Genomic DNA, 57,671 nt, shown 5'->3' with positions numbered 1-57,671 from the left:
AGAGCTAATGAAAAAAGGTTATCAAGAAATGGCTGAAATAAACTTAGAATATTCTAAATTAGGTTTTGAATATATGTTAGATGATGTTAATGAGTATGAGGCATGGATTTGCGGAGTGTGATTAATTAAAAATGGCAAACATTGTAGTAAAAAGAGGGGAAATTTTTTATGCGGATTTAAGTCCAGTTATAGGTTCGGAGCAAGGTGGCATAAGACCTGTTATTATAATACAAAATGATATTGGAAATAGATATAGTCCTACGGTTATTGTTGCCGCAATAACATCACAAATAAATAAAGCAAAACTTCCCATTCATGTTGAGATTTCATCAGAGGAATATGGATTAAATAGAGATTCTGTTGTCTTACTAGAACAAATAAGAACATTAGATAAGAGAAGATTAAAAGAAAAAATTGGACATATGACTGAAGCTGACATGAAGAAGGTTGATAAGGCATTAGCAGTAAGCTTAAACTTAAGTTAATATAAGAAATGAATAGAAAATTATTCAGAGATCAAAGTGAAGAGCTAATTCAATGACCAAAGTTGAATATATATTTAATTTTATTTAATAAGTGCCTAATTGGTGGTAGGATTAAATTTTGATTTTAATATTTATGGTGAAGAAGAAGAGTGGTATAAATGAAATTTATGCTACTCTTTTTATATAAACAGGTTGTATTATATAAAAAAGAAGCATAAAAAGTATATCACATATTTAAATAGAGTATACAAATGATAATTTCTGTGTTAGAATAATTATGTTAAAAAGGAAACATAATATTAAATGTTCAAATAGATTAATAACAGGGGGTTGTGTAATGAATAATGAATACAAACTTGAAGAAGTTTCAAAGCTAATGAGAAGAGATATAGTATCTATGCTCACAGAATCAGCATCAGGACATCCAGGAGGATCTTTATCAATAACTGATGTTATGGCAGTATTATTCTTCAAAGAGATGAATATAGATGTATCTAAGCAAAATGATCCTGATAGAGATAGATTTGTTTTATCAAAAGGACATGCAGCGCCAGCATTATATAGCGCTTTAGCTAGAAAAGGATATTTTGGAGTAGAGGAATTAAATACTCTAAGAAAAACTGGTTCAAGATTACAAGGACATCCTAATATGAATGATCTGCCAGGGATTGATATGTCTACAGGTTCTTTAGGGCAAGGTATCTCAGCAGCTGTAGGAATGGCATTAGCAGGAAAGCTTGATAAAAAAGACTATAGAGTATATGCAGTTTTAGGTGATGGAGAGCTTGAAGAAGGTCAGGTTTGGGAAGCATCAATGTCAGCAGCTCATTATAAATTAGACAACTTAACTGCATTTGTAGACAATAATGGATTACAAATAGATGGTAATATAGAAGATGTAATGAATCCAGGGCCAATAGATAAAAAATTTGAGGCCTTCGGTTGGAATGTATTAACTATAGATGGCCATAATTATGATGAAATCATAGATGCAATCGCAAAGGCTAGAGAATTTAAAGGAAAACCAACTGTTGTAATATGTAATACAATAAAAGGAAAAGGTGTTTCATTCATGGAAAATAATGCAGGATGGCATGGAGCAGCTCCTAGTAAAGAACAATGTGAGCAAGCATTAAAGGAAATTGGAGGAATAAACTAATGGGGAATAAAGTAGCAACTAGAGAAGCATATGGTAAAGCATTGGTGAAACTTTCAGATTTAAATAAAGATGTTGTAGTATTAGATGCTGATTTATCAAAATCTACTAAGACAGCAGAATTTAAAGCTGTTTCACCAGAAAGATTCATAAATATGGGAATAGCAGAAGCAAATATGATGGGAGTTGCAGCTGGTCTTTCAACTTGTGGAAAGATTCCATTTGCCAGCACCTTTGCAATGTTTGCAGCTGGAAGAGCTTTTGAACAAATTAGAAATTCTATATGTTACCCTAATTTAAATGTTAAAATCTGTGCAACTCATGCAGGATTAACAGTTGGAGAAGATGGAGCTACTCATCAATCAATTGAAGATATATCATTAATGAGAAGTATTCCTAATATGACAGTAATTAATCCAGCGGATGCAGTAGAGACAGAAGCAGCAATATTAGCTATAGCAGAATACAAAGGACCTTGCTATGTAAGATTAGGAAGATTAGCAGTAAGTACTATAAATGATGCAGAAAGTTATAAGTTTGAAATTGGCAAAGGTATAACTTTATCAGAAGGTAACGATGTTACTATAGTAGCAACAGGGATGATGGTTGAATTAGCTTTAGAAGCTAAAGAAGTCTTGTCAAAGGATGGAATTAATGCTAGAGTAATAAATATACATACTATAAAGCCAATTGATAAAGAACTATTAGTTAAAGCAGCTAAAGAAACTAAAGCAATAGTTACGGCTGAAGAACATAGTATAATAGGTGGCTTAGGTTCAGCAGTTGCTGAAGTAGTAGCAGAAGAATGCCCGGTTCCAGTTTTAAGGGTAGGAATAAAAGATACTTTTGGTGAAAGTGGAAAGCCAAACGAGCTTTTAAAAGCTTATGGTTTAACAGTAGAAGCCATAGTAGAGCATAGTAAAAAGGCTATTTCTTTGAAGAAGTAACACAATCTTGAGTTCTTACTCGTAAGAAGTCATTTAAGATTAAATGTAGAATTAATTAAATATTGAATAATAAAAGTGCAGGATTGTGGCTTTGCAGAATAGTTACATCCTGTACTTTTTTTATTTTTGAATAATGCAAAATAAACAAGGAAAACTAGGAAGGAAAATTTTAATATTAATAGAAATGTAAAGGGGAAGATAAAATGAAAACATCAAAACTTAAGGAGTATAGCATAATAACCTTTGGAATAATTCTAGTTGCATTTGCAATTGAATACTTCTATGCACCCAATAATATTGCTGCAGGAGGCGTTACAGGAATAGCAATAATTCTGAATGCAGTTATCCCAACCCTATCAATAGGTGTGATAAGCTTTGTTTTGAATGGATTATTATTTATAGTTGCAGTCATATTTATAGATGGTAAGTTTGGAGTAAAAACTATTTATGCAAGCTTAGGGTTATCTATAATGATATGGGCAATTGAAAGGTTCTTGAATCCAGTAGCTATAACACACGATTTGATGATAGCTACTATATTTGGAGCGCTAATTTCAGCTATTGGAATGGCTCTTGTATTTAATGAAAATGCATCAACTGGAGGAACAGATATATTAGCTAAAATGCTAAATATATTTTTTCATTTAGAAATAGGAAAATCTTTATTAGCGGTTGATTTTGTAATAACACTTGTAAGTGCACTTGTGTTTGGTGTAGATGTGGCATTGTATTCCATGTTAAGTATAATATTGCTTGGGGTACTAATTGATAGAGTTATAGAAGGATTTAATGCGTGTAAAAGTATATTTATTATCAGCAATAATAATTATGAGATAAGTAGATATATAATAGATACATTAGATAGAGGATGTACATTTTTAACTGGAGTAGGGGCATATACAGGAAAAGAGAATAATATTCTTTATGCAGTTCTAAGCAGAAATGAATTTATAAAATTAAAGAAGTTTATAAAAGAGATAGATCCTGAAGCTTTTATAACAGTAGGAGAAGTTCATGAAGTACTCGGGGAAGGATTTAATGATTTAAAGTAAAAATTATAGATATTTAACGTATAAACTAAATTGGTAACACTAAACTTCTGTCTTTGATAGTTATAACTGATAAGATATAAGCGACAAGTTAAGGATGAAGCTAAAAGAGAAAGTTCTGCTGAAAAAATACAAGATTCGGAGCATGACCTTTCCCCTTCAGGGATTTCTGAAATATATGTTTTTGAGGAGTCAGACGTTTTTTATTCTTAACTCTTAGCTCGTAACTGTAAACCATGAATTATAAACTATGGTAAGTTTTTTAATTATTACTATTTTGCTCATTGATTAAATCGAAGGTTCTATAAGGTACTTTCAACTAAAAAAGCTGGACTTGCCAATGGAATGGTATGTTATACACAAAACATAATAATTGTCAATAATGGATTAATATTTAATAAATTTGTACAACATTAGGAGGTATTATTATGTTATAATTGATTTTGTAGGTTTTATAATTAATTTGTGGGATATGCAATAAAGAAGGAGTGTTTAAATATGATCGAATTTAGAGGAATATCTAAAGTTTATGACAATAATGTAAAAGCTTTGTCGGATATTAATGTCGAGATAGAAGCAGGAGAATTTGTATTTTTGGTAGGACCAAGTGGATCGGGAAAATCTACTTTCATAAAAATGCTTCTAAAAGAAATTGAACCTACTAATGGGAAAGTTATAGTTGGAGACAAGGATCTATCAGCAATTACAAGAAAGCAAATACCTTATTATAGAAGAAAGATAGGAATGGTATATCAGGATTTTAGACTAATACCAAGTCTTAATGTATATGAGAATGTTGCGTTTGCAATGAGAGTTGTAGAAGCACCACCAAAAGATATAAGAAGAAGAGTTCCAATGGTACTGTCTTTAGTAGGATTATCTCACAAATATAAAATGTTCCCTAATGAGTTATCAGGAGGAGAACAACAAAGAGTTTCCTTAGCAAGGGCGTTAGTTAATAATCCATCTGTGCTAATAGCAGATGAGCCCACAGGTAATTTAGATCCAGATACCGCAAGAGAAATAATGTCATTACTTGAGGATATAAACAAGTCTGGAACTACTGTCTTAATGGCCACTCATGCTAAAGAAATTGTTGACTATATGAAAAAAAGAGTTATAGCTATTGAAAAAGGGGAAGTTGCTAGAGACGAGAAGAGAGGTAAGTACGAAGATGAAAATTAATACTATTATCCATTTTATTAAAGACGCGTTTAAAAGTTTAAAAAGAAATAAAACTATTAGTATTGCTTCAGTGGTTACTGTTCTTATAACCTTTTTTGTATTGGGAATATTTTTGTTAATGGCTAGCAATATAAATAAAGGAATTGATAATGTACAAAGTAAAGTAGAATTAAAGGTTTTTCTGAAAGATGATATAAAACTAATAGATCAAAGAGAGATTGAGATTAAGTTAAGAGAAATTGATGGTGTTAAAGATGTAGTATATCAGTCAAAGGAAGATGAATTCAATAATTTCCAAAATACGACAAACGACAATGATGGGTTATTAAAAGGATATACATTGCAGAACAATCCATTTAATGCATCATTTACAGTAAAACTAGAATCTCCAGAATATGCGTCAGCTGTAGCTGATGGAATAAAGGATCTTCAAGGAATTGAAAGCATAGGAGATCAACAAGAGCTTGTCAATAAGATTGTAGGAATAGTAAAAGGAATAAAGTTAGTTGGAGCTGTATTATTTGTAATATTAATAGGAGTTTCAGTTTTCTTAATAATGAATACAACTAAATTAACAGTATATTCAAGAAGAAGAGAAGTTGGAATTATGAAATTTGTAGGGGCTACTGACTGGTTTATTAGATGGCCGTTTGTTATTGAAGGTATGGTAATAGGTCTAATAGGAGCAATTTTGGCGTGTGGAGCGTTATTAGTTGCATATAATGCTTTGGTTGGATGGATATCTAAACAATTAGTGTTTATAAGTTTGGTACCAGTGACATATATTTTAACAATATTATCATGGCAATTTATGATTGGTGGAATTGTAATTGGTGGACTTGCTAGTATAATTGCATTAAGAAAGTTCTTGGTGGTATAATTTTTGCAAATAAGTATAATCATAGAATATAGGGAATAAAATCTAACACCATAAAATCTAAAACTTGCATGATAATCCAGTTTGTCTATAAAGATATCAAAGTGGGATTATGTTTATAATGCATATGAAAGGAAGTCTTTATAGGTGAAGGACTCAAGAAGATATATATTTGCAAATAGTAGAAAAAAGAGAAGTGGGATAATATCAATAATTTATTTTGTTGGTATTATCACTTTTATAGGAATCATTAGTTTTATCTCATTATATGCAGGAAACTACATGGCCACAAAGGGAATATTCTTGGTGAAGACTCCATCTTCGCAAGTTGAAAGTACTGCAGAACAGATTAATGATAAGAGTAAATATTCAGCACTTTTTACAGTTAGAGATAAACTGCTTGAAAAATATGATGGTGACATTGATGATAATGCTCTTTTAGAAGGTGCAATTAAAGGTATGACTAGTTCATTAGGAGATAAATATACAGTATTTATGAATGAAGAAGAGTATGAGGATTTCATGAAACAAAGCAATGGAAGTATTACTGGAATAGGTGTAACTGTAGCTTTGAAAGATGGAAAAGTCGTAATTCTAGAAGTAGTTAAGGGAGCGCCAGCTGATAAGGCAGGTTTGCAGGAAAATGATACAATAGAAAAAGTAAATGATGTAGACGTTTCGGGTGATGATTTAGATAAAACAACGTCTATGATTGCGCAAGCTAACGGTTCAGAGGTGAAATTAACTATTAAGAGGGCTGAACAAGAAGACTTTGATGTGAATATAGTTCCTGAAAAAGTAAAGATTGAATCAGTGGAAGGAAATATGCAGGATTCTTCAATAGGTTATATTCGTATAAAAACTTTTATGAATGAGAACACAGCAGAAGATTTTAAAAATACGGTTGATCAACTAAAAGGTCAAGGCATGAAAGGTATGATATTGGATTTGAGAGAAAATCCAGGAGGGCTGTTAAGTGAAGCTGTTGGAGTTGCATCTCAATTCATACCAAAAGGAAAGATAATAACTTATACTATTGATAAATATGACAATAGAAATGATTCATTATCAGTTGGTGGGGATGCCGAAGATATTCCATTAGTTCTTTTAGTTAATGAAAACAGTGCAAGTGCGTCAGAAGTCGTTACAGGTGCTTTAAGAGATTATGGAATTGCAACGATTGTGGGTAAAACAACCTTTGGAAAAGGAATAGTTCAACAATCATTTAAATTTGATAATGGAGTTGGCGGACTTAAAGTGACTACTTCTAAATACTATACACCAAACGGGGAGAATATTCATCAAAAAGGGATAGCACCTAACTTTGATGTAACCACACCAGTAGGCATAGATGAAAAAGGATATGATAAAAATGCAGATGAGCAATTAAAGACAGCAATCCAAAAAATAGAGGAAAAGATACAGTAGGGGGAAATAAAATGAGTCTATTTATATATACGCTAAGGAATGTGGCAGGAGCAATAGTAACGCCCCCATTAGCTTTTCTGCTAATAATCCTAATGGTAATTCTATATCTTAAAAATAAAAAAATAATAGCAATGCAAAAATTGATTTTGGGAGGTAGTGTAAATTCATCCGTTGAACTTACACTATCTCAACTTGTTTTTGGAATTTTAGGCGGAAGTATAGGAAGCTTGATTTTTTCAAGTTTAGGCATAGTTTTTACTGAAAATTCAGGGATAATGTTTCTGTTCTTTATATCGATATTATTAGCTTTTGCAAAACCAAGGCTAATATGCTTTTCATATTCTGCAGCTATTTTAGGAGCTATAAGTATTTTAATTAAATTAGTAAATGAATTTAGTTCGCAATATTTAGGCAACTTAATATTGGACATTGATATACTTGGTTTAATAACGTTTATAGGAATCTTTCATATTATTGAAGGCATACTAGTAATGCTAGATGGAGACAGAGGTGCGATTCCTGTATTCACCAATAAAGATGGGAAGATTCTAGGCGGATATGCACTAAAAAGATATTGGGTATTACCTGTAGCCATAATGATTGCAATTTCTATGAATAATTCTTCAATAGATTATTCTACAGAAATAATACAAAGTCCAAGTTGGTGGCCATTGCTGAGCACACCATCAAATTTGATTTTACTAGCCAGCAGTGTAATATCAATATTTCCTTTCTACACGATGCTTGGATATTCATCAGTTACATTTACGAGGAGTAAAAGAGGAAAAGCAATATCTTCGGGATTGTACATTTTAATTTATGGGGTAATATTAACTATTGTGGCTCAAGCTGCTAGATTTGGAATACTAGGCGAAATATTGGGTATAATTTTCATGCCTGCAGCTCATGAATTTATGTTAAGATATCAGGTGAGAAATGAGAATAAGAGAAGTCCAAAATTTGTGAGTGATGAAGAGGGACTGACGATTTTAGAAATTGCATCAGATTCTAAGATTAGAGAATTTGGAATTAGCATTGAAGATAAGCTTATATCAATTAATGGGACGAATATTAATTCAGAGTCAGATGTGTATTCGATTATAAAGAAAAACTTATATAATGCAAGTTTGAAAATAAAGGATTCTAATGGAATCATACGTGATATTGAATTTAGGCACGATAAGAAATCAAGACTTGGAATTTTATTAGTTCCTAGAAATATAAATAAGGAAGAGGTTGTCCCAGTTAATGAGAATAGCTTTAGTAGTGTTTTAAGTGATCTTAAAGATTCAAAAGATAAGATTAGTGATGATAAAAATGAAAATAAGAAATTATAATCAGAGAAGGTGGCATAGCCACTTTTTTCTTTAAGTAATTATAATATTTTAACTTTTAGATCATAATTAGAAGAAATAATTAATTAGAAAATTAACTGGATAATTTGTTGACTTAACATCTATTGAAAAGTAAAATATACATATGATGCGAATATCTGTTCGAGAAGGAGGCATAATCATGGGAGAATTTAAAATACATTCTAAATTTAAACCTACAGGAGATCAGCCACAAGCTATTGATAAGTTGGTTGATTCAATAAAACATAGTAACAGAGGGCAGACCTTGCTTGGGGTAACTGGTTCAGGAAAAACATTTACTATGGCGAATATTATTGAAAAACTTCAAAGGCCTACTTTGATTTTAGCCCATAACAAAACTTTAGCAGCACAGTTATGTTCGGAATTTAAAGAGTTTTTTCCAGATAATATAGTCGAATACTTTGTATCATATTATGACTATTATCAACCTGAAGCATATGTACCTCAAACGGATACATTTATAGAGAAGGATGCATCTATAAATGATGAAATAGATAAGTTAAGGCATTCAGCGACTTCTGCTCTTTTTGAAAGAAGAGATGTAATAATTGTTGCATCTGTTTCGTGTATATATGGTCTTGGTAATCCAGATGAATATAAAAAATTAACAATAAGTCTTAGGACTGGCATGCAGAGAGAAAGAGATGACATTATAAAGAAACTCATAGAAATTCAATATGAGAGAAATGATATAGATTTTTCTAGAGGTACTTTTAGAGTTAGGGGAGATTCCTTAGATATAATTCCAGCTTCATATTCTAATAAAGGAATTAGGATTGAATTTTTTGGAGACGAAATTGATAGAATAAGAGAATTTGATGTGTTAACGGGAAGTATCCTTGGAGAAAGAAATCATGTTGCAATAACTCCAGCATCCCACTTTGCAACTTCCAGGGAAACTATCGATAAGGCAATTGGAACAATTGAAGGGGAGTTAGAAGAAAGACTTAGGGAACTCAATGCTCAAGATAAGCTTTTGGAAGCACAGAGATTGAGACAGAGAACCAATTTTGATATTGAAATGATAAAGGAAATGGGTTATTGCAGCGGAATTGAGAATTACTCAAGAATATTAGATGGAAGAGGGCCTGGAACGCCTCCTAAAACTTTAATAGATTACTTCCCAGAAGACTTCTTGATGTTTATTGATGAGAGTCATGTAACGCTGCCACAAGTTAGAGCAATGTATGCAGGAGATAGATCAAGAAAAAATACTTTAGTTGATTATGGATTTAGGCTTCCGTGTGCATATGATAATAGGCCTTTAAAATTTGAAGAATTCGAAAAGAAAATTAACCAGATAGTTTTTGTAAGTGCAACACCAGCTGCGTATGAAATAGATAATTCAGAGGAAATTGCAGAACAAATAATAAGGCCTACAGGATTACTTGATCCAGAGATTGTTATAAGACCAATAAAGGGACAAATAGATGATTTGTATGGAGAGATTAAAACAACTACAGAACGTGGATTTAGGACATTAATAACAACCTTAACTAAGCGTATGGCTGAAGATTTGACTAAATATTTAACAGAGCTTGGAATTAAGGTGACTTACATGCATTCGGATATTGATACTATTGAAAGAATGAAAATTTTAAGGGATTTGAGACTTGGAGAATATGATGTATTAGTAGGAATAAACCTATTGAGAGAAGGTTTGGACATACCAGAAGTTGCACTTGTTGCAATTTTGGATGCTGATAAAGAAGGCTTTTTAAGGTCAGAAACCTCGTTAATCCAAACTATAGGAAGAGCAGCTAGAAATTCGGAAAGCAGAGTTATAATGTATGCTGACAATATAACAAAATCGATGGATAAAGCTATGAAGGAAACTGAAAGAAGAAGAGCTATACAAAAAGATTACAATGATAGAAATGGAATAATTCCAACAACAATAATAAAGGACGTAAGAGATGTAATAGAAGCGACGAAGGTAGCCGAAGAAATTGAAGAGTATAAAGCTGGGGATAAGAAGAAGCTTAATAAGAAGGAAAAAGATAAGCTAATTAAGGATCTTACAGAAGAAATGCTACTTGCAGCAAAGAATCTTCAATTTGAAAGAGCAGCAGAACTTAGAGATATTATAAATGAACTAAAAGGTGCTAGTAAGTAATATTTTAAATCAGAATATTGTATTAAATAAAAGTAAAGAATTAAGAATAAGAACTGTTAACTATTATTTGTTAATTGTTAACTGAATTTTCAGGGGGTTGTAATGAACGATAAAATAATAATTAAGGGTGCAAAAGTTAATAATTTAAAAAACGTAAGTTTAGAAATACCAAGAGATAAATTAGTTGTATTCACAGGTCTATCAGGTTCAGGTAAATCATCTTTGGCTTTTGATACATTATATGCAGAAGGTCAAAGAAGATATGTAGAGTCATTATCTTCTTATGCAAGACAGTTTTTAGGGCAGATGGATAAACCTAATGTAGAGTATATAGAAGGACTTTCACCAGCCATATCAATAGATCAAAAAACAACAAGTAAAAATCCAAGATCAACGGTTGGTACAATAACTGAAATATATGATTATTTAAGATTATTATATGCAAGAGTTGGTATACCTCATTGTCCTAAGTGCGGAAAAGAAATTACTAAACAATCTGTGGATCAAATTGTTGATAAAATTATGAGCTTTGGGGATAAAACTAAACTTCAAATTTTAGCTCCTATAATTAAAGGACGAAAGGGAACACATGAAAAAGTACTAGAAAATATAAAGAAAAATGGTTTTGTAAGAGCCAGAATAGATGGAGAAATATATGATTTAACTGAAGAAGAAGTTAAATTGGATAAGAATAAGAAGCACAATATTGAAGCAGTTATAGATAGAATTGTAATAAAAGAAGATATCGAAGGAAGGCTTACAGAGTCAATAGAAGCAGCCTTGAAAATGGCAGAAGGATTAGTGATTGCAAGTGTTATTGATGGTGAAGATACACTGTTTAGCGAAAATTTTGCTTGCCCAGATTGTGGAATAAGTATTCCTGAACTAGAACCTAGATTATTTTCATTTAATGCTCCATTTGGGAAGTGCGACCATTGTGATGGACTTGGAACTTTAATGGAGATTGATGAAAAATTAGTTATACCTAATAAGGAATTGAGTATTATGGAAGGTGCTGTAGCCAGCTGGGGAAGTGGAAGACTTAAGGATGATTCTTGGACATATGCAATACTTCAAGCACTATCAAAAGAATATGGATTAGATTTAAATAAGCCTATAAAGGATTTAGATAAACAGCATGTTGATTTACTATTGTATGGTACAGAAGGAAAGAGACTTGAGGTTAAATATATTAAAGATGGAGTTAAATCGACATATTATTATGCATTTGAAGGAGAAATTAATGCATTAAGCAGGAGATATAGAGAAAGTAACTCAGATCTTATAAAAGGTGATATAGAGCAGTATATGAGTAATGATTTCTGTCCTAAATGCAAAGGTGCTAGATTAAAAAAAGAAGTATTAGCGGTTACTGTTGGAGGAAAGAACATATATGAATTTACAAGTATGTCAATAAAAGATGAACTTAATTTCATAAATGGAATAGAATTCTCTGAAAAGAATAGAATTATTAGTGAGCAGATTGTAAAAGAAATTAAAAATAGATTACAGTTCTTATTAGATGTTGGTCTTGATTACTTAAATCTAGCAAGAAGTTCTGGAACTTTATCAGGTGGAGAATCACAAAGAATAAGGCTTGCAACTCAAATAGGATCAGCGCTTATGGGAGTTTTATATATTTTAGATGAGCCTAGTATTGGCTTGCATCAAAGAGATAATGACAGATTGATACATACTTTAAAGAACTTAAGAGATGTTGGAAATACAGTAATTGTTGTAGAACATGATGAAGATACTATGAAGGAAGCCGATTATATTGTTGATATTGGCCCTGGTGCAGGCGAACATGGAGGAAAAGTTGTTGCTGCTGGAACTTTGGAGGAAGTAAAGGCGTGCAAAGACTCAATAACGGGACAATATTTAACTGGAAGCAAATCAATTCCTACACCAAAAGTACGAAGAAAAGGAAATGGACAAAATATAAAAGTTATAGGTGCGAAAGAAAATAATTTGAAGAACGTAAATATATCAATACCTCTTGGGACTTTAACTATAGTTACAGGGGTTTCGGGTTCTGGAAAAAGTACTTTAGTAAATGAAATACTTTATAAGGGATTAAATAAATTGGTTAACAAAAGTAAAAATCCAGTTGGTAATCATAAAGAAATAACTGGATATGAAAATATAGATAAAATCATAGATATAAACCAAAGTCCCATAGGAAGAACTCCGCGTTCTAATCCAGCAACATATACAGGTACTTTTGATATAATAAGAGAATTATTTTCACAGACTACAGAAGCTAAAATGAGAGGATATAAGCAAGGAAGATTTAGCTTTAATGTTAAAGGTGGAAGATGCGAAGCTTGTTCCGGTGATGGAATAATTAAAATAGAAATGCAATTTTTATCAGATGTATATGTGCCATGTGAAGTTTGTAAAGGAAAAAGATATAATAGAGAAACTTTAGAGGTTAAGTATAAAGGCAAAAATATAGATGATGTGCTAAATATGACAGTTGAAGAAGCCTTGAAGTTCTTTGAGAATATACCTAGAATTGAAAATAAATTAAGAACATTAAATGATGTTGGACTTGGGTATATCAGATTAGGCCAGCCATCAACTCAACTATCAGGAGGAGAAGCTCAAAGAATAAAATTAGCATATGAATTGTCAAAGAGAAGTACAGGTAAGACATTATATATATTAGATGAACCAACAACAGGTTTGCATATAGATGATGTTAATAGATTAGTAGAAATACTTCAAAGGTTAGTAGAGGCGGGAAATACTGTAGTTGTAATCGAGCATAATTTAGACATGATAAAGTGTGCAGATTATCTTATTGATTTAGGTCCAGAAGGCGGAGATAAGGGAGGAACTATCATAAAAACAGGTACACCAGAAGAACTCTGTGAGGTTGAAGCATCATATACAGGAAAATATCTAAAGAAAATCCTTAATTAGTGAGCTAAGTATGAAAAAGTAATATACAAAGTGTAATTAGAAGACTAATGATTAATTATAAATAATTTAAAATTGACAATTGAAGCATTATGAAAGAAAATATGGTATGAACGTGTTTTACATAAATCATAATATAAAAAATAATTAAGAAGCTCAATTTTAAGAAGTATTTAATATACCATATTTACTTTTTTATTGTATAATCATTAGTAAGACAGTTATATGTAAAATTTAATAAGTATGCATTTAAGAATAATTATTTTTCATATGCTTGTTAAAAGATGGAAATAGATATATTGAGGTGGAAATATGAGTTTTTCAAAAATAATTGCTGGGATTTTTGGAGTAGTTTTTATTGTTATACTATATGTAATAATATATTATGCATTAAAGATAATGTATAGAGATGTTAAGAATGGTGGTAAAAAGAGAAGACCACCTATGGTAAAAGGAAATTATGGATTAGAAATCATAAGTTCTGGAGAAAGCAGGGATTTAAAAGAGGGAGCTATAATTCCAATAAGATCAGATTTGACAATAGGTAGAAAAGACAATAATTCAATTGTTTTAGGAGATCAGCATGTTTCGGGATGTCATGCAAAGATTATAGTGAGAAATGATACGTTATATTTAGAAGATTTGAATAGTACAAATGGTACTTATTTAAATGGTAATAAGCTAAATGGTAAAGCAAAATTAGCTAATAAAGATGAAATAAAGGTTGGAACAGCGGTTTTTAAAATTTTAAGATAAAAACACATAGATATCAAACATGAAAACAATAATTATAACTTATAATTATTGTTTTTGATGAGTTAAGGCAAGGTTTAGATGTCAAGGAAATAGACATAACGGGGTGATACGGATTGAAAATAAAAAGAGATGAAGTAAAGTTATTGGTTTTGACATATTTATTATGTATGGCGCTTTTCACTAATTTAGCAGTATTAAAAGATCAACTAGATAAAGGCGCTATATATATGGGAGTAATAGTATGTGTATTAATAACAGTTACTCAGATTGTAATACGAAAGTTTTATCCCCAGGGAGATAAATTTTTAATTACATTTGCATGTATATTGTCAGTTATAGGAATAGCTATATTATATAGGTTAGATACTAGCGTATCTATTAAACAATTGATTTTGTTTGCAGTAGGAGTTGTTATATTTATTGCTCTAGTAGTAGCGATCCCGGATATAAGGGAATTCGTTAAATATAAGAAGATATATATGATAGCAACTTTATTAATTATGCCTATAGCACTTTTAGCACATCAAGAAGTTTATGGTGCAACTAACTGGGTTACAATTGGTGGATTTAGTATTCAGCCATCGGAATTTGGTAAGATAACCTTTGTGATATATCTGGCTGCAGCTTTACATGATTATGAAGACAAAAATAACATTATAGAGGATTTTAAGCAGCTTTGGCAGCCGGCTTTAGTAGTTATGTATTCACTTGGATGTTTAGTTATTCAAAAGGACTTAGGATCAGCTTTAATATTCTTTGGTATTGCATTAACAATGCTCTATGTTGCTACTGGAAAGAAAAAGTATGTATTGATAACACTTGTACTATTCGTTCTAGGATCTATAATATCATATAAGTTATTTGCTCATGTAAGAGAGAGAGTAATAATATGGCAGAATCCTTGGAAGTATTATGACACAACGGGATATCAAATAGTTCAAGGATTATATTCAATTTCTTCAGGTGGAATGTTTGGAAGCGGACTTGGCCAAGGCTACCCAGGCTTTGTACCAGTAAATACTTCAGATTTAATTTTTGCAGTAATATGTGAAGAATTGGGAATGGTATTTGGTCTTGGAATTATGATAATATATTTCTTGTTTTTCTATAGAGGAATGAGAGCGGCATTTAGAGTTACAGATAGATTTTCTATGCTTAATACGGTAGGTTTTAGTGCTATGATAGCTTGTCAGGTTTTAGTTATAATTGGAGGAGTGTTTGCAGTTATACCATTAACAGGTATCACATTACCTCTTATTAGTGCCGGAGGTTCGTCAATAATAACTATGTTTTTTGCATTAGCAATACTACAAAAGATATCGGAGGAGGGCTAAAAATTGAAAAATGTTTCTAATAGTATAAAACAAGTAATGATAGTATTTTTATTCTGCTTTGTAGCTCTTATCTCATATATAGCATATTTTCAAGTTTTTTCAGCGCCTGCTATAGCAGAAGGAGCAGGAAATCAAAGGCTTTGGGCCAAGAGAAATGAAGTTTTAAGAGGAACTATATACGATAGAAATAAAAATCCGCTTACTCAAAGTGCACGTGTAGATGCTCTTACACAAAAGAGAACGTATGTTGGTGGAGACTTATATGTTCATGCTATAGGTTACGTTGACCCTAGATATGGTTTAACAGGCTTAGAAGAAAGTTATGATAGCGAATTAACAACTTATAGTAAACTCTCGAATAATCTTTTGAATCTTACGAAAGACTTTAGTATAGCTAAATTAAAAGATATGTTTGAAAATAGAAAAGAAGATGAGGATAAAATCGGTAATGGAATTATAACAACACTTGATCCAGCTCTTCAAAAAATAGCATATGATGCTCTTGGAAGTAATAAAGGAGCTGTGGTTGCTTTAAATCCTAAAACAGGAGAAGTACTAGCAATGGTTTCAAAACCAACATATAATCCAAATGATTTGGAAGCTTCAATGAAGGCTGCAAATGCAGGTATAGCTGATAATAGCCCTTTAATTAACAGGGCAACTTCTGGAAAGTATCCACCAGGATCAACTTTTAAGACAGTTACACTTAGCAGTGCTTTAGAAAATATACCAGGCATTACAAATAGAACTTTTAATGACACTGGTAAAATAGTATTTAATGATACACAGTCCCTAAGCAATGATAATGGAGAAGTAAATGGTGAGATAAATTTAAAGGATGCATATCGATTATCAAGTAACTTTGTATTTGGAACTTTAGCAATGGAGCTTGGAAATGATAAGCTAAAAGCTACGGCTGAAAAGTTTGGATTTAATAGTACTATTGATTCTGATGGATTTACTATTGCACAAAGTCAGTTCCCGAAACTCTCAAAGGCTGAAATTGGAAGCATAGCCCAATCAGGTATAGGACAAAGTAGTATTTTAGCAACTCCAATGCAAATGGCATTAGTTGCAAGTACAGTGGCTAATGATGGTAAGATGATGGAGCCAAGACTTGTGAATCAAGTAATAGATAAGGATGGAAATGTACTTAAAACAATGCAACCAAAATTAGATAAGCAGGTTATAAGTAGTGGAGATTCGGCTATCATAAAAGATTATATGAAGAATCTAGTTGATTCAAGAGTCGATTCTTCATGGGGATTCTTTAAAGGAACTAATGCAGCCGGAAAGACAGGTACAGCAGACTATAATCTTGCAAATGGTCAAAGTGCAAAACCTCATTCATGGTTTATTGGATTTGCACCGGCAGATAATCCAAAGATTGCAGTGGCAGTTATAGTGGAAAATGGAGGATATGGAGCAAGTGCAGCAGCGCCAATAGCGGGAGAGATGATGAGTGCAGCTGTAAATAATAAGTAATTTAATACAAAAAATACCCCAGGAGAGTTGCTTCTGGGGCATTTGTTACTATAGACTTTAACGTGGAGGTGAATATTATGTTTGATTTTAAAGCCCAGCTAAAAATTTTACCTGATAAACCAGGTGTCTATTTAATGAAAAATAGCCTTGGTGAAATCATTTATGTGGGTAAAGCAAAGGTGTTAAAAAATAGAGTAAGACAATACTTCCAAAATTCTAAGAATCATTCAGAAAAAGTAAAAGCAATGGTTAAAAATATTTCTGAATTTGAGTATATAGTCACCGATTCCGAAATGGAAGCATTAATTCTAGAATGTAATTTAATAAAAAAATATAGTCCTAAATATAATATATCCCTAAAAGATGATAAATTTTATCCTTTTATAAAAATAACGACTAATGAAGATTTCCCAAGAGTTTTCATAACCAGAAATTATGCAAAGGATGGAAATAAATACTTTGGACCATATCCTAATGCAGGGGCTGTTCATGAGACAATAAATATGATCAGAAAGATTTTTCCTTTGAGAACTTGTAAAAAGTTGATTATAGAAGGTGGAAAACACACAAGACCATGTCTAAATTATCACATAAAAAAGTGTAATGCACCATGTGAAGGTCATATTTCAAAAGATGAGTATAGACGTATGATAGATGAAATTATGGATGTATTGAGTGGAAGAGATAGAACTCTTATAAATAAATTAAAGGAAGATATGCAGGAAGCTTCATCATTATTAGAGTTTGAAAAAGCTGCATCTTTAAGAGATAAAATTTTAGCTATAGAGAGCATAGCAGAAAAGCAAAAGGTATTTAAATCTCAGGAAAATGATGAGGATTTCATAAATATATATAAAGATGAAAAGGACTGTTGTATTCAGGTATTTTTCTCGAGGGATGGAAAGGTTACTGGAAGAGAACATTTTGTTATTGAAAATAGTGCTCATGAAGATGATAAAACAGTTATTTCACAGTTTATTGTTTCTTTCTATGGTGGCACTCCAAAAGTTCCTAAGAATATTTATATACCAGAAAGTGATGAGATAGAAGCTTTAGAAGAATTCTTGAGCGTAAAGCGTGGCTCAAAGGTTTTTGTTAAAATTCCCATAAAAGGTGAAAAGAAGGATATGCTGGAACTAGTCAAAAACAATGCGAAAGTTACATTGGACCAGTTTAAAGACAAAATATTAATGGATAAGGAGATAAATATGGTAAGCTTAGAGCAAATACAAGATTTGCTTGAACTGGACAGTTTACCTTTAAGAATTGAAGCTTATGATATATCCAATATACAAGGTGTTGACTCTGTTGGATCAATGATTGTATTTGAAGATGGCAAAGCTAAAAATAGCGATTATAGAAGATTTCGTATAAAGACAGTAAAAAGTGCCAATGATTATGATAGTATGAGAGAAATATTAGAAAGAAGATTTTCTCATGGCTTAAAGGAAATACAAGAAATTCAAGAAAAGAAAATTAAATTTTCTAATGGGAAATTTTCTAATTTTCCGGATTTAATAATGATGGATGGTGGAAAAGGGCAGGTAAATGTAGCTCTTGAAGTTCTAGAAAAATTGGGAATAAATATACCAGTGTGTGGATTAGTTAAAGATGATTATCATGCAACACGAGGAATAATTTATAACAATAATGAATTGATAATAAATAGGAATTCGAACTTAATGCAATTGATACGAAGAATTCAGGATGAAGTTCATAGATTTGCTATCACATATCATAGAAGTTTAAGAGATAAGAGAACGCTACATTCAATATTAGATGATATACCTAATGTTGGGCAGAAGAGAAGGATGGCACTTCTTATGAAGTTCGGAAGTATTGACAATATAAAAAAGGCGACATTAGGTGAATTAATGGAAACAGAGTCAATTGATAGTAAGGCTGCAAATAGTATTTTGTCATATTTTAAAAAACATGAACAAAACAAATAAATTATGCTATAATAATACGGAATAAAAATTTACTTGATTAAACTAGTAGGAATGGAAGTTACTTTTAATTTTGTTCGAAGATTAGTTATTTTATATCGCGTAAATAAATGAGATTAATAGAAATATTTGAGGAGTTTTAACATGGATCATTACGGAGAACATAAGGATTTGTTTAGCAAGATATATGAGGAATCACAAATTCAGCTAGATGCAAAAATGAGCGAACATATTTACTTTAAAGTTGGAGGACCAGTTGATATACTTTTAACTCCAAATAATGTTCAGCAAGTAAAAGAAACTATCACTATTTGTAAAGAACATAAAATTCCATTTTATGTTATAGGAAATGGATCAAATCTTTTGGTAAAAGATGGCGGAATAAGAGGCGTTGTAATAAAACTATGTGATTTAAATAAAATAGAACGTATTGGAAACAAGATTACAGCAGAATGTGGAGCCTTGCTTAAAGACGTTTCAGCAGAAGCAGCCTTAGGAGCTTTAGCAGGATTTCAATTTGCATGTGGAATTCCAGGAAGCGTAGGTGGAGCTGTATTCATGAATGCAGGAGCTTATGATGGAGAAATATCATTCGTTATTGAAAGTGCAGAAGTACTAGATGATAAACAGGAAATAAGAACTATTTCAAAAGAAGAATTAAATTTAGGTTATAGACAGTCTGTAGTCATGCAAAAAGGATATGTGGTATTAAAAGCTACATTTGCTTTAGAATCTGGAGATAAAGAAAAGATTGAAGCGAGAATTAATGAATTAACGAGAAGAAGAGAAGAAAAGCAACCATTAGAATATCCATCAGCAGGAAGTACATTTAAGAGACCGGAAGGACATTTTGCAGGCAAATTAATTGAGGATGCAGGCTTAAAAGGATTTACAATAGGAGGAGCTTGTGTTTCAGAAAAGCATGCTGGTTTTGTTATCAATAAGGATAATGGTACAGCAAAGGATGTATTAGGTGTAATAAATCATGTTAAAGAAGAAGTAAAAAGACAATTTGGAGTTGATTTGTACCCAGAAGTTAGAATTTTAGGGGAAGATTAATAAAGCATATGAACTAGGTTTATAACTTATAATTGTGTGCAGCATAATCTAAAAAATTATAAGTAATAAATTAAGTTTCTGATTTGGTTATCTATAAGTTGTATGTATAAATAAAAAAATTTTCAGGTGGAGTTTTTTACTCCACCTGAATTTAGTTAAGTTAATGGGGTTAAAATATTTTATACTTAAATGAAATAGTATTAATAAAGACTTTTAGATGGAGTTTTAAATAGCATGTAGCACATGAAAATTAGGACTCAAGGAGTTTTGAGTTTTTGTGATTTAATTAAGATAGTATGATATAATTTTAATATTAAGATTCAGAGTATTAAGAGATAATGAGAACATGTATCTAAAAGTATCTTTGGCAAAAGGGAGTGTGTGAGATGAGATTTGTTATAGTTACAGGATTATCAGGAGCAGGAAAAACAGAAGCAACAAGGACTTTAGAAGATTTAGGATATTTTTGCGTAGATAACCTTCCACCAAAGTTAATCTCAAAGTTCGCAGAAGTATGTACGCAAAGTGGAGGAAGCATTGAAAAAGTAGCGTTAATTATAGATATTAGGGGCGGAGTTTTCTTTGATGATTTTTTTGAAGCTCTAAACTATTTAAAACAGAATGAATTTAAATATGAAATATTATTTTTAGAGGCAAGTGACGAAGTTCTCATAAAGAGATTTAAAGAGACAAGAAGAAGTCACCCGTTATCACCAGATGGAAGAGTGTTAACTGGTATTACACAAGAAAGAGAAAAACTAAGAGAAATCAAAAATGCTGCAGATATGATTATTGATACCTCTAAGTATGAAATTAGACATTTAAGAGAGAAGATAAATAAAACCTATGGAAATCATACGTATCCAGAAAAACAGCTATCAATTACAGTATTGAGTTTCGGTTTTAAATATGGAATACCTGTAGATTCAGACTTGGTTTTTGATGTTAGATTTATACCAAATCCTTTTTATATTCCTGAATTAAAGCAATATTCAGGAAATGATGAACCAGTTAAGGAGTATGTATTAAAGCAAACAGAAACAGTTAATTTCATAGAAAAATTAATTGATATGTTAAAGTATTTAATTCCTAACTATATTAAAGAAGGAAAGAGACAATTAATAATATCTATAGGATGCACAGGTGGAAGGCATAGATCTGTTGCAATTGCTAATGAGGTTTATGAGAGATTGAATAATGAAAGCTATAATTCTAAAATAGAACACAGGGATGTAGCTGAAGATCTTCATAAAGGAGAAAAGAAGCTATGAGGATACGTGATTGGCTTAAAGTAGGAATTAGAGTAAAAAGATGGCTGGCATTTGGAGTTTTTGGTATTTTGTTAATAGCATTTGGCTTTACTGAGCTTGTAAATCACAGAGTATATAATTGGTATTATTTAATCTTTTATATATCTTTAAATATTACAGGAGTTTTTGTTTTATATATTGCGGTTACAGAAACTATGAGGTCTATAATTGCATTGGTAAATAGAGGCTATTTAAAGGTATCTTTAGACAGTAGAAAAATTGAAAGTTTAATATATGAAAAAAGATTATTAGTAAAAGGGCCTAAAATAGTTGTAATTGGTGGAGGAACAGGTCTTTCAACAATGCTTAGAGGGCTTAAGTACTATACCTCTAATATTACAGCAATTGTAACTGTTGGAGATGATGGCGGCGGCTCTGGAGACTTAAGAGAAGATTTGGGCATGCTTCCACCAGGAGATATAAGAAACTGCATTTTGGCATTAGCTGATACAGAACCTATAATGGAAGACTTGCTTCAATATAGGTTTTCAGATGGAAGATTAAAAAATCAAAGCTTTGGGAATTTGTTTTTGGCAGCTATGGCAGGTATATCTGATAATTTTGAAGAAGCAGTCCAAAAAATGAGTTCAGTACTTGCAGTAACTGGGAAAGTTATACCAGTTACGCTAGATAATATGCAATTAGTTGCAAAACTTCAAAATGGCAAAATAGTACAAGGTGAATCTCAGATTCCAGAAGAGGCTATTGAGCAAAATTCCAGAATAGAAGAATTAAATATAGTTCCAGAAAACGCAAAGGCGCTTCCAGAAGCATTGCAAGCATTAAAGGAAGCTGATGCTATAGTTATGGGACCAGGAAGTTTATATACAAGTATAACATCTAATTTATTGGTTAAAGATATTGCAAAAGCAGTAAGAAAAAGTGATGCAGTTAAGATTTATATATCAAATATAATGACTCAGCCTGGAGAAACTACAGGATTTAAAGTATCTGATCACTTAAAAGTTCTATTAAAATATGGTGGAAAAGATATTGTAGATTATGTAATTGCTAATACTGGTGAAATTACTGATGAGTTAAAGGAAAAATACCAAAAAGATGGAGCTGAACTTGTTAAATTAGATAGAGAAGATATAATAAGCTTAGGAATAAAAATAGTTGGTGAGGATTTAGTAAAAATAAAAAATGGATTAGTAAAACACGATTCTGATAAATTAGCAGAAATATTAGCAGATACAATTATGGAAAAGAAACTTCTATATGATAAAAAGAAGATCATAGAATATATGTATTTATCACAGCGTATAAAAGAGAGAATAAGAGAGGAAAAAGGGCACGAAATAGACTAATAATTACCAATAAGCAATGAACAATTGATAATTACTAATGAAACTCTCATAGGAGTTTCATTGAAATATATTTATAAAATCTGCAAGGTTTTGTTTCTAAATTGATAATTGTCCATTGAAAATTGTTAATTGAATCATAATACTAAAGGTAAGGAAGGAAACGAAATGTCATTTTCATCTAAAGTTAAAGGAGAAGTATGTAGATATATAGATATTTCTAAGGAAGAAGCATTAGCAGAAATATCAGCTATAATGAAGGTTAGTGGCACATTAGCTTTTAGTGGAAGTGGACTAAGTTTTAAAATGACCACGGAAAATCCAGCTAGTGCTAGATTGATTTTTACACTTTTAAAAGAACATTTTGATATTCATTCAAAATTAATGGTTAAAAAAAGTAATTCATTAAAAAAGAATAATATTTATATGGTTGTGATTTCGGAAGAAATGGGTGTCAGAGGACTGTTAAGTGAAACTGGTATACTTAAAGAAATTGATGGAATAATGAGCTTGGATTATAGAATAGAAAAGCACATATTTAACGATGATGATATAAAAAAGGCATATATAAGAGGGGCATTTATAGGTGGAGGAAGTATAAGCAATCCTGAGAAAACTTATCACTTAGAATTTGTAACCCATAGTGAAGAATATGCTAGAGATTTATCAAATTTAGTTAATACGTTTAATTTAAATTCGAAAGTAATACAAAGAAAAAACAGTTTTATAGTATACATTAAAGAAGGCGAGCAAATTGTAGACTTACTTAATGTAATTGGAGCTCATTCTTCCCTATTAGAAATTGAAAATATAAGAATAATGAAAGAAATGAGAAATAATGTTAATAGGCTTGTTAACTGTGAAACTGCAAATCTTTCAAAAACAGTAAATGCAGCTGTAAGGCAGGTTGAAAGCATAAAATTAATACAGTCTCAAATAGGACTTCAAAGATTACCTGATAATTTAAGAGAAATTGCAGAATTAAGATTAAATTATCCAGATGAGTCATTAAAGGAATTAGGAGAAATGCTAGATCCACCAGTTGGAAAGTCAGGAATAAATCACAGATTAAGAAAAATAGAAAAAATAGCAGAAGAATTAAGACAAACAACTTAATGCAGTTTACAGTTGTAAGTTCACAGTTTAGAAACAAAAACTGTGAATTGTGCATTGTAAACTGTAAATTAAATAAATGGAGGTGTGTTATGTTTACACATATTGTACTTTTTAAATTAAAGGAACCAACAACAGAAAACTTAGAATTTGTGGCAAAAACCTTATCATCTATGGATGGGAAAATTGATGAATTAAAACATCTAGAAGTAGGTGTTGATGTAGTGAAAAGTGATAGAAGCTACCATGTAGGAATCATAACAAGATTTGATAACAAAGAAGATTATATGTCATATGATGTGAATGAATTTCATGTTGAAAAAGTAAAGAAAGTTATAGGACCATATTTAGAAGACAGTAAAACACTAGATTTTTAAATGATAAGTAAAAAGCGAAGTTTATATTTTTATAGCAAATTTAGTTAAATTATATATATGTAATTAATAAAAATCAGACTATAGGGTGGTAATTTAATGAAATTACTGTGTTGTAGTCTGATTTTATGTATCATTAGAGTAGTTAAATATGGATTTTACTTTTAATAGCCTATATAAAATATCTAAAAGTAATAAAATTAGGACATAATTTAGCTATGATTAGCTAATAAGGAGAGAAGTGGTATGTTAGCGGTAATTATAGTCTAAAACTGATTATTATTTTTTACTTAAAAAATATATAATTAAGGCACATGAAAATAAATAACAAGTCCAAAGTTGTATATGTATAAATGACAATTACAAGGTACATTGTTATAATTAATATGTAAATGAGTTGAATATTTTAAAATTATAAATAATCATGAAGAAAGGAGGAGCTTAATGGAAAAGGAATTTGTACATCTACATTTACATACAGAATATAGTTTGCTAGATGGCTCGGGAAAAATAGGCAATCTAATGAAAAGAGCAAAAGAACTTGGAATGAAGAGCATTGCCATAACTGACCATGGAGTTTTATATGGACTTGTAGATTTTTATAAAGCAGCAAAGGAAAATGATATAAAGCCTATTTTAGGATGTGAAGTATATGTAGTGCCTAAATCTAGGCATATAAAGCAGCCTGATAAGGAAAACTCTACTTATCATTTAGTTTTATTAGTTAAAAATCAAACTGGATATGAAAACTTAATGAAAATAGTGTCAACAGCATCAATAGAAGGGTTTTATTATAAGCCAAGAATTGATCATGAATACCTAAGAAATCATAGTGAAGGGTTAATAGCATTAAGTGCATGCCTAGGAGGGGAAGTACAATCATATCATCTTAAGGATAATTATGAAAAAGCTAAAGAGACAGCTTTAATATACAAAGAAATATTTAATGGAGATTTTTACATTGAATTGCAGAATCATGGTATGGAAGAGCAGCAAAAGGTGAATGAAGCGAATATTAAGTTAGCAGAAGAAACTGGCATACCGTTAGTAGCAACCAATGATGTTCATTACATAAAAAAAGAAGATTCTAAATCTCATGACATTTTAATGTGTATACAAACAGCTAAAACTATAGATGATCCTCATAGAAGAAGATATCCTTCAGATCAGTTTTATTTGAAATCAGCTGAAGAAATGTGGGATATGTTTTCGTATATACCGGAAGCATTAGAGAATACTGTTAAAATTTCAGAGGAATGCGAGTATGACTATAAATTCCATGAATCTAAGCTGCCTAAGTTCCCATTAGAAGAAGGGCAGGATCCTTATGAATATTTAAAGGATACTTGTTATAAGGGGTTAATAGAAAGATATGATGTATTTGAAGGCATAAGAAATCAAGACTTAAATTATAATGAAATTACTGAACTTACAGAAAAGTTTGAAGAAGCTAAGGAATACGTTGAAAGACTAGAGTATGAACTTGATGTAATCAAACAGATGGGATATGTTGATTACTTTTTAATTGTTTGGGATTTTATTAGATTCTCATATGAAAGTGGAATTCCAACAGGTCCTGGTAGGGGGTCGGCGGCAGGATCTATAGTAGCTTATACACTTGGAATTACTAAAATAGATCCAATTAAATATAGCTTGATCTTTGAGCGTTTCTTAAATCCAGAAAGAGTATCTATGCCTGATATCGATAGTGACTTCTGTTATGAAAGAAGAGAAGAAGTTATTGACTATGTTGTTAAAAAGTATGGAGTAAATAATGTTTCACAGATAATAACTTTTGGTACAATGGCAGCAAGGTTATGTATAAGAGACGTAGGAAGGGCTATGAATTATAGCTATGCTGAAGTTGATAGAATTGCTAAAATGATACCTACAATGCTTGGAATAACTATAGAAAAGGCTTTAGATCTAAATCCAGAACTAAAGTTAGCGTATGATACCGATGATAGAGTAAAGGCTTTAATAGATGTTTCAAAGGATTTAGAAGGTCTTCCAAGGCATTCTTCAACCCATGCAGCAGGAGTAGTAATTGCATCTAAACCATTAGTTGAGTATGTGCCATTGCAAAAGAACGATGAAATGATAGTAACCCAATTTGGCATGACAACTTTAGAAGAACTTGGATTACTTAAAATGGATTTCTTAGGACTTAGAACATTAACAGTTATGAATGATGCCGTTAAAATGATTAAGGAAAATAGAGGAATAGATGTAGATTTAGATAAGATAGATTTCGAAGATGAAGAAATTTATAAGATGATTGGAGAAGGTAATACAGCAGGTGTATTCCAATTAGAATCACCAGGAATGACTTCATTTATGAAAGAATTAAAGCCTGATTCCTTTGAGGATATAATTGCAGGAATCTCTTTATACAGACCAGGCCCAATGGCTGAAATACCAAGATATATAGAGGGAAAGAAAAATCCGGAAAAGGCTACTTACCTAACTAAAGAGTTAGAACCTATATTAAAGGTAACCTATGGATGTTTAGTATATCAAGAACAAGTAATGCAGGCAGTTAGAGATCTAGCTGGATATTCCATGGGACGAAGCGATATGGTTAGAAGAGCTATGTCAAAGAAAAAACATAAAGTCATGGAAGAGGAAAGAAAGAATTTCATTCATGGTATTGTTGAGAATGGTGAAGTGGTGGTACCAGGATGTATAAGAAATGGTATTTCTGAAGAAGCAGCAAATAAGATTTTTGACTCAATGATGGATTTTGCATCTTATGCATTCAATAAGTCTCATGCAGCAGCTTATGCAGTTGTAGGGTATCAGACAGCATATCTTATGAAGTATTATCCAGTAGAGATGATTGCGGCTACGCTGAATTCGATCATGGGAAGAGATGAAAAGGTAGCATATTACATTGGTATGGCGGAGAACTTAGGGATACAAGTATTACCTCCTAACATAAATGAAAGTTATTCAAGATTTACAGTTAAGGGAGATAAAATTAGGTTTGGTATGGCTGCTATAAAAAATGTTGGAGCTAATGTTGTAGACAGTATAGTAAGGGCAAGAGAGGAAAAGGGAAAATTTGAATCGCTTGTAGACTTTATAAATAAAATGGATACATCAGCAATAAATAAACGTGCAGTTGAATGTTTGATAAAAGCGGGAGCTTTAGATGATTTTAATGTTTTTAGATCAAAGATGCTGGCAGTTCATGAAAAATTGATTGACAATATATCAAGCGATAAGAAGAGAAATATTGATGGACAGATAAGTTTGTTTGCAAGCGAGGAATTAAAGAATCCAGAGGTTAATTATCCTAACATAAAAGAATTTGATAAAAGAAACCTATTAGCAATGGAGAAGGAAATGACTGGACTTTATATTACAGGACATCCTTTGGATGATTATGCACAAAGCTTAAAGATGCAGACTACAAATGAAATATCCAAGATATTCATAGGACAAGAAACCCTTGATGACACATTAGAAGCTGATATGCCAGAGGTTGCTATATTTAATAGAGAGGATACTCTGCAGGATAATGATAGGGTAATTCTTGGAGGAATTCTTGCAAGTGTTAATCAAAAAATAACTAGAAATAACTCAATAATGGCTTTTTTAACTCTTGAAGATTTAACAGGGACCATAGAAGTAATAGTTTTTCCTAAAACACTAGAAAAAGTTAAGGCTTTATGTGTGACTGATAGCTTAGTGATAATAAAAGGACGTTTAAGCTTAAAGGAAGATGAGCAGCCTAAGTTAATATGTGAAAACATAGAACCTTTAGAAAAGATAAATAGTTCGAAGATATATTTAAGGGTTGAGGACACAATAGCAGCTAAAGAATTAAATAAAAAGCTCAAAGAAATATTAGTTTCAGATTATTTGGGAGATACACCTATTTATATATTTGAGAATAAAGGAAAACAAAAGTTCAGGGTGCCAAGGGATCGATGGGTTTCATTAAATAGTGATGTTACAACATTGCTTAGAGGAACATTGGGAGAAGAGAATGTTAAAGTATTAGATTCATAAACAAGACGTAATCAAAAAATAACAAGTCCACCTAGTAGGATATTTTCAATAATGCTAGTTTTGGACTTGTTATTTTATTTCATTTCATGTGTCTAAATTATAAATTAATTGCAATTAAAGAGCTGGATTATATTAAATAGGCAAATGAAAAATATTACAAAAATTAAAGTGACAAAAATAATAATAATTTATATAAATTTATCGATTATTGGTTATAATATAAGGAGTGATTATATTCACATATAGTAATATTGTTATCTAAAAAGTAGTTAATATATTTAAAAATATTTGTATATAAATTTATGAAATAGTAAAAATTATGAATAATATGTATAAAAATAAATAAAAGAATTAATAGGTTATTCAAGATATAAGATTTTTCATAAAATTAAGACAATTATTTCAGAATTATATCAGAAGTTGCTTAAATATGATTGATAATTCGATCAATTTTATGTACAATTAATCTTGGTTAATGAAAAATGGTTAAATTATGTACATAAGGGTCTCCAAAGGTCCCTTAAAGGTATTTAAGGAGGAAATATATATTATGAAAAAGATAGCTGTGTTAACAAGTGGTGGAGATGCACCAGGAATGAATGCTGCAATTAGAGCAGTAGTAAGAACTGCACTTTATAATGGAATTGAAGTTATGGGCGTGCAAAGAGGATATAGTGGATTAATCAATGGAGAATTATTTAAAATGGATAGAAACTCTGTATCTGATATAATCCAAAGAGGTGGAACTATCTTAAGAACTGCTAGATGTCCTGAATTCAAGAACGAAGAAGTTAGAAAAAAAGCTGCTAAAATACTACAAGCTTATGGAATAGAAGCGTTAGTAGTTATAGGTGGAGATGGATCATTTACAGGAGCAAAATTATTATCAAAGCTTGGAATAAAGACAATAGGTCTTCCAGGAACTATAGACAATGATTTAGCTTATACAGATTTTACTTTAGGTTTTGATACAGCATTAAATACTGTAGTAGATGCCATAAATAAAATTAGAGATACTTCAACTTCACATGAAAGAGTTTCAATTGTAGAAGTTATGGGAAGAGATTGCGGAGACTTATCTTTATATGCAGGTATTTGCGGTGGAGCAGAAGCAATCATAATTCCAGAAATGGAATTTGACAGAGACGAACTTTGTAAAACTATTTTAGAAGGAAAAAATAAAGGAAAGATGCATAACTTAATAATTCTTGCAGAAGGAATTGGTGGAGCATTTGAACTTGCAAAGTATGTTGAAGAAATAACAGGAATTGAAACAAGAGCAACAATCTTAGGTCATATTCAAAGAGGTGGAAGTCCTTCAGCTACAGATAGGCTTTTAGCTTCAAGAATGGGAGCAAAAGCTATAGAAGTATTATTAGAAGGAAAAACTTCAAGAGTAATAGGAATTAGAAATAATCAAATAATTGACCAAGATATAGATGAAGCTCTAGACATGGAAAGTAAATTTGATAAAGAGTTATATGATGTGGCTCAAATATTATCATAATAGTTATTTAGCTTATAGTTTATTTATATAAATTCTATAAATTAATCCAAGAAAGAGGAGTGTTAGTTTAATGAGAAAAACTAAAATGATTTGTACTATTGGTCCAGCAAGTGAGGATATTGAAATATTAGAAAAAGTTGTGCTTGCAGGAATGAATGCCTCAAGACATAATTTTTCACATGGAGATCATGAAGAACACGGTGGAAGAATTGCAAAGGTTAAAGAATTATCAAAGAAATTAAATAGAGAAATTGCTATAATTCTTGATACTAAAGGACCAGAAATCAGAACAGGAGTATTTGAGCCAAAGAAAGTTGAATTAACTAAAGGCGCTGAATTCACAGTATATGCTGGAGATATGTCAGTAATTGGTGACACTACTAAATGTGCTGTTACTTATGAAGGTTTAGCAAATGACGTAAAACCAGGAAACACTATTTTAATAGATGATGGTTTAGTAGGATTAACTGTAAAATCAGTTGAAGGAAATGCTATAAAGTGTGAAGTTCAAAACACTGGATTTGTTGCAACTCATAAAGGAGTAAATGTACCTGGAGTTTCAATTAAATTACCAGCACTTACTGAAAAAGATAAAGAAGACTTAATCTTTGGATGTAAAGTTGGAGTTACTATGATTGCTGCTTCATTCATAAGAAAAGCAGAAGACGTTAAGACTATTAGAAAGATTCTTGATGAAAACGGCGGAGAAAGAATATTAATCTGTTCAAAGATCGAAAATCAAGAAGGTGTTGATAACGTAGATGAAATATTAGAAGTATCAGATCTTTTAATGGTTGCTAGAGGAGATATGGGAGTTGAAATTCCAATAGAACAAGTACCAGCAGTTCAAAAGATGATGATTAAGAAGTGTAATGAAGCTGGAAAACCAGTTATCACTGCAACTCAAATGTTAGATTCTATGATGAGAAACCCAAGACCAACAAGAGCAGAAGTTTCAGACGTTGCTAATGCTATTTTAGATGGTACTGATGGAATCATGTTATCAGGAGAAAGCGCTAATGGAGATTATCCAGTAGAAGCTGTAGCTACAATGGCTAAAATTGCTGAAGAAACTGAAAAATCTTTAAAATATAAAGTGGCAGTTTCTCAAGCTAAATCACACGTTCCAGCTATTGCAGGAGTTATTTCAAGAGCAGCTAGTAATGCAGCTAATGAATTAGAAGCAGCAGCTGTAATAACTTCAACTCAAACAGGAGCAACTGCAAAGAGAATTTCTCAATGTAGACCAGAATGTCCAATTATAGCTGTTACTCCAGATGAAGTAGTTGCTAGACAATTAGCATTCTCATGGGGTGTATATGCAATAGTTGCTGATAAGATGGTATCAACTGATGAATTATTAGAAAAATCAGTTGAAATAGCTAAAAACCACGAATTTGTTAAATCAGGAGATACTGTTGTAATAGCAGCAGGTGTACCTGTTGATCAAGTTGGAGCAACTAACTTATTAAAAGTTGATGTTGTTAAATAAGATTAAAATTTAACTTTTTGTACATAGAGAGACTTTAGTGATTTTCACTAGAGTCTCTTTTTATAAAAAATTAACAAAAAATTAACAATTATATATGACTGATTTAATATATAATGTATATTATTGCTTTTAAAAGGGAATAATATTTGAGTAATTATGGAATTAAATGGCAACTGATTCTGTATTAAGCACATGAAAAAATATCAAGTTAATAGATTGACTCAATGTTTTTTTAATGTGCATTAAGCACCGCAAGGTGCTCTTTTTTTATGTCATAACAAATTAAATATAGTTGATTGGCCTATTATAGATATTATAATTTCTATTTATATATGATAGAATGTAGAAAGGAATTTTAAGCAGTTATACCTAACAACGAAGGAAGTGTGTATGTGTTAGAAAAAAATAAGGAATATATAGTGAAAATTGATTCTTTGGGGTATGAAGGAGAAGGAGTAGCTAAAATAGATAGATATCCTGTATTTATACAGGGAGCATTAACGAATGAAACTGTTAAGATAAGGATTGTTAAAGTTAAGAAAAATTATGCTTACGGAAAGATTATAGAGATAGTAGAACGATCTGATGAAAGAGAAATACCAAAATGCAGTAATTACGAAATTTGTGGCGGTTGTGCATTAATGCATTCTACTTATAAAGGACAGCTAGATTTCAAATATAATAGGGTTAAAGAATGTATAGAAAGAATAGGCGGGCTAAAAAGCGATGTAGTTAAGTATCCTATAGGCATGGAAAATCCATATAGATATAGGAATAAAGGTATATTTTCTGTTGGATTAGTGAACAATGAACTTTCTATAGGTTTTTTCAGTGAAAAAACTCATGAGATAATTGATATGAATGCTTGTCTTCTTCAAGATAGGGAAAGCGACGAAATAATAAAGATAATACGAGAATGGATGAAAACTTATTCCATAACAGCGGCAAAAAAGGATGGAGTATTTTTTAAGCAAGGATTAGTCAGAAGTATAATGGTTAGAAAAGGATATAATACAAATGAAATAATGGTTGTATTGATTACTACTGATAAAGAAATCCCTCATAAAAAAGAACTAATTAATAAGTTGGAAACAGATGTAAAAAATGTAAAGAGCATAATTCAAAATGTAAATACTAAAAATACTGGCGTGGTTTTTGGTGACAAATGCGTTACGTTGTGGGGAGAAGATTCTATATCTGATTACATAGGCAAATATAAATTTAACATATCACCTTTATCGTTCTTTCAAGTAAATCCAGTGCAGACAGAAATTCTTTACAATAAGGCTTTGGAATATGCTAATTTAAGTGGAGATGAAGTTGTATTCGATGCTTATTGTGGAACAGGTACAATAACATTATTTTTAGCTGAAAAAGCTAAAAAAGTATATGGTGTTGAAATAGTAGAGCAAGCAATTGATAATGCTACAATTAATGCAAAAGTTAATGGAATAGATAATTCAGAATTTCTTGTTGGGAAATCTGAAGAGGTAATTCCAGAGCTTATAGACCAGGGAATTAGTCCAGATGTTATAGTTGTCGATCCTCCAAGAAAAGGGTGTGATACTAAACTATTAGAGGTCATTGGAAAGACAAAGGTAAAAAAAATAGTTTATGTATCCTGTGATCCAGGGACTTTAGCAAGAGATTTAAAGTATTTAGCAGATATGGGATACAAAGTACTAGAAGTGCAGCCGGTGGATATGTTTCCTCAAACTAAACATGTGGAGACTTGCGTGTTGCTACAACGAAAAACTATATAGAAATCCTTAATTTTAGGCACTTCTTCAACCATTTTGTTTTTACAAATGAGGGTGATAAAATCCGTAATAAACAGTTAAAAAAATATATTAATGTTTCTGTGGTTATTGATATGGAGTGTGGGGATACAATAAAATAGTTAGTGATTAAAAAGGTACTATTAAAAAAATAGTACCTTTTTTGCTGTTAAATATATTATCTGAAATTTAGATATATGTCTGTAATAGCTATTTTGTGTTGTGAAATATAGGAGATAGTTATACAATAAGGTAAACAATGTTGATTTATTGTATAACTATTCCATTTGAAGATAGTGAAAACTACTTTTCATTACTATATGTGCCGCAAGTAGTAGATGCGGAAAGGAGACCAAAATGAGTTTAAAAACAGAGATTGAAAAGATTTTTTTAGATAATACAAATTATGCAAACCCTAGTCAGGCAGTAAATCAAGCAAGTTCACTTAACGCATTATCAGGTGACTTATACACAGACTCAAAGCGATTTATTTATGAACTTTTACAAAATGCAGATGATTCTTCTCAAAATAGTGAAGCTGTTAAAGTATGGATAAAAATTTTCGGCGATAATTTAGTTGTTGCTCATTCAGGGAGACCGTTCACTACTCGTGATATTCAGGGAATTTGTAATGTAAATAATGGTACAAAAAAATCAGATTTGACGAAAACAGGGTATAAAGGAATTGGATTCAAATCGGTTTTTGGACAATCTGATAAAGTAACGATATTTACAAAAGATGAATATTTTAGATTTGATTCGTCCTATTCATTTGACTGGAAATGGGATGTGTCAAAGAAAATATGGGAGCAAAACAATGACAGAGAATTTCAATTTCCGTGGCAAATTATTCCTATATATACAGAAGTAAAAGATGTCTTTGAGCCAATAAATCAATTTCTTAAAGATATTGATGCAAGTGTCGCAACAATAATTCAAATGAAGAATGTGAACGAGACGAGCCAGGCGGCTCAGAGTCTATCTCAGAACTTAAACATGTTTTTGTTCCTTAAAAATATTAATGAGATTAATTTTGATATTACAGAATTAGTTTCTGTTGAAATCAAGCGAACAGAAAATGATAGAATCACCTTAAAGAGAGGTAATGGTTTAAAAGTTAACTGGTTGTTAAATACTATTAGACTAAAAGTTCCGAGCGAAGTTAAAACTGTCCTACAAGATGAACGAAATATTCCTGAGAAATTACTGAATGCTGATTCCATAGAGTTATCGTTAGCTGCCAAAGTGGAGAATGATGGTATTACTAAACTTTCTAAACAAGAAAAACTTCTATATTCATATTTACCGACTGGTGAAACAAAGTATTCTTTGCCAGTGCTTGTTAATACAAGCTTTCTAACCACCGCAAATAGAGAATCCCTTCATGCTGATTCAAAATGGAATCAATGGCTTTTTAAAACAATTGCTATTGAGATTTTTAAATGGATCTCAAGATTAGTAAATACAGAGCTTGATTTTCAAGCATATGAATTAATACCTAATGACATTTTTGCTGATGAGCTGGGTAAGAAATTTAATGAAGGAATTAAAGATGCTCTAAAAAATATTCCGTTTATTGTATCTAGAGAAGGAAAGTTAATTAAAATTGAAAACGCAATAGTTGATTTTACATATCTATCAAAGAAAAGATTTGTAGGCGAAGAATCTATTAGAAAATTTATTAATGGTAATGAAAAAAGGAGAATAGATTCTTCTAAACAATTTGTCAAAGATAATAGCTTTTTTTCTGATTTTAAAAGGCTTGGTTCTTCTTGCTTTGAATGGGTACACTTACAACGATTTCTCAGCTCAATATATTTTAAAGATGCACATACAATAGCTTATAATATGGAACTTATAAAATATTTTAAGAAACTTTGTGAATTGGATAAGGTTAAAGATATTTCAAAAGAAGTACTCATGAAACTTCCATTTATTTGGGATCATAAGAATAGTATCAGTTATCCATATGAAGTGTGCTTTCCTACAGCAGACGATCAGAACTGGAATAACCCTAATAGTGATTTATCTTTTCTACATCAAGAATTGCAGAGTTGGCTTCTTGAAGATTCAGAAAGTAGACATTGGTTAGAGAGCTTGGGAGTTAAAGAAAAAACAGACATTACTTATATAACTCAGACTATTATACCTAAAATTAATAGTTATATAACAAACCAGAATGCTATACAAACAATTCGAGATTTATTTAGTTTGTATAGAAAGGGAAATCTTAAAGAAGATTTGATAATACAACTATCGAAAATTAAACTTCTTACTCAAAAAGGCTCATTGTGTCCAGCAAAAGATTGTTTTCTTTCGGATTATTATAAACCAAGGTTAGAAATTGAAAAAATAATAGAGAAAGATATTTTTGTCAGTGAATTGTACTGTGTAAATGCCCTTGAAAAGGATGAATGGAAACGCTTTTTTAAATTACTTGGAGTTCAAGAAGGAATTTCAATACTATCGTACAAAGATAAACATTCTACATCCCAATTAATCGAGGATGGGTTTAAATGTGAATATTTTGAAACGGATAATAAAAAATTTACCCCTTTTTACACAACTTTTACAGCAGATTCTTACAGTGATATAATAACTCTGAATTATATTCAACTTACAGAAAATAGTCCTAAGTTTGCCTTCAAATTTTGGTCTGATTATATAGAAAACTATTTACCAAGTAGTATCAAAGCACCAGCAATCGCATATTGGGGTCACGAGAACAGACCTGGACGTACAAACGGTGATTCAGTTGAAAACTTTGTTCCATGGTTTGTTAAAAACATACAATGTATTCCTACTCTTTCGGAAAAATGTGAAACTTCATCTTTTGTACTTCTTAATACAGAAGAGATAAAAGCTGTGGCTGGAAAGTATTTGCCAGTATTTAATGGACCTGAATTACATCCAGATTGGAAAGCTTTCTTTAATTTTCGAACAAGCTTAGAATTGTCAGATTACTTAGAATTACTCAGTAAAATCTCATTAGATATCGATGACAAAGGAAGCATAAAGAATGATAATTACAAAAAAATTCAATCTATTTACTCTGTGTTATTGACTCAATGTGCTAATTGGAGTATTGATGAAATTTCAAAAGTTGAAGAATGGGCTGATACTGGACTTTTATTAAATACGAAAAATAAATTCACAGAATGCAATAATCTAAAATATTTCTTAGATGGTAACGAAGCTATTTTTCAAGATCAGTATTGTTTTATAATGCTTAGCGCTGAAAATAAAAAAAATCCAAACCTAGATAAATTCTTAAATCACTTTAAAGTAAAGTTATTGAGACAAAGTGAATTTGAACTAGTTCACACTCAAGAAGAAGTATGTACGAGTTTGAAAAATCAATTGAAGAATATTAATCCATATTTTAAAATATGGATTGAAAATGAAGATAGTGATGTTAATACAAGAGACAGCTTAGAAAAACTACAAGATAAAATTGAAATCTTAGAAATTTTTCAGGCTGAAAAGCTTGAAATTGCGTATAAGGGGATTGATTTTATTAAGAATGTGAATATTCATTTTAATGAAACCAGTCTTTATGTAACGAATCCTTGGAATGCTAATAGTGTATTATTAAAGCTATCTGAGGTTCTGTGTCGCTATTTTCAGCTAGTTGGATACGATAAGAAATTAGACTTTTTACTTAGATCTAATGATGATGAGATTCAAAAGTACTTTAGGCAGGAAGAACTCCACATACCAGAAGAAGTTTTGGAAATAACACGTGATTTTGAGTGTGAAACAAAGAATCATAAAATAAATTCTTTTGCTGATATTGAGACTGCAATCAATGAAAAAAAGATATCCCCTGAATTCTTTCATTTATCAACACCAGATTATGGTCGATTAAAGTATATACAACAACGTATTCCAAGAGCAGTAACTAATGTAATGGAACATCTCAAGAAATTACCAGAATACGATTGTTCACATTTTTATAAGATTGCAGATAGTATTATTGGGGGTGTAACAAAAAATGGAAATGAAATAACAGTAGTAGCCAGACCATCAGATAATGATGAAGTACTGATTTATTACACATCTGAATTTGATGTTCTTGAATATGTAGATGCTGAATTTTGGTGTGAAGATGGTATAAACATCCCAAAACAAATAACATTGGGGCAACTTCTGAAAAAAACTGGCATTAATAGAATTCCGATAAAAAATATTGATATTGAAGATTCTGAACTTGAAACATTGCTAAATGGTTCAAAATCTGAAGTATTAGAATTTAATGCTATACCATATGCTCCACAAAAAATAGCGAGAATTATTTCATCTTTTGCCAATACGGATGGAGGAACATTGATTTTCGGACTTAAAGAAACTTCACCTACTTCAAATGAGATTGTTGGATTAAGTGCTGATTTTCAGGTAGTTAAAATTATAAAGAAAGCAATTTCTCTACTTTCACCAATTCCAACAGTAACTTATGACTGGTTAAAAAGTGGAGAAAAATCTATTTTTGTGATCAAAACAGAAAAATCAGAAAATGAAATATTGCTAGAGAACCAAAAGTATATCAGAGAAAAATCTAATAGTCTCTTAGAGGAGAAGGCATCAGAGTGTAAAACTAAATTAAATATTTCTAGGATTAGAAAAACTATAGCGATTATTATTGCAATAGAAAATTATGCACCTAGACAAGAAAATCAAATAAAAGCTGTAAAGTACGCTATTAATGATGCAATGAAATTTAAAGAAATGCTGATTAATTCAATGAATGTAGATGAAAATGATATTTACATGATTATGAATGAAGAAGCATTGAAAAGTACTTTGGAGTATGAGTTTAGAAGTTTATTTTATTATTTAACAGAGGAAGATCGCTTAGTTTTTTATTATGTTGGACATGGTTTCCATAATGGTATCACTAATTATCTATCAACTTATGATATGCATCCATCTAATATATCAGAAACTGCGGTTTCATTACAAAAAATTCTACTTGATCCTTTACGAAAATCCAAATGTGAAAATGCGCTTATTTTTATAGATGCTTGTGCGCAAAGCTTCAAAGATGAAAATGAGAGAAGTCAAATTACTGATATTAATGATGAGGAACTAGAATTACTTACTAATGAATTTCCGTACTATGCAGTATTTCTTTCTTGCCAACCAGGACAAAGTTCGTATTCAAGTGATATCTTGAATAATGGAATATGGACTCATCATTTAGTAAAGGCAATAAGTGGGGATATATCAGAAGTTATACGTAGTAATAAATATATTACTGACAGATTATTGAATGATTATCTTTCTAGTAGTGTATCTATATATACAAAAGAAGAACTAGGATATAATCAAAACCCTAAAGCGATTCTAGATTCAAGTTATGAAAATGTCATTTTAGAAATAAAAAAAGAAAATGGATAGAAATTTTATTTATAGAAGACTTATAGAAGACTATGAATCATAATAGATTAATAAAATAGGTTACGTAATTAAAAGGAGACTGAAGCAATATGGTAAAAAGTCAGCAAGAAAATGTGATGAAAAAGGAAATTCCACATAAGAAAAAATTAGGTAAGAATACTTTGGCTAATAATTATATATCAAAACATTCAGCTATTGACTCTTTGGCAGGAACATTTTATCATCATACTTCACCTGAAGGACTGTTAGGAATTTTGAGGAATAGACAAATATTTTTTACAGATTGCCAATTTCTTAATGACTATAAAGAGAGAATGGGAATTAACAAAGAATTAGACTTATTTTGGAATAAAAATAAAGGAACTTATGAGCAAGATTTTTATAAATTGATGAGTAGCATAAGAATTAGTGAATATGAAGATTTATATTACGATATAAATGGAAGCAATGAACTTTCTCGTTATTTTGTTATGTCAACATCAAAGAATAGTGATAGTCTAAGTATGTGGAAATACTATGCTAAAAATGGAGCATATTATGGATATAATATAGGTTTATTTGTACCGGCATTAGATGATGAATGGATAGATGAAGAGATAGAAGTAGTTATTGAAAATGGTGAAGTTATTTATAGTAATGATGAAAAGCAAAGTATAATATTGAAAGGAATAAATAACATATATAAATTTTGGCTTGAATACGAAAAATGCAATGAAATAAATTTGAAAATAGCTAGAGATTTTAAAGAGTGGATTTCGTATATATCAGTATTTTTTAAAGATGAAAGTTTTGCCTCAGAAGAAGAATATAGATTTGTGGCTATTGCACCTAAAAGTAAGCTAAACAAGTTATTTTATAAAGACGGACAAACAAACATAAAAATGTATGATTTCAGAATAGTAAATGGTGTTGCAGTACCATATTTAAAGATACCTATCTGTAGTGATAGCAGTGAAGAGTTTTGGGGAATAGATAGTATTGGAATATCGCCTACTCAACACCATGACCAAATGGCTAATGGAATTATTCAACTTACTAATTCGCTTGACTATTTACTTCATAATTTTACAATTAGAAAATCTAATATCCCATTAAGATACTAAGTTCTTTATTTACAAGAATAATTATTAATTGGTTTAATGTTGAAATTTAGATGAAATGTTGGAAATTTTGTAAAATATATTGTAAAATAATAACTAAAGAATATTTGACAATTTAAGGGACAACCTTTCAGTTTAAATTTAGTACAGAAAACTTTTGGGGTGGGAGTATGAGTGATAAGAAAATTAGGAATGATGCATCTTCATCAATAGACGGTATTGTTTATCAATTTTATATAGCACTGAAATATGCATTTGAATTACCAGAGAATAGAAAACTTTTAATAGAAAAATTTGGTGATGTAACTTTAGAGGATAAATCACAAATTGAAGTTAAAAAATATAAAGATAGCTTAACGGATACTCATGAAAACCTGTGGAATACTCTTTTAAATTGGGTGGATGCAAATTTCGACATTGAGGCATTTGAAACATTAATATTGCTTACAACGCAGAGTATTGGGGAAAAATCCAAATTGAAAAATTGGAATTCAAAAAATGCAGACCAGAAATTAACGATTTTAGAGGAAATTTATAATAAGTATACTCAAAAAAAGAAGAAAGATTTAAGTAAACTTGAATTAATAGAAGAAGTTATTAAGGATGAAAATAAAATTAAACTAAAAGATGTTTTAGAAAAATTTATTATAGTTTCATCCAATCCTGATGATGTAGAATTATATAATCAATTATGTATGAAATATGCTAGAAACATTCCTAAGAAAAATCAGGATAATTATATAAGATCTTTACTTGGATATTTAATATCGCCAAAAGGTGATAATAAAGATAAATGGGAAATAACATGTGATGATTTCAATAATGAGTGTGAGAAATTGGGTAAATTATTAATTGATAAAGAAAGTTTATTTCCGAGGATAGAGTGTTGTACAGAAATTGAATATGAAGAATATAAAGGTCATTTATTTGTTAAAAAAATAGAAGAGATTGAGTACAATAAAGAAATTAAAGATGCAATAAAAGAATATGTGGAAATACATTCTTTGGTAATAAATGAGTTTCTAACACGCCAAGTATCAAAAGGAAAATATGATAGTTATGAGGAAGAGGCTAAAAAAGATTACAAGAGATTATATAGAAAGGCAAGCAGGAATATTTGTGATGATGATTGTATAAAAGAATCAAAAAATTTTTACGATGATATTATGACAAGTGAAGCGCCTCAATTTATGAGTTATTCTGATACACCAAAAACATTTAGAAATGGTATACTGCATATGGTTGCAGATGATGTTAATGAAGATATTAAGTGGAAACTAGGTGATGAAAATGTCTAGAGCTATAAATAATATATATACTATTTTAAACAATCCTTTTAAGTTAATGGAATTGATTGTACATTTTTACTCATCATATGAAAATCAAGATAAAGATATACTTTTGTCGTACCTTATCTTACCACTAGTATTGAATAGAGATAGTAGAAAAAAATTATTAAATCTTAATAGAAATGGTTGTAATCTGTTATCTCTAACTAAAAACTCAAACAGTGTAGTTGGCTTAGAACAAATGATTGAGGAATATAAAAATATTACCAACGAGTGTATTCAAATTGCATTGCTAAATGGGTATTTAGAACTTAATGAAAATAAAAGTCTTGTAAGAACGGATAAAGGTCTAAAAAATGAATTCTTCAAATTTCGTGAGGAGTATATAGCTATAAGAAATTTTGCCGTTATATTAAAATCTAATGATATTGTTACAATATATAGAATGCTTGGGGTGAAGAAAATATGAATGCATTTGTAAAATACATAGGAGTAATAGATAGTAGTGATAACTTGCATTACGTACCTTTTTATAAAGGTCTAAATATAATTACAGGAAAATCGTCAACAGGTAAAAGTGCTCTAATTGAAATATTTGACTATTGTTTAGGAAGTTCAGAGTTTACTGTTCCAGAAGGAGTTATAACAGATGTGGCAAAGCTATATTTTACGATATTAGCTGTGGGTGATTCTAATTTAATTTTGGCAAGGAGACCATATAGGGAAGGTAAGAAAATTTATATTAAAGTTGAAGATAAGATTGAAATTCAAAATATTAATAGTAGCTATTTTGAAGAAGATTATTTTCTTAGTGAAAAAGACTTTAAATTAGAATTAGGACATTATTTTGGTATAGATATAGATGATACAGATATTGACTTACAAGTACGTAAAAATAGAAATCAAAAAAATCCAAGACCATCTATTAGAAACTTTATGTCATTTATTTTACAGCATCAAAATTTGGTTGCTAATAAGCATTCTATTTTTTACAGATTTGATGAAAAAGAAAAAAGAGAACAAACAATTGAGCAATTTAAAATTTTTATGGGAATAGTAGATCAAAATTATTTCATACTAATGCAAAATTTAAATGAGTATGCGCGAATGATGAAATCGATAGAAAAAGAAGAAGATAAAGTATTAAATTATGAGTTATTATTAAAAAGCACACTTAAAAATAATGTCAGTAAATATCAGATTATAACTGGTAAAAAATTATTTGAAGAAAATATAGATAATATTTTATTAAATCCGAAGAAATATCTAGAATTAATTAAAGATATGAACATAGATATTGACTACAAAGATAATACTTACACTAATAGATTGAATACTCTAAAACAAAATAGAGATAAAGTTCTTATTGAGAAAAGAGAATTAGAAAATAAGGAATATAAAATTGACACATCAATAAGAGCTATTGAAAAATATAAAAATGATATAAAAACAATTTCTGATTTTAATCTGGAGACTAATTCAGAGAGTATTTGCCCATTTTGTAAATCACAAAATCAAGTATTAGAAAAGACAACAAATGAATTGGTAGATGCTTTTGAATGGTTGAATTTAGAATTGAGGAAAACTCCTTATCTTTTAGATTCATTTGTTAAAGATAAAGCTTCGACAACAAAAGAAATTAAAGAAAAGGAAAAGGAAATAGATTCTATATCAAAAGAAATAAATGATATCGAAAGTATTTCGCAAAAATTAAAAGAAAAAGAGTCTTTGGAGAAACAAGCTCAAAAGCTTTTAATGAAAATGGAAAGCGTATTTGAAGAAATATTGATTAATAGAAAGAATGATATAGAAAAGAGAAAAGAAGAAATAAGAAATCAAATATCAGCTATAGAAGATGAATTGAAAAATAAATATAATGTTGAAAGCAAAATTAGGAAGGTTGAAAGATATATTAACACATATATGAATAAAATAGGAAAAAAACTTGATTTTGAAGAAGCTTATAAGCCAATTAATTTGAAATTTAGTTTATCTACGTTTGATTTATGGCATGAGAAAGAAAATAAGAAGATATTTTTAAGATCAATGGGAAGTGGTGCAAATTGGTTATACAGTCATATTTGTTTATTTTTAGCGCTACAGAATTATTTCTGTAGTAATAATAAATGCATGATTCCACCAATATTGTTTTTGGACCAACCTAGTCAGGTTTATTTTCCAAATGCAATTGATTTTTCCGAAGCATTTGATTATAAAGTTTTATCAAACGATATAAATAAAGACAACTTAGAAGCAGATGAAGATTTAGACGCTGTGACTAATTTTTTCAATATACTAGAAGAGCATTGTACGGAAACTTATGAAGAGTACAATATTTTGCCACAAATCATTGTAACTGATCATGCTGATAATTTAAATATGAAAAATAATAATTTTGAGGAACTTGTAAATGGAAGACGTTGGAGAAAAAGAGGTTTTATATGTCCAGTAGGGTAATATAGTTTGTATAAAAGTAGTCGTCATTAACTTTTATCTCCATAATTGAAAACAAACAATTCTTCAAACTTACATGTAAGAGCTTCAGCAATCTGTTGGAGCTCTTTTCAGTGAAATTAACTATGATTATTATCAGAAGAAAAGGTTGAGGCGGCAATTAATGAGTTTTTGTGTTTATTTATATATAGTGTAAAGACCCAATAGAATAGGTCTAAAAGTTGAGGGATACGGAATAATAGTGTCCCTTTTTCTAATTTTTGCGCGCATGGATGAGCGCTTATTTTTTGGGGAAAATCAGAAAGGATGTGATTCAGATACAAAAAAAAGTTAAGGAACGTTCACCGCCATTAAAAGATAATACAATTTTTCTTATTCTGCCTAATTGATATTTACCTAAATGAATGGATTTTGTCAAGGGTGCGTAGCACAAAGCTTGCCCTTGATAAGATACAGTCAGTTAGGTATTTTTTATGTGGCAGAATAGAAAAAAGTCAAAAGTAAAGTGCTTATTTTAAATATAAAAAGAAGAGAGGTAAAAAATATGGAATTAAAATATGTAGTTCCAAACATGGAGAAGACATTTGGAAATTTAGAATATGCTGGTGAAGGGAACATTGAACAGAGAAGAGTAAATGGACGTAATACAATTTTATCACGCAGCTACAATTTATATTCTGACATTCAGAGAGCTGATGATATTATTGTTATTCTTCCAGTTGAAGCAGGAGAGAAACATTTTGAAGTTGAAAAAAGAGTAAAGCTTATTAATTCACGAATTACCGCAGAAGGCTATAAAATTGGTAATCGCGGATTTACAAATTATATTCTTCATGCAGATGACATGATAGAAGCATAAGGAAAGGAAGGTAAATTTATATGAGATTAGCAAATGGAATTGTTATTGATAAAGAAGCTACATTTGGAAATTTAAAATTTTCTGCATTAAGACGTGAGGTATATATACAGAATGAAGATGGTACAGCATCAGGCGAAATAAAAGAGCGTACTTATGATTTAAAATCAAGAGGGCAAGGAAGAATGATTCAAGTTAGTATTCCTGCCACTGTATCTCTAAAGGAATTTGATTATAACTCAGAGGTTGAAATAGTAAATCCTGTGGCAGATACGGTAGCTAATGCTACTTTTCAAGGAGCAGATGTAGACTGGTATATTAAAGCAGATGATATTGTACTTAAGGGGAAACAGAATAGTTCTCAGATAAGTAATAATCAATCACAGAGTTCACAATTGCCAAAATCTAAGTAAAGATGTATTATAAAATATTGTTTCATCTTACAAAAAATGCTATACTCAAAAAATAATCAAAAGAATGACAAAGAGGTGAAGCAATATGTCAATGTATGTCTTTAAAGATAAACTTAGAACAATAAAATTTTACGCTAAAGATGCTACGAAAGAGAATAGAAGCACACGTTTTTATTGCCCAAATCCTGATTGTGATGCACATATGTATATATGTGGTGTAGATGGCTCTTCTTCTGCTTATTTTAGTGCTAATCGTAGAGAATATCGGCATGTATCAAAATGTCCTTTTGATTCTTCAAATGGCTTTAATCCATATGAACATGATGAAAATACATTTGACTTTGAAAATGCATTAGAAGCATTAACTTCTCCTAGCAAATCAATTTCGGGAAAGGAAAATCCTGGTGCACATGGAACAGGTACTCCAAGAAAAAAGCCATTAAGAACTATTCGACAAATATATGATATGTGTAAATCGTTTGATTCGATTGATACTTATAATGGTGTTAAAATTGGACAAATGATTGTTGATGATAGAAGTGAGTATATGTATCCTAAAGGTGTATTTGGATATAGATTAATAGAGGGAGAAGCCATCGGGTATTTTTATAATTCGGAAAAATTGGAAATTAAGATATTAGCACCTATTGCAAGTAGAAAGTATTCTTTTATTTTGAAATTTGATGAAGAAAAGTTGTTTCATGATATACAAAAGGGCATTTATGAAAATCGAGATAAAATAATTGTTATTGCTGGAAAGTGGCAATCAACAGGAAAGTTTAATATTTTTTATGCTGATATCACGAGTAAAAGGCAGGTGGCTATAATTAAATAAAAGTATTTAGCAGCAGTAAATTTCTATAAGTTTAGTGCTTTTCTCTTACCAACTTGAAAGGAGGAAAAATGAAGTTTTATAAAAATAGAGGAAAGAAAATTAGAGCCAGCGATAAATCGCTGGTTTTTAATTTTGCGACAGCTTCACTAACAGCAATTTTTAGTATGACGTTTTTATTACTTAATATAGAATCAATATTGCATATTAATTGGGAAAATGTAAGTGTTTTAAAAAGTGGTGCTTTACAATTCTACATTACAGCATATTTTGTATTTAGCGTAATTTTTGCATTAGGAGTAAGTTTAGTTTCAGCATGGCTATATTACAGATTTCAATACGATATAATTAAGCAGCTCATACACAGACAAAAATTAGCAAGAATGATACTAGAGAATAAGTGGTATGAAGCAGAACAGGTACAATCAAACAGTTTTTTTAAAGATCTACCTTCTGCAAAAACAAAAGAAAAAATCACTCATTTTCCAAGGATGTACTATAAGTTAAAAAATGGTTTGATTCATATTCAAGTAGAAATTACTATGGGTAAATATCAAGATCAGCTATTACATCTTGAAAAGAAGCTTGAAAGTGGTTTATATTGTGAACTTACTGACAAAGAATTGAAGGATTCTTATGTAGAATACACATTGCTTTATGATACAATAGCAAACCGTATTTCTATAGAAGATGTGCAGGCTGAACATGGAAAATTAAGATTAATGAAAAATATCTACTGGGAATATGATAAGCTTCCTCATATGCTTATTGCAGGTGGTACTGGTGGAGGAAAAAGTTATTTTATTCTCACACTAATTGAAGCTTTGTTGCGTACTAATTCCATACTTTATGTCCTTGATCCTAAGAATGCAGACCTTGCAGATTTAGAAGCAGTTATGACTAATGTTTATTATAAAAGAGATGATATGATTGCCTGTATTGATAATTTTTATGATGGAATGATGAAGCGTAACGAGGATATGAAGCAAATGAAAGGATATAAAACAGGTGAAAATTATGCTTATTTGGGTTTGCCTGCTAATTTTCTTATCTTTGATGAATATGTTGCTTTCATGGAAATGCTAGGAAGCAAGGAAAGTACCGCAGTTCTTAATAAGTTAAAACAGCTTGTTATGCTTGGAAGACAGTCAGGATATTTTTTAATTCTTGCTTGTCAAAGACCAGATGCGAAATATCTTGGGGATGGAATTCGCGACCAGTTTAATTTCCGTGTAGCTTTAGGCCGTATGTCTGAAATGGGTTATGGAATGATGTTTGGAGAAACTGATAAGGATTTTTTCCTAAAGCAAATTAAAGGAAGGGGATATGTAGATACAGGTACAAGTGTTATATCTGAATTTTATACTCCACTTGTACCTAAAGGTCATAATTTCTTAAATGAAATAGATAAATTAGTTGTGAAAACAGAAAAAAAGAATTAAAGTTTGGAGGTGTTTAATTTCATGCAAGAAATGTATTCTATTGAAAATGTTGAGGAAATTATAGGCTATGATGAATACATTAAGGATTTTGAAGAACAGGCAGCAGATTTTTGTAAATCATCTGGTACTAGAATATTGCAAAGTGTTTTTTCTGAATTTACTGCTGATATGATTTGTAGTGTTTATTTAGATTATGGACAAACAAAAGCAGAATATCCTATAAGATTTGAGTTTAATATTAACGTAGAAGATGGACAAGTGATAGTGTCTTATCTTGGGTTTAGCTAAAAGATTTAAAACAACAAGAAAGCAGGCAGGAATCGCAGGCGGCGTGCGAAGCGAAAGCCGCAGGTGATTCCTGTCTGCTTGCAGGTGCGGCGAAGCCACGCCTGCATAATTAGCCCCCCGTATCTAACAGGGGGGCACAAATCGACTGGAAATAGGGAATAAAATAGGTGGAAATCCATTTAGTTTCAACAGGTTTCAGAAAATAAAATTAAATGTCAACTAAGACTTAAAAGTTGACACTTAATTTTAGTCAAACAATTTAAAAGTATAGAAATTATATAAGTTCATTTAAACACTAACAAAAGTTAATAATATTTTTTTTATGTAAGATTAAGTTGCTTTTTATACGCTTCAACAATAAGTTCGTCCAATTCTTGGCTTAATCTTAAAATTTCAGCGCTTATTATATTATTATTACTATCTATTTTTGCATATAATAGTTGCCTTAGTATATCTATTTTATGTTCTATATCCTCCATATATTAATTTGCCTCCTTAAATAGCCTTCGATATAATATGCACATAAGTTACAATAAAAACCTATTTATACATTTTTATTCTATTTATATAGTATAAAATAGTTTGGCGGTGGGGGCATTAATATTATGGTAGATATCAAAATTCGTATAGGTCAAAGAATACAAGAATTAAGAATCAAGCAAGGATTAAGTCAAGAGGCTTTAGCATTAAAAGCAGATGTAAGCACATCTCATATTGGAAAATTAGAGCGAGGAGAACGAAACGCAACGATTGAAAGTTTAGAAAAGGTGGTCAATGCACTAAACGTGAGTTTCTTGGATATATTTAGATTTTCAGATAAGGATAGAGATGTAATTAATGATATAGTTGATAAATTAAGTCATAGAAGTATTAAAGACCAAGAAATTATATTAAATTTGCTTGATGCTTTACCGCCTTGGGAAAAGGATAATGACACTGAATTATGACGCTTAAAATAAATAAGTGATTAAAATAAAAAGTACATGAGTAGATTATTATTTCTGCTTATGTACTTTTTATTTTATAAAGAATTTTGATAGCATGAAAGGAAGTGAGTATTATACGTGCGCATTTTAGGAATCATTACATAGGTAGCATATTTGAAAAAAGGTATTTTTTATATGAAAAAAGTTAGGATGTATTTTATGAGGGACAAACTATTTGAGATTAGATTATCATAATAATAAAAAATTAAAAGTATGGCGTATGTCAACTGATGCTAAGAGTTGATATGCGCTTTTTTGATTGGAGGAATTTTTATTGGAAGAAAGCTCATGGGTGAAAGAATTAAAAGAAAAGAGGAATGAATATGGCATTTCACAAAACAAGCTTGCAGTAGCTGCTGGTATTACAAGGCAGTATTTAAGTGACATTGAAACTGGCAAGGTTAGTCCATCAGCAGAGCTTCAATTATCTATTTCAAAAGCATTAGAACGCTTTAATCCAGATTCACCGTTGGAAATGCTATTTGATTATGTTAGGATTCGATTTCCAACACTTGATGTTAAGCATATTGTAGAAGATGTTTTGAGGCTGAAACTGTCCTATATGCTTCATGAAGATTATGGTTTTTACTCTTATTCAGAACATTATTGCATGGGTGATATTTTTATACTTGTATCTGGAGAAGAAGAAAAAGGCGTGCTTGTGGAACTGAAAGGGCGTGGCTGCCGTCAGTTTGAAAATTATCTTCTTGCACAGGAGCGAAGCTGGTATGAATTTTTTATGGATGCACTGGGGGAAGGTGGTGTAATGAAACGGCTTGATCTCGCTATAAATGACAAATTAGGAATTTTAAATATTCCTAACCTCACAGAAAAATGCAGGAATGAGGAATGTGTTTCAGTTTTCCGCAGATTTAAGAATTGTAGAAGTGGTGAACTTGTACGCAAAGATGAAAAGGAGTGCATGGGAAATACGTTATATATTGGTTCATTACAAAGTGAGGTTTACTTTTGTATTTATGAAAAAGATTATGAACAGTATAAGAAAAATAATATTCCAATAGAAGATGCAGAAGTTAAAAATCGGTTTGAAATTAGATTAAAAAATGAAAGAGCTTATTACGCTATTAGAGATTTGATGTATTATGACAATCCAGAGAGCACAGCTTTTAAAATTATCAACAGATATGTTCGTTTTGTGGATAAAGAGGATAAAAAACCTCGCAGCGATTGGAAATTAAATAATGAATGGGCTTGGTTTATTGGAGAAAATCGAGAATCTATGAAACTTACGACAAAGCCAGAACCTTATTCATTCAGAAAAACTTTGAATTGGATTTCTCGGCAAGTTGCACCAACTTTAAAAATGGCTATGAAACTTGATGAAATTAATAACACACAATTTATAAATGAAATCATAACCAATGCAGAGCTTAAAGAAAAACATGAGAAAATTTTAAAACAGCAGGCGGCTATAGTTAAGGAGGTGATAACTAAAAGGCTGCCTGTCAAATAATTTAAATAATGAGAGGAGAAATTTTATGAATTTCGGACAAAATTTATACAATTGGTTTTTATCGAATGCTCAATCTTTAGTACTTATGGCAATTGTGGTTATTGGAGTATATTTAGGATTCAAACGTGAGTTTTCAAAACTTATTGGATTTTTAGTTATTGCTTTAATTGCAGTTGGCCTTGTATTCAATGCATCTGGAGTTAAGGATATTCTATTACAATTGTTCAATAAAATTATAGGAGCATAATAATAAATAAATAAATTATTCAATAAAGAAAGTTAATTCAAATTAAAACAGTGAATCTAGTGAGGTTTGCTGTTTTTTTATACTTAATTTTAGAAAGGATTTGATGTTGTTATATGGAGATGCATGTTTATATTGCAAATTTAGGTAAATACAACGAAGGTGAATTGGTTGGAGCTTGGTTTACTCCACCTATTGACATAGAAGACATGAAAGAAAAAATAGGCTTAAATGGTGAATATGAAGAGTATGCCATACATGATTATGAATTACCTTTTGATATTGACGAATATACTCCGATTGAGGAAATTAATCGTTTATGTGCTTTGGCTGAAGAACTTGAAGGAACACATATTGAATTTGAAATGAGAGAAATTCAGACAAGCTTTTTCAGCAGTTTTGAAGAAATGGCAGAACATGTTGACGATATTATCTATTATCCAGATTGCGATGATATGGACGATGTAGCACGTTATGTTATTAAAGAAACAGGAACATTTGGAGAAATGCCAGCTAGTCTTCAAGATTACATTGACTATGAATCTTATGGACGAGATTTAGAGTTAAATGGAAACTTTCTTGTTACAGCTCATGGTGTTTTTGAATATATAGGATAACAATTAAATAACTGATTTTATGGGGCAGTTCTTATTTATGGAACTGCTTTTTTTCTATTGTAAAAAGAAAGGAGCATCACATGAAAAAAATAAGAAGTTATACAAGTATATGGTCAGTGGAAAAAGTGCTTTATTCTATTAATGATTTTAAGTTACCATTTCCAATTACCTTTACGCAAATGACATGGTTTGTTTTGTCACTGTTTGTTGTTATGCTGCTAGAAAATATACCGCCACTTTCTATGATAAATGGGGCTTTTTTAAAATATTTTGGAATTCCAATGGGGATAACTTGGTTTATGTGTCAGAAGACCTTTGATGGAAAGAAGCCTTATGGATTTTTAAAATCTTTTATTGCGTACATTATTAGACCAAAAGTAACTTATGCAGGTAAACCAGTGAAGCTTCACAACCAGAGGATGAACGAGGCAATAACAATAGTAAGGAGTGAAGTTTATGGCATATCCAATTAAATATATTGAAAATAATTTGGTATGGAATCATGATGGAGAATGTTTTGCCTACTATGAACTGATTCCTTATAATTATTCCTTTCTGTCAGCAGAACAGAAATTTATCGTGCATGACAGCTTTCGCCAGCTGATTGCACAAAATCATGACGGTAAAATTCATGCCTTGCAGATTAGTACAGAATCCAGTATACGAGCAACACAAGAACGCTCCAAGCAGGAAGTGACAGGCAGGCTAAAAGAAGTTGCATATAAAAAAATAGACGAGCAAGCAGAGGCTCTAGTTTCTATGATTGGTGATAATCAGATTGACTATAGATTTTTTATTGGTTTTAAGCTGTTGCTAAATGAACAGGAAGTAACAATAAAGAATCTTAAAAAAGAAGCAATAAATGCACTTTCTGATTTCTTAAATGAAGTAAATCATAAATTTATGGGTGACTTTGTTTCAATGAGTAATAATGAAATTGGACGTTTTACAAAGATGGAAAAATTACTAGAGAATAAGATTTCACGTCGTTTTAAAGTTCGTCGTTTAGATAAAAATGATTTTGGATATCTTATTGAACATTTATATGGTCAGACAGGAACAGCCTATGAAGATTATGAGTATTATTTGACTAGTAAGAAATTCAAAGAGGAAACCTTGGTAAAACGTTATGATTTATTGAAGCCTACTCGCTGTCTGGTTGAAGAAAACCAGCGATATTTAAAAATTGAACATGAAGAATCAACATCCTATGTCACTTACTTTACCATTAATTCCATTGTTGGAGAATTGGATTTTCCTTCATCAGAAATTTTTTATTATCAGCAGCAGCAATTTACTTTTCCCATTGATACAAGTATGAATGTAGAAATAGTAGCAAATAAAAAAGCTTTATCTACCATTCGTAATAAGAAAAAGGAATTAAAAGACCTTGATAACCACGCTTTGGAAAGTAATACAGAAACAAGCTCAAATGTTATGGAAGCCTTGGACAGTGTAAATGAGCTTGAAACAAATTTAGATCAGAGCAAGGAGTCAATGTATAAGCTTAGCTATGTGGTAAGGGTATCTGCGCCAGACATAGACGAGTTGAAGCGTAGATGCAATGAAGTTAAGGACTTTTATGACGATTTGAATGTTAAACTTGTTAGACCTTTTGGAGACATGGCGGGCTTACACAATGAATTTATTCCTGCAAGTAAAAGATATATGAATGATTATATACAATATGTGACTTCTGATTTTTTAGCTGGTTTAGGCTTTGGAGCAACTCAAATGTTAGGAGAAACAGAAGGAATTTATATAGGATATAACCTTGATACAGGAAGAAATGTATATTTAAAACCTGCTCTTGCAAGTCAAGGGGTTAAAGGTTCGGTTACTAATGCTTTGGCTGCCGCCTTTGTCGGTTCGTTAGGTGGAGGAAAGTCATTTTCAAATAATATGATTGTTTATTACTCTGTACTATTTGGGGCACAGGCGGTTATTGTAGATCCTAAATCAGAACGTGGAAATTGGAAAGAAACACTGCCAGAAATTGCAGAGGAAATCAATATCGTAAATCTTACAAGTGAAGAGAGTAATAAAGGACTTCTTGATCCTTATGTGATTATGAAAAGACCAAAGGATTCTGAAAGTTTAGCAATTGATATATTAACATTCCTCACAGGTATTTCATCTCGTGATGGTGAGAAGTTTCCAGTATTAAGAAAAGCAATAAGAGCTGTGACAAAGAGTGAAAAAAGAGGACTTCTATTAATTATAGATGAATTGAGAGCCGAAAATACCACCATAAGCAATAGTATTGCAGAACATATCGAATCTTTCATAGATTATGATTTTGCACACTTATTATTTTCAGATGGTTCTATATCTCAATCTATAAGCTTAGAAAAACAGCTAAATATTATACAGGTAGCTGATTTAGTACTGCCAGATAAGGAAACATCTTTTGAGGAATATACCACAATGGAGTTACTTTCGGTGGCTATGCTAATTGTTATTAGTACCTTTGCACTTGACTTTATACATTCTGACCGTAGCATCTTTAAAATTGTAGACCTTGATGAAGCATGGAGCTTTCTGCAAGTAGCACAGGGAAAGACACTTTCAATGAAGTTGGTGCGTGCTGGTAGAGCCATGAATGCAGGTGTATATTTCGTAACGCAGAACACAGATGACCTGCTAGATGAAAAGCTTAAGAACAATCTAGGCTTAAAGTTTGCTTTCCGTTCTACAGACATTAATGAGATAAAGAAAACTTTAGAATTTTTTGGAGTAGATAAGGAGGATGAAAATAATCAGAAACGCTTACGTGATTTGGAGAATGGACAGTGCCTTGTCAGAGATTTATACGGTAGAGTTGGTGTAATACAATTCCATACGATTTTTGAAGAATTACTGCACGCTTTTGATACTCGTCCACCTGTGAGAAAAGAGGTAAAGCAATGAAGCAAGCAAAGATAAAGAAACAGAAAGAAAAATTTAATTGTCAGCGTGCAATGAAAATAGCAATTACTGTACTTGGGGTATTAGTGATTGCTATTTTTATATTAGCAATAATGGGAACAGTGGCACATGCAGCAGGGCTTGTTGATGATACGGTAAAGGCTAGTAATGAATACAGTAAATATCCACTAGATAATTACCAGATTGACTTTTACGTAGATAATAGCTGGGATTGGTTACCTTGGAATTGGATTGATGGTATTGGAAAACAGGTTATGTATGGTCTATATGCTATTACAAATTTTATATGGACTATCAGCCTTTTTCTATCTAATGCTACAGGGTACTTAGTGCAGGAAGCCTATTCTCTTGATTTTATATCGGCAACAGCAGATTCAATCGGAAAGAATATGCAGACTATAGCAGGTATTAGTACAAGTGGTTTTTCTTCAAATGGCTTCTATGAAGGTTTTTTGTTAATTTTCATTTTGATACTTGGAATTTATGTTGGTTATACAGGACTTATCAAAAGGGAAACTACAAAAGCTATTCATGCAGTCGTGAATTTCATTGTTGTGTTTGTATTATCAGCTGCATTTATTGCCTATGCACCAGACTATATCGAAAAAATTAATGGCTTTTCTGCTGACATTAGTAATGCCAGTTTATCAATTGGTACAAAAATTGTAATGCCGAACTCTAAAAGCCAGGACAAAGACAGCGTAGACCTTATTCGTGATAGTTTGTTTGCTATACAGGTAAAGCAGCCTTGGTTACTACTTCAATATGATAACTCTGATATAAAAGCTATTGGAGAAAACAGGGTTGAAAAATTACTCGCTACAAGTCCAGATGATAATAACGGAAAAGATAGAGAAGATATAGTAAAGTCTGAAATAGAAGATAATAAAAATACCAATCTCACCATAACAAAAACTATTAATCGTTTAGGAATGGTGTTTTTTCTTTTTATCTTCAATATTGGAATTTCAGCCTTTGTATTTCTGCTTACTGGCATTATGATTTTTTCGCAGGTGCTTTTTATAATTTATGCAATGTTTTTACCAGTAAGTTTTCTGTTAAGTATGATACCGACCTTTGAGAGCATGACAAAGCGTGCCATTATGAAGCTATTTAATACTATTATGTCAAGAGCAGGAATTACATTAATAGTCACAACTGCTTTTAGTATTTCTACTATGCTTTATAATTTATCCACTGGCTATCCATTTTTTTTAATAGCTTTCTTACAGATAGTGGCCTTTGCAGGTATTTACTTTAAACTTGGTGATTTAATGAGCATGTTTTCACTACAAAGCGGTGAATCTCAAAGCATGGGAAGGCAGATTTTAAGAAGACCACGTATGCTTATGATGGCTCATATGCACCGGCTGCAACATAAGCTTGGACGTTCAATTGCAGCTAATGGGAAAAAATCTAATGCAGGTAAAAAATCAAGTAATGATTTTAGAAGTTCTGCTTCAAGAACTGCGCAAGCGGATCATACAAGAGCAGACGGAAAGCAACAGGAAAATCCTAATAATAAAGAACCATTTGGAAGAAGAGCTGGACAAGCAGCAGGTAAAGTAATGGATACTAAAGACCACATCAAAGATACAGCAGGGCATATTAAAGAGCAGGCAAAGGATTTACCAGTTAATGCTAAGTATGCTTTGTATCATGGAAAATCACAAATTGAAGATGGAATTTCTGACTTTAAAACAAGTATTACGGATACAAGAAAAGCAAGACAGCAAGGAAGAAAAGATAAAGAAAATAAGCGAAGAATGACAATTGCAGAACGCCGTTTAAAAATGGAACAGGCACGTAAAAGCAAAACTGAAAATCCAGTAGAACCTAGTAAAATTACTAATTCAGCTCATGAAAGACCTGCTACAACTGGAACACAAGGAAAAGCATTTAATCCCGTCAAAAGGGATGAAGCGGAAACTATACAACCTGATATAAAAAATGGTAACAAGAATAAACCAAATGCCAATAGGCCAAATGAAAGAGTTATTAAAGAACCTATAGAAAAATTAAAGGATGATAACTTAGATAATCCACTATCAAATAAAGAACGTAAAATTGTGAGAAAAGATAGAACTTCAACAAGAACAGAACATAAACCTCCATCTGATAAGCAAAGCAATCGGACTTCAAATATAGAGAAACAACAGCCTTCTAAAGTTGGATATTCTGTTTCAACGGAGAAAGGGTTCCAAAGAAAATCTATAAAAGTAAATAGAATTACTGTTAACCGTGGATCAGGTATACAGAAGAAATTTAAAATTATTAACAGTCCCCAATCCTTAAAGAAGAGAGGGGAGAAGAAATGAGGAAAAAACATTTCATTATTCTAATCTCTGGTATATTTGCTGTGTTCTTTGTCATGCTTTTCTTTGTAGCTATAATTTTTTCAGATGAAGAAAACGAAGACTCAAATATTAAGTATGGTGGGGTTAGCGTATCGGCGGAAGTATTGGCATATGAACCTTTAGTTGAAAAATATGCTAAAGAATATGGAATTTCAGAATATGTCAATTACTTGCTTGCAATTATGCAGGTGGAATCTGGTGGTACGCTTCAAGATGTTATGCAATCGAGTGAATCAGAGGGACTTCAAACAAATACATTAAATGCAGAAGAATCTATAAAGCAGGGATGCAAGTACTTTGCTTCTCTGCTTAAAACCGACAAAAGTAAGGATTGTGATATTAATACGGTTATTCAATCTTATAACTATGGAGGCGGTTTTATTGATTATGTGGCAGGTCAAGGAAGAAAATATACTTTTGAACTTGCGGAGAATTTTGCAAATGAGAAGTCTGGAGGAAATAAAGAAAAATATGATAATCCAATAGCTGTTAAAGAAAATGGAGGATGGAAGTACAGTTATGGAAATATGTTTTATGTTTTGCTTGTGTCACAGTATATAACATCGGAAAAATTTGATAATGCAACTGTACAAGCTGTCATGAATGAAGCTTTGAAATATAAGGGATGGAAATATGTATATGGTGGATATACTCCAACAACTTCATTTGATTGCAGCGGGCTTGTTCAGTGGTGTTATGGAAAGGTTGGTATCAATTTACCTAGAACAGCACAAGAGCAGTATGACGCTACACAGCATATTCCACTATCAGAAGCGCAGGCTGGAGATCTGGTGTTTTTTCATTCCACCTATGATGCTGGAACTTATATTACTCATGTTGGAATATATCAAGGAAATAATCGTATGTATCAGGCTGGTGACCCTATAGGATATGCAGATTTAACAAGCGCTTATTGGCAGGAACATTTAGTTTGTGCAGGAAGAGTTAAAAAATAGAAGGAAAGGTGAAATATATGAATTTTATAAAAGGAGAAAATAAAGAAACAAAGCGAAAAACTAAAAAATTAAAAGTATATAAAGTAAATACACATAAAAAAGCAGTAATTGTCTTGTGGATACTTCTTATAGCTAGTTTTTGTTTTGCAGTATATAAAAATTTTACAGCAATAAATATTAAAACAGTTTATGAAACTAAAGTTATTGATAAAGAAATAGTTGATACACATAAGATAGAAAACTTTGTGAAGAATTTTGCACAGGATTATTACACATGGCAGCCGTCACAAGCTTCAATTGATAGCAGAAATGAAGCAATAAAAAAATATCTTACAGAAGAATTGCAAACTTTAAATGTTGATACTATACGCAGAGATATACCTACTAGCTCTACCGTTCAAAATGTGGAAATTTGGGTTGTAAAACAAGATGAAGAGAAGCAATTTCAAGTGATTTTTACAGTAGATCAGCTTATTACAGAAGGAGAAAATAAGAAAAATATAAGTTCCGCCTATGAAGTCACAGTATACGTAGATGATGATGGAAATATGGTTATAATAAAAAATCCAACAATTTGTAGCATACCTTCAAAATCAAGTTATCAGCCAAAAGTAAAAGAAAGTGATGGAACTGTGGACGTTGCAACTGCTGAAGAAGTTAATGAATTTCTAAAGACATTCTTTAAGCTATATCCAACAGCAAGTGAAAAGGAATTATCTTACTATATAAAAGATAGTGCATTAAAACCAATAGGTAAAGAGTATGTATTTTCAGAATTACTGAATCCTATATATACAAAGAAAGGAAATCAAATTGAAGTATTTGTATCAGTAAAATACTTAGATCAGCAAACAAAAGTAACTCAAATTTCACAGTTTAATTTAATCTTAGAAAAAGAAAGTAACTGGATGATTGTTAGATGATATTTTGCAGGTTTAAAATATATGAAAGCATAGACTAAACTGTGGTATTTAATGATTAAGTATGGATTGCAAATTCAAATTAACTTTTAT

Annotated in this window: 44 protein-coding genes (1 of these 44 only partly in view); 43 read left to right on the top strand and 1 reads right to left on the bottom strand. The window is 30.9% G+C overall.

Going from position 1 to position 57,671, the window contains the following annotated elements:
* The 34 genes from CDLVIII_RS28415 to CDLVIII_RS28250 all read left to right on the top strand — a co-directional run.
* On the top strand, positions 1 to 121 hold the final stretch of the coding sequence (locus CDLVIII_RS28415; protein WP_009172939.1) for a hypothetical protein. The gene continues 137 nt to the left of window position 1, outside the view; only the last 121 of its 258 coding nucleotides appear in the window; the start codon falls outside the window, past its left edge; the stop codon is at positions 119 to 121.
* Between the two features lie 10 nt (positions 122 to 131).
* Entirely contained in the window at positions 132 to 485 is a 354-nt protein-coding gene (locus CDLVIII_RS28410; protein ID WP_009172938.1) for a type II toxin-antitoxin system PemK/MazF family toxin, read from the top strand.
* 337 nt (positions 486 to 822) lie between these two features.
* Positions 823 to 1,644: a transketolase gene (locus tag CDLVIII_RS28405; protein ID WP_009172937.1), complete on the top strand. Its 822-nt coding sequence runs from the start codon at positions 823 to 825 to the stop codon at positions 1,642 to 1,644.
* Positions 1,644 to 2,588: a transketolase family protein gene (locus tag CDLVIII_RS28400; protein WP_009172936.1), complete on the top strand. Its 945-nt coding sequence runs from the start codon at positions 1,644 to 1,646 to the stop codon at positions 2,586 to 2,588. The genes CDLVIII_RS28405 and CDLVIII_RS28400 overlap by 1 nt, the downstream gene beginning before the upstream one ends.
* Positions 2,589 to 2,791: 203 nt before the next feature.
* Positions 2,792 to 3,640, top strand: a complete 849-nt coding sequence (locus CDLVIII_RS28395; RefSeq protein ID WP_009172935.1) for a YitT family protein — start codon at positions 2,792 to 2,794, stop codon at positions 3,638 to 3,640.
* A 495-nt stretch (positions 3,641 to 4,135) separates the two neighbouring features.
* Positions 4,136 to 4,822 (top strand): cell division ATP-binding protein FtsE, encoded by a 687-nt coding sequence (ftsE, locus tag CDLVIII_RS28390; protein WP_009172934.1) that lies wholly within the window; start codon positions 4,136 to 4,138, stop codon positions 4,820 to 4,822.
* Positions 4,812 to 5,702: a permease-like cell division protein FtsX gene (gene ftsX, locus CDLVIII_RS28385; RefSeq protein ID WP_009172933.1), complete on the top strand. Its 891-nt coding sequence runs from the start codon at positions 4,812 to 4,814 to the stop codon at positions 5,700 to 5,702. The genes ftsE and ftsX overlap by 11 nt, the downstream gene beginning before the upstream one ends.
* 144 nt (positions 5,703 to 5,846) lie before the next feature.
* Positions 5,847 to 7,127, top strand: coding sequence for a S41 family peptidase (locus tag CDLVIII_RS28380; RefSeq protein ID WP_009172932.1), 1,281 nt, complete (start codon positions 5,847 to 5,849; stop codon positions 7,125 to 7,127).
* An 11-nt stretch (positions 7,128 to 7,138) separates the two neighbouring features.
* Positions 7,139 to 8,464 carry a signal protein PDZ gene (locus CDLVIII_RS28375; RefSeq protein ID WP_009172931.1) on the top strand — a complete coding sequence of 442 codons (1,326 nt, stop codon included), beginning with the start codon at positions 7,139 to 7,141 and terminating at the stop codon, positions 8,462 to 8,464.
* 178 nt (positions 8,465 to 8,642) lie between these two features.
* On the top strand, positions 8,643 to 10,619 hold the full coding sequence (uvrB, locus tag CDLVIII_RS28370) for an excinuclease ABC subunit UvrB (RefSeq protein ID WP_009172930.1): 1,977 nt from the start codon (positions 8,643 to 8,645) through the stop codon (positions 10,617 to 10,619).
* 102 nt (positions 10,620 to 10,721) lie between these two features.
* Positions 10,722 to 13,547: an excinuclease ABC subunit UvrA gene (uvrA, locus tag CDLVIII_RS28365; RefSeq protein ID WP_009172929.1), complete on the top strand. Its 2,826-nt coding sequence runs from the start codon at positions 10,722 to 10,724 to the stop codon at positions 13,545 to 13,547.
* Between the two features lie 309 nt (positions 13,548 to 13,856).
* Entirely contained in the window at positions 13,857 to 14,300 is a 444-nt protein-coding gene (locus CDLVIII_RS28360) for an FHA domain-containing protein (RefSeq protein ID WP_009172928.1), read from the top strand.
* Positions 14,301 to 14,413: 113 nt separating this feature from the next.
* A complete protein-coding gene (locus tag CDLVIII_RS28355; RefSeq protein ID WP_009172927.1) occupies positions 14,414 to 15,634 on the top strand; it encodes an FtsW/RodA/SpoVE family cell cycle protein in 1,221 nt (406 codons plus the stop codon).
* A gap of 3 nt (positions 15,635 to 15,637) precedes the next feature.
* Positions 15,638 to 17,119, top strand: a complete 1,482-nt coding sequence (locus CDLVIII_RS28350) for a penicillin-binding transpeptidase domain-containing protein (RefSeq protein ID WP_009172926.1) — start codon at positions 15,638 to 15,640, stop codon at positions 17,117 to 17,119.
* A 77-nt stretch (positions 17,120 to 17,196) separates the two neighbouring features.
* Entirely contained in the window at positions 17,197 to 19,071 is a 1,875-nt protein-coding gene (uvrC, locus tag CDLVIII_RS28345; RefSeq protein WP_009172925.1) for an excinuclease ABC subunit UvrC, read from the top strand.
* Between the two features lie 141 nt (positions 19,072 to 19,212).
* Positions 19,213 to 20,127, top strand: coding sequence for a UDP-N-acetylmuramate dehydrogenase (murB, locus tag CDLVIII_RS28340; protein ID WP_009172924.1), 915 nt, complete (start codon positions 19,213 to 19,215; stop codon positions 20,125 to 20,127).
* A 386-nt stretch (positions 20,128 to 20,513) separates the two neighbouring features.
* Positions 20,514 to 21,398, top strand: a complete 885-nt coding sequence (rapZ, locus tag CDLVIII_RS28335; RefSeq protein WP_009172923.1) for an RNase adapter RapZ — start codon at positions 20,514 to 20,516, stop codon at positions 21,396 to 21,398.
* Positions 21,395 to 22,747: a YvcK family protein gene (locus CDLVIII_RS28330; protein ID WP_009172922.1), complete on the top strand. Its 1,353-nt coding sequence runs from the start codon at positions 21,395 to 21,397 to the stop codon at positions 22,745 to 22,747. Before rapZ ends, CDLVIII_RS28330 begins: the two co-directional genes overlap by 4 nt.
* 165 nt (positions 22,748 to 22,912) lie before the next feature.
* Positions 22,913 to 23,860 carry a DNA-binding protein WhiA gene (gene whiA, locus CDLVIII_RS28325; RefSeq protein ID WP_009172921.1) on the top strand — a complete coding sequence of 316 codons (948 nt, stop codon included), beginning with the start codon at positions 22,913 to 22,915 and terminating at the stop codon, positions 23,858 to 23,860.
* 89 nt (positions 23,861 to 23,949) lie between these two features.
* Complete coding sequence (locus CDLVIII_RS28320; protein WP_009172920.1) at positions 23,950 to 24,234, top strand: Dabb family protein; 285 nt, start codon at positions 23,950 to 23,952, stop codon at positions 24,232 to 24,234.
* A gap of 441 nt (positions 24,235 to 24,675) precedes the next feature.
* Positions 24,676 to 28,248, top strand: a complete 3,573-nt coding sequence (locus CDLVIII_RS28315) for a DNA polymerase III subunit alpha (RefSeq protein WP_009172919.1) — start codon at positions 24,676 to 24,678, stop codon at positions 28,246 to 28,248.
* 550 nt (positions 28,249 to 28,798) lie between these two features.
* Entirely contained in the window at positions 28,799 to 29,755 is a 957-nt protein-coding gene (gene pfkA, locus CDLVIII_RS28310) for a 6-phosphofructokinase (RefSeq protein WP_009172918.1), read from the top strand.
* A 70-nt stretch (positions 29,756 to 29,825) separates the two neighbouring features.
* Positions 29,826 to 31,247 (top strand): pyruvate kinase, encoded by a 1,422-nt coding sequence (gene pyk, locus CDLVIII_RS28305; protein ID WP_009172917.1) that lies wholly within the window; start codon positions 29,826 to 29,828, stop codon positions 31,245 to 31,247.
* Positions 31,248 to 31,639: 392 nt separating this feature from the next.
* A complete protein-coding gene (gene rlmD, locus CDLVIII_RS28300) occupies positions 31,640 to 33,010 on the top strand; it encodes a 23S rRNA (uracil(1939)-C(5))-methyltransferase RlmD (protein ID WP_009172916.1) in 1,371 nt (456 codons plus the stop codon).
* 372 nt (positions 33,011 to 33,382) lie between these two features.
* Entirely contained in the window at positions 33,383 to 38,422 is a 5,040-nt protein-coding gene (locus CDLVIII_RS28295) for an ATP-binding protein (protein ID WP_009172915.1), read from the top strand.
* Between the two features lie 89 nt (positions 38,423 to 38,511).
* Positions 38,512 to 39,525, top strand: a complete 1,014-nt coding sequence (locus CDLVIII_RS28290; RefSeq protein WP_009172914.1) for a DUF2971 domain-containing protein — start codon at positions 38,512 to 38,514, stop codon at positions 39,523 to 39,525.
* A 167-nt stretch (positions 39,526 to 39,692) separates the two neighbouring features.
* A complete protein-coding gene (locus CDLVIII_RS28285) occupies positions 39,693 to 40,820 on the top strand; it encodes a hypothetical protein (protein WP_009172913.1) in 1,128 nt (375 codons plus the stop codon).
* Positions 40,813 to 41,280, top strand: a complete 468-nt coding sequence (locus CDLVIII_RS28280) for a three component ABC system middle component (RefSeq protein WP_009172912.1) — start codon at positions 40,813 to 40,815, stop codon at positions 41,278 to 41,280. The genes CDLVIII_RS28285 and CDLVIII_RS28280 overlap by 8 nt, the downstream gene beginning before the upstream one ends.
* Complete coding sequence (locus CDLVIII_RS28275) at positions 41,277 to 43,268, top strand: DUF3732 domain-containing protein (RefSeq protein WP_009172911.1); 1,992 nt, start codon at positions 41,277 to 41,279, stop codon at positions 43,266 to 43,268. The genes CDLVIII_RS28280 and CDLVIII_RS28275 overlap by 4 nt, the downstream gene beginning before the upstream one ends.
* Before the next feature lie 541 nt (positions 43,269 to 43,809).
* Positions 43,810 to 44,124, top strand: a complete 315-nt coding sequence (locus CDLVIII_RS28270; RefSeq protein WP_009172910.1) for a YdcP family protein — start codon at positions 43,810 to 43,812, stop codon at positions 44,122 to 44,124.
* 20 nt (positions 44,125 to 44,144) lie between these two features.
* The gene (locus CDLVIII_RS28265; protein WP_009172909.1) at positions 44,145 to 44,534 is read left to right on the top strand and encodes a YdcP family protein; all 390 of its coding nucleotides are present in this window, start codon (positions 44,145 to 44,147) and stop codon (positions 44,532 to 44,534) included.
* Positions 44,535 to 44,619: 85 nt separating this feature from the next.
* A complete protein-coding gene (locus CDLVIII_RS28260; RefSeq protein ID WP_009172908.1) occupies positions 44,620 to 45,369 on the top strand; it encodes a hypothetical protein in 750 nt (249 codons plus the stop codon).
* Positions 45,370 to 45,437: 68 nt separating this feature from the next.
* On the top strand, positions 45,438 to 46,808 hold the full coding sequence (locus CDLVIII_RS28255; RefSeq protein ID WP_009172907.1) for an FtsK/SpoIIIE domain-containing protein: 1,371 nt from the start codon (positions 45,438 to 45,440) through the stop codon (positions 46,806 to 46,808).
* Positions 46,809 to 46,829: 21 nt separating this feature from the next.
* On the top strand, positions 46,830 to 47,096 hold the full coding sequence (locus tag CDLVIII_RS28250) for a hypothetical protein (protein WP_009172906.1): 267 nt from the start codon (positions 46,830 to 46,832) through the stop codon (positions 47,094 to 47,096).
* A 320-nt stretch (positions 47,097 to 47,416) separates the two neighbouring features.
* Here the strand turns inward: CDLVIII_RS28250 and CDLVIII_RS28245 are convergent, their stop codons facing one another.
* A complete protein-coding gene (locus CDLVIII_RS28245) occupies positions 47,417 to 47,575 on the bottom strand; it encodes an aspartyl-phosphate phosphatase Spo0E family protein (RefSeq protein WP_009172905.1) in 159 nt (52 codons plus the stop codon).
* Positions 47,576 to 47,701: 126 nt separating this feature from the next.
* Between CDLVIII_RS28245 and CDLVIII_RS28240 the strand changes: the two genes are divergently transcribed.
* The 9 genes from CDLVIII_RS28240 to CDLVIII_RS28200 all read left to right on the top strand — a co-directional run bounded on the left by CDLVIII_RS28240 (position 47,702) and on the right by CDLVIII_RS28200 (position 57,581).
* Positions 47,702 to 48,043, top strand: a complete 342-nt coding sequence (locus CDLVIII_RS28240) for a helix-turn-helix transcriptional regulator (protein WP_009172904.1) — start codon at positions 47,702 to 47,704, stop codon at positions 48,041 to 48,043.
* Positions 48,044 to 48,341: 298 nt separating this feature from the next.
* Positions 48,342 to 49,556: a MobT family relaxase gene (gene mobT, locus CDLVIII_RS28235; RefSeq protein WP_035301962.1), complete on the top strand. Its 1,215-nt coding sequence runs from the start codon at positions 48,342 to 48,344 to the stop codon at positions 49,554 to 49,556.
* Positions 49,557 to 49,581: 25 nt separating this feature from the next.
* Entirely contained in the window at positions 49,582 to 49,803 is a 222-nt protein-coding gene (locus CDLVIII_RS28230) for a hypothetical protein (RefSeq protein ID WP_009172902.1), read from the top strand.
* A gap of 113 nt (positions 49,804 to 49,916) precedes the next feature.
* Complete coding sequence (locus CDLVIII_RS28225) at positions 49,917 to 50,417, top strand: antirestriction protein ArdA (RefSeq protein WP_009172901.1); 501 nt, start codon at positions 49,917 to 49,919, stop codon at positions 50,415 to 50,417.
* Between the two features lie 80 nt (positions 50,418 to 50,497).
* Positions 50,498 to 50,890: a conjugal transfer protein gene (locus tag CDLVIII_RS28220; RefSeq protein ID WP_009172900.1), complete on the top strand. Its 393-nt coding sequence runs from the start codon at positions 50,498 to 50,500 to the stop codon at positions 50,888 to 50,890.
* Entirely contained in the window at positions 50,874 to 53,327 is a 2,454-nt protein-coding gene (locus CDLVIII_RS28215; protein WP_009172899.1) for an ATP-binding protein, read from the top strand. The genes CDLVIII_RS28220 and CDLVIII_RS28215 overlap by 17 nt, the downstream gene beginning before the upstream one ends.
* Positions 53,324 to 55,663: a membrane protein gene (locus tag CDLVIII_RS28210; RefSeq protein WP_009172898.1), complete on the top strand. Its 2,340-nt coding sequence runs from the start codon at positions 53,324 to 53,326 to the stop codon at positions 55,661 to 55,663. Before CDLVIII_RS28215 ends, CDLVIII_RS28210 begins: the two co-directional genes overlap by 4 nt.
* Positions 55,660 to 56,658, top strand: coding sequence for a bifunctional lysozyme/C40 family peptidase (locus CDLVIII_RS28205; protein WP_009172897.1), 999 nt, complete (start codon positions 55,660 to 55,662; stop codon positions 56,656 to 56,658). Before CDLVIII_RS28210 ends, CDLVIII_RS28205 begins: the two co-directional genes overlap by 4 nt.
* Before the next feature lie 17 nt (positions 56,659 to 56,675).
* Positions 56,676 to 57,581: a conjugal transfer protein gene (locus CDLVIII_RS28200; RefSeq protein ID WP_009172896.1), complete on the top strand. Its 906-nt coding sequence runs from the start codon at positions 56,676 to 56,678 to the stop codon at positions 57,579 to 57,581.
* Positions 57,582 to 57,671: the final 90 nt, after the last annotated feature.

The organism is Clostridium sp. DL-VIII (assembly GCF_000230835.1).
Classification (GTDB): domain Bacteria; phylum Bacillota; class Clostridia; order Clostridiales; family Clostridiaceae; genus Clostridium.
Note: the sequence above shows the minus strand (reverse complement) of the source record. Positions and strands in the feature narration are given on the sequence as shown.

Bases quoted from the DNA above. Each gene is read 5' to 3' on its own strand.
- CDLVIII_RS28410 (WP_009172938.1), top strand. From the start codon at position 132: ATGGCAAACATTGTAGTAAAAAGAGGGGAAATTTTTTATGCGGATTTA.
- CDLVIII_RS28405 (WP_009172937.1), top strand. From the start codon at position 823: ATGAATAATGAATACAAACTTGAAGAAGTTTCAAAGCTAATGAGAAGA.
- CDLVIII_RS28400 (WP_009172936.1), top strand. From the start codon at position 1,644: ATGGGGAATAAAGTAGCAACTAGAGAAGCATATGGTAAAGCATTGGTG.
- CDLVIII_RS28395 (WP_009172935.1), top strand. From the start codon at position 2,792: ATGAAAACATCAAAACTTAAGGAGTATAGCATAATAACCTTTGGAATA.
- ftsE (WP_009172934.1), top strand. From the start codon at position 4,136: ATGATCGAATTTAGAGGAATATCTAAAGTTTATGACAATAATGTAAAA.
- ftsX (WP_009172933.1), top strand. From the start codon at position 4,812: ATGAAAATTAATACTATTATCCATTTTATTAAAGACGCGTTTAAAAGT.
- CDLVIII_RS28375 (WP_009172931.1), top strand. From the start codon at position 7,139: ATGAGTCTATTTATATATACGCTAAGGAATGTGGCAGGAGCAATAGTA.
- uvrB (WP_009172930.1), top strand. From the start codon at position 8,643: ATGGGAGAATTTAAAATACATTCTAAATTTAAACCTACAGGAGATCAG.
- uvrA (WP_009172929.1), top strand. From the start codon at position 10,722: ATGAACGATAAAATAATAATTAAGGGTGCAAAAGTTAATAATTTAAAA.
- CDLVIII_RS28360 (WP_009172928.1), top strand. From the start codon at position 13,857: ATGAGTTTTTCAAAAATAATTGCTGGGATTTTTGGAGTAGTTTTTATT.
- uvrC (WP_009172925.1), top strand. From the start codon at position 17,197: ATGTTTGATTTTAAAGCCCAGCTAAAAATTTTACCTGATAAACCAGGT.
- murB (WP_009172924.1), top strand. From the start codon at position 19,213: ATGGATCATTACGGAGAACATAAGGATTTGTTTAGCAAGATATATGAG.
- rapZ (WP_009172923.1), top strand. From the start codon at position 20,514: ATGAGATTTGTTATAGTTACAGGATTATCAGGAGCAGGAAAAACAGAA.
- CDLVIII_RS28330 (WP_009172922.1), top strand. From the start codon at position 21,395: ATGAGGATACGTGATTGGCTTAAAGTAGGAATTAGAGTAAAAAGATGG.
- whiA (WP_009172921.1), top strand. From the start codon at position 22,913: ATGTCATTTTCATCTAAAGTTAAAGGAGAAGTATGTAGATATATAGAT.
- CDLVIII_RS28320 (WP_009172920.1), top strand. From the start codon at position 23,950: ATGTTTACACATATTGTACTTTTTAAATTAAAGGAACCAACAACAGAA.
- CDLVIII_RS28315 (WP_009172919.1), top strand. From the start codon at position 24,676: ATGGAAAAGGAATTTGTACATCTACATTTACATACAGAATATAGTTTG.
- pfkA (WP_009172918.1), top strand. From the start codon at position 28,799: ATGAAAAAGATAGCTGTGTTAACAAGTGGTGGAGATGCACCAGGAATG.
- pyk (WP_009172917.1), top strand. From the start codon at position 29,826: ATGAGAAAAACTAAAATGATTTGTACTATTGGTCCAGCAAGTGAGGAT.
- CDLVIII_RS28295 (WP_009172915.1), top strand. From the start codon at position 33,383: ATGAGTTTAAAAACAGAGATTGAAAAGATTTTTTTAGATAATACAAAT.
- CDLVIII_RS28290 (WP_009172914.1), top strand. From the start codon at position 38,512: ATGGTAAAAAGTCAGCAAGAAAATGTGATGAAAAAGGAAATTCCACAT.
- CDLVIII_RS28285 (WP_009172913.1), top strand. From the start codon at position 39,693: ATGAGTGATAAGAAAATTAGGAATGATGCATCTTCATCAATAGACGGT.
- CDLVIII_RS28280 (WP_009172912.1), top strand. From the start codon at position 40,813: ATGTCTAGAGCTATAAATAATATATATACTATTTTAAACAATCCTTTT.
- CDLVIII_RS28275 (WP_009172911.1), top strand. From the start codon at position 41,277: ATGAATGCATTTGTAAAATACATAGGAGTAATAGATAGTAGTGATAAC.
- CDLVIII_RS28270 (WP_009172910.1), top strand. From the start codon at position 43,810: ATGGAATTAAAATATGTAGTTCCAAACATGGAGAAGACATTTGGAAAT.
- CDLVIII_RS28265 (WP_009172909.1), top strand. From the start codon at position 44,145: ATGAGATTAGCAAATGGAATTGTTATTGATAAAGAAGCTACATTTGGA.
- CDLVIII_RS28260 (WP_009172908.1), top strand. From the start codon at position 44,620: ATGTCAATGTATGTCTTTAAAGATAAACTTAGAACAATAAAATTTTAC.
- CDLVIII_RS28255 (WP_009172907.1), top strand. From the start codon at position 45,438: ATGAAGTTTTATAAAAATAGAGGAAAGAAAATTAGAGCCAGCGATAAA.
- CDLVIII_RS28250 (WP_009172906.1), top strand. From the start codon at position 46,830: ATGCAAGAAATGTATTCTATTGAAAATGTTGAGGAAATTATAGGCTAT.
- CDLVIII_RS28245 (WP_009172905.1), bottom strand. From the start codon at position 47,575: ATGGAGGATATAGAACATAAAATAGATATACTAAGGCAACTATTATAT.
- CDLVIII_RS28240 (WP_009172904.1), top strand. From the start codon at position 47,702: ATGGTAGATATCAAAATTCGTATAGGTCAAAGAATACAAGAATTAAGA.
- CDLVIII_RS28230 (WP_009172902.1), top strand. From the start codon at position 49,582: ATGAATTTCGGACAAAATTTATACAATTGGTTTTTATCGAATGCTCAA.
- CDLVIII_RS28225 (WP_009172901.1), top strand. From the start codon at position 49,917: ATGGAGATGCATGTTTATATTGCAAATTTAGGTAAATACAACGAAGGT.
- CDLVIII_RS28220 (WP_009172900.1), top strand. From the start codon at position 50,498: ATGAAAAAAATAAGAAGTTATACAAGTATATGGTCAGTGGAAAAAGTG.
- CDLVIII_RS28215 (WP_009172899.1), top strand. From the start codon at position 50,874: ATGGCATATCCAATTAAATATATTGAAAATAATTTGGTATGGAATCAT.
- CDLVIII_RS28210 (WP_009172898.1), top strand. From the start codon at position 53,324: ATGAAGCAAGCAAAGATAAAGAAACAGAAAGAAAAATTTAATTGTCAG.
- CDLVIII_RS28205 (WP_009172897.1), top strand. From the start codon at position 55,660: ATGAGGAAAAAACATTTCATTATTCTAATCTCTGGTATATTTGCTGTG.
- CDLVIII_RS28200 (WP_009172896.1), top strand. From the start codon at position 56,676: ATGAATTTTATAAAAGGAGAAAATAAAGAAACAAAGCGAAAAACTAAA.